General features: G+C 60.7%; 52 protein-coding genes. 19 read left to right on the forward strand and 33 right to left on the reverse strand.

The annotated features are described in order from the left end of the window. Positions 1-3 precede the first annotated feature (3 nt). The 3 genes from DKK66_RS18110 (at position 4) to nudC (ending at position 3199) form a co-directional block, all read left to right on the forward strand. Entirely contained in the window at positions 4-1200 is a 1197-nt protein-coding gene (locus DKK66_RS18110) for a cation:proton antiporter (protein WP_131360296.1), read from the forward strand. Position 1201: 1 nt separating this feature from the next. Next, positions 1202-2323, forward strand: a complete 1122-nt coding sequence (locus DKK66_RS18115) for a YbdK family carboxylate-amine ligase (RefSeq protein WP_131360298.1) — start codon at positions 1202-1204, stop codon at positions 2321-2323. A 72-nt stretch (positions 2324-2395) separates the two neighbouring features. Continuing rightward, the gene (gene nudC, locus DKK66_RS18120; protein ID WP_131360300.1) at positions 2396-3199 is read left to right on the forward strand and encodes an NAD(+) diphosphatase; all 804 of its coding nucleotides are present in this window, start codon (positions 2396-2398) and stop codon (positions 3197-3199) included. A 193-nt stretch (positions 3200-3392) separates the two neighbouring features. On the opposite strand, the gene DKK66_RS18125 is transcribed toward nudC, so the two are convergent. The 3 genes from DKK66_RS18125 to orn form a co-directional block, all read right to left on the reverse strand. Continuing rightward, on the reverse strand, positions 3393-3896 hold the full coding sequence (locus DKK66_RS18125; protein ID WP_045844990.1) for a CinA family protein: 504 nt from the start codon (positions 3894-3896) through the stop codon (positions 3393-3395). Further along, positions 3889-5541, reverse strand: coding sequence for a glucose-6-phosphate isomerase (gene pgi, locus DKK66_RS18130; protein ID WP_131360302.1), 1653 nt, complete (start codon positions 5539-5541; stop codon positions 3889-3891). Before pgi ends, DKK66_RS18125 begins: the two co-directional genes overlap by 8 nt. Positions 5542-5681: 140 nt before the next feature. Then, positions 5682-6227 carry an oligoribonuclease gene (gene orn / locus DKK66_RS18135; RefSeq protein WP_131360304.1) on the reverse strand — a complete coding sequence of 182 codons (546 nt, stop codon included), beginning with the start codon at positions 6225-6227 and terminating at the stop codon, positions 5682-5684. A 72-nt stretch (positions 6228-6299) separates the two neighbouring features. Here orn and DKK66_RS18140 point away from each other — a divergent pair, with 72 nt between their 5' ends. The 5 genes from DKK66_RS18140 (at position 6300) to DKK66_RS18160 (ending at position 10205) form a co-directional block, all read left to right on the forward strand. After that, a complete protein-coding gene (locus DKK66_RS18140; protein ID WP_131360306.1) occupies positions 6300-7547 on the forward strand; it encodes a M48 family metallopeptidase in 1248 nt (415 codons plus the stop codon). Then, positions 7544-7870, forward strand: a complete 327-nt coding sequence (locus DKK66_RS18145) for a 4a-hydroxytetrahydrobiopterin dehydratase (protein WP_052693713.1) — start codon at positions 7544-7546, stop codon at positions 7868-7870. Before DKK66_RS18140 ends, DKK66_RS18145 begins: the two co-directional genes overlap by 4 nt. After that, positions 7867-8751 (forward strand): ribosome small subunit-dependent GTPase A, encoded by an 885-nt coding sequence (gene rsgA / locus DKK66_RS18150; RefSeq protein WP_131360308.1) that lies wholly within the window; start codon positions 7867-7869, stop codon positions 8749-8751. Before DKK66_RS18145 ends, rsgA begins: the two co-directional genes overlap by 4 nt. 117 nt (positions 8752-8868) lie before the next feature. Continuing rightward, complete coding sequence (phbB, locus tag DKK66_RS18155) at positions 8869-9609, forward strand: acetoacetyl-CoA reductase (protein ID WP_045844985.1); 741 nt, start codon at positions 8869-8871, stop codon at positions 9607-9609. Positions 9610-9722: 113 nt separating this feature from the next. Next, the gene (locus DKK66_RS18160; protein WP_045844984.1) at positions 9723-10205 is read left to right on the forward strand and encodes a GAF domain-containing protein; all 483 of its coding nucleotides are present in this window, start codon (positions 9723-9725) and stop codon (positions 10203-10205) included. Between the two features lie 68 nt (positions 10206-10273). Here DKK66_RS18160 and DKK66_RS18165 read toward each other — a convergent pair whose 3' ends face one another. From DKK66_RS18165 to DKK66_RS20375, 4 genes are all read right to left on the reverse strand, one after another. Continuing rightward, positions 10274-11332, reverse strand: coding sequence for a DNA-binding protein (locus DKK66_RS18165; RefSeq protein WP_165494225.1), 1059 nt, complete (start codon positions 11330-11332; stop codon positions 10274-10276). A gap of 295 nt (positions 11333-11627) precedes the next feature. Further along, entirely contained in the window at positions 11628-12767 is a 1140-nt protein-coding gene (locus DKK66_RS18170) for a two-component system response regulator (RefSeq protein ID WP_062788902.1), read from the reverse strand. Positions 12768-12860: 93 nt separating this feature from the next. After that, complete coding sequence (locus DKK66_RS20370) at positions 12861-13415, reverse strand: NAD(P)-dependent oxidoreductase (RefSeq protein ID WP_207389812.1); 555 nt, start codon at positions 13413-13415, stop codon at positions 12861-12863. Further along, complete coding sequence (locus DKK66_RS20375) at positions 13298-13816, reverse strand: hypothetical protein (RefSeq protein ID WP_207389813.1); 519 nt, start codon at positions 13814-13816, stop codon at positions 13298-13300. The genes DKK66_RS20370 and DKK66_RS20375 overlap by 118 nt, the downstream gene beginning before the upstream one ends. Before the next feature lie 114 nt (positions 13817-13930). Between DKK66_RS20375 and DKK66_RS18180 the strand changes: the two genes are divergently transcribed. Both DKK66_RS18180 and DKK66_RS18185 read left to right on the forward strand, forming a co-directional pair. Further along, positions 13931-15079: a site-specific integrase gene (locus tag DKK66_RS18180; RefSeq protein WP_131360312.1), complete on the forward strand. Its 1149-nt coding sequence runs from the start codon at positions 13931-13933 to the stop codon at positions 15077-15079. A gap of 61 nt (positions 15080-15140) precedes the next feature. Continuing rightward, complete coding sequence (locus DKK66_RS18185; protein ID WP_131360314.1) at positions 15141-16406, forward strand: Hsp70 family protein; 1266 nt, start codon at positions 15141-15143, stop codon at positions 16404-16406. A gap of 57 nt (positions 16407-16463) precedes the next feature. Here DKK66_RS18185 and DKK66_RS18190 read toward each other — a convergent pair whose 3' ends face one another. From DKK66_RS18190 to DKK66_RS18225, 8 genes are all read right to left on the reverse strand, one after another. Beyond that, on the reverse strand, positions 16464-16811 hold the full coding sequence (locus DKK66_RS18190) for a hypothetical protein (protein WP_045844979.1): 348 nt from the start codon (positions 16809-16811) through the stop codon (positions 16464-16466). A gap of 120 nt (positions 16812-16931) precedes the next feature. After that, positions 16932-17816, reverse strand: a complete 885-nt coding sequence (locus DKK66_RS18195; RefSeq protein ID WP_131360316.1) for a neutral zinc metallopeptidase — start codon at positions 17814-17816, stop codon at positions 16932-16934. Positions 17817-17835: 19 nt separating this feature from the next. Continuing rightward, positions 17836-18351 (reverse strand): phosphatidylglycerophosphatase A, encoded by a 516-nt coding sequence (locus DKK66_RS18200; protein WP_045844977.1) that lies wholly within the window; start codon positions 18349-18351, stop codon positions 17836-17838. Continuing rightward, positions 18335-19291, reverse strand: a complete 957-nt coding sequence (thiL, locus tag DKK66_RS18205) for a thiamine-phosphate kinase (RefSeq protein ID WP_131360318.1) — start codon at positions 19289-19291, stop codon at positions 18335-18337. The genes DKK66_RS18200 and thiL overlap by 17 nt, the downstream gene beginning before the upstream one ends. Before the next feature lie 70 nt (positions 19292-19361). Then, positions 19362-19808: a transcription antitermination factor NusB gene (gene nusB, locus DKK66_RS18210; protein ID WP_045844975.1), complete on the reverse strand. Its 447-nt coding sequence runs from the start codon at positions 19806-19808 to the stop codon at positions 19362-19364. A gap of 44 nt (positions 19809-19852) precedes the next feature. Beyond that, positions 19853-20320, reverse strand: a complete 468-nt coding sequence (ribH, locus tag DKK66_RS18215; protein WP_045844974.1) for a 6,7-dimethyl-8-ribityllumazine synthase — start codon at positions 20318-20320, stop codon at positions 19853-19855. Between the two features lie 102 nt (positions 20321-20422). Then, positions 20423-21538, reverse strand: a complete 1116-nt coding sequence (gene ribBA / locus DKK66_RS18220; protein ID WP_370302671.1) for a bifunctional 3,4-dihydroxy-2-butanone-4-phosphate synthase/GTP cyclohydrolase II — start codon at positions 21536-21538, stop codon at positions 20423-20425. A gap of 184 nt (positions 21539-21722) precedes the next feature. Continuing rightward, positions 21723-22337, reverse strand: a complete 615-nt coding sequence (locus tag DKK66_RS18225; protein WP_131360322.1) for a riboflavin synthase subunit alpha — start codon at positions 22335-22337, stop codon at positions 21723-21725. Between DKK66_RS18225 and DKK66_RS18230 the strand changes: the two genes are divergently transcribed. From DKK66_RS18230 to DKK66_RS18245, 4 genes are read left to right on the forward strand one after another with little or no spacing between them, the layout of a single operon-like run. Then, a complete protein-coding gene (locus tag DKK66_RS18230) occupies positions 22336-22593 on the forward strand; it encodes a hypothetical protein (protein WP_131360323.1) in 258 nt (85 codons plus the stop codon). The two genes, DKK66_RS18225 and DKK66_RS18230, sit on opposite strands and share 2 nt — an antisense overlap. Beyond that, positions 22583-24193 (forward strand): peptide chain release factor 3, encoded by a 1611-nt coding sequence (locus DKK66_RS18235; protein WP_045844971.1) that lies wholly within the window; start codon positions 22583-22585, stop codon positions 24191-24193. The genes DKK66_RS18230 and DKK66_RS18235 overlap by 11 nt, the downstream gene beginning before the upstream one ends. A gap of 13 nt (positions 24194-24206) precedes the next feature. Beyond that, on the forward strand, positions 24207-25082 hold the full coding sequence (locus DKK66_RS18240; RefSeq protein ID WP_131360325.1) for a mechanosensitive ion channel domain-containing protein: 876 nt from the start codon (positions 24207-24209) through the stop codon (positions 25080-25082). A gap of 57 nt (positions 25083-25139) precedes the next feature. Further along, on the forward strand, positions 25140-25784 hold the full coding sequence (locus DKK66_RS18245; protein WP_045844969.1) for a TetR/AcrR family transcriptional regulator: 645 nt from the start codon (positions 25140-25142) through the stop codon (positions 25782-25784). A 74-nt stretch (positions 25785-25858) separates the two neighbouring features. Here the strand turns inward: DKK66_RS18245 and DKK66_RS18250 are convergent, their stop codons facing one another. The 8 genes from DKK66_RS18250 to DKK66_RS18285 all read right to left on the reverse strand — a co-directional run bounded on the left by DKK66_RS18250 (position 25859) and on the right by DKK66_RS18285 (position 36046). Next, positions 25859-27010, reverse strand: coding sequence for an ABC transporter permease (locus DKK66_RS18250; protein ID WP_131360327.1), 1152 nt, complete (start codon positions 27008-27010; stop codon positions 25859-25861). Next, complete coding sequence (locus tag DKK66_RS18255; RefSeq protein ID WP_131360329.1) at positions 27007-28161, reverse strand: ABC transporter permease; 1155 nt, start codon at positions 28159-28161, stop codon at positions 27007-27009. Before DKK66_RS18255 ends, DKK66_RS18250 begins: the two co-directional genes overlap by 4 nt. Then, entirely contained in the window at positions 28158-30095 is a 1938-nt protein-coding gene (locus tag DKK66_RS18260) for an ATP-binding cassette domain-containing protein (protein WP_131360331.1), read from the reverse strand. The genes DKK66_RS18255 and DKK66_RS18260 overlap by 4 nt, the downstream gene beginning before the upstream one ends. 2 nt (positions 30096-30097) lie before the next feature. Next, on the reverse strand, positions 30098-31009 hold the full coding sequence (locus tag DKK66_RS18265; RefSeq protein WP_131360333.1) for an HlyD family secretion protein: 912 nt from the start codon (positions 31007-31009) through the stop codon (positions 30098-30100). A gap of 1 nt (position 31010) precedes the next feature. Then, positions 31011-32333, reverse strand: coding sequence for a TolC family protein (locus DKK66_RS18270; protein ID WP_131360335.1), 1323 nt, complete (start codon positions 32331-32333; stop codon positions 31011-31013). Positions 32334-32497: 164 nt separating this feature from the next. Beyond that, entirely contained in the window at positions 32498-34090 is a 1593-nt protein-coding gene (locus DKK66_RS18275) for a GMC family oxidoreductase (RefSeq protein ID WP_131360337.1), read from the reverse strand. 8 nt (positions 34091-34098) lie between these two features. Beyond that, entirely contained in the window at positions 34099-34614 is a 516-nt protein-coding gene (locus DKK66_RS18280) for a hypothetical protein (protein WP_131360339.1), read from the reverse strand. A gap of 1 nt (position 34615) precedes the next feature. Next, positions 34616-36046 carry a coniferyl aldehyde dehydrogenase gene (locus DKK66_RS18285; protein WP_131360341.1) on the reverse strand — a complete coding sequence of 477 codons (1431 nt, stop codon included), beginning with the start codon at positions 36044-36046 and terminating at the stop codon, positions 34616-34618. A 103-nt stretch (positions 36047-36149) separates the two neighbouring features. On the opposite strand from DKK66_RS18285, the gene DKK66_RS18290 reads away from it, so the two are divergent. Next, complete coding sequence (locus DKK66_RS18290; protein WP_131360343.1) at positions 36150-37361, forward strand: VWA domain-containing protein; 1212 nt, start codon at positions 36150-36152, stop codon at positions 37359-37361. Positions 37362-37546: 185 nt separating this feature from the next. Here the strand turns inward: DKK66_RS18290 and DKK66_RS18295 are convergent, their stop codons facing one another. Continuing rightward, positions 37547-40402, reverse strand: coding sequence for a PAS domain S-box protein (locus DKK66_RS18295; protein WP_165494226.1), 2856 nt, complete (start codon positions 40400-40402; stop codon positions 37547-37549). A gap of 206 nt (positions 40403-40608) precedes the next feature. On the opposite strand from DKK66_RS18295, the gene DKK66_RS20245 reads away from it, so the two are divergent. After that, a complete protein-coding gene (locus DKK66_RS20245) occupies positions 40609-40758 on the forward strand; it encodes a hypothetical protein (RefSeq protein WP_156156867.1) in 150 nt (49 codons plus the stop codon). 84 nt (positions 40759-40842) lie between these two features. Here DKK66_RS20245 and DKK66_RS18300 read toward each other — a convergent pair whose 3' ends face one another. Both DKK66_RS18300 and acnB read right to left on the reverse strand, forming a co-directional pair. After that, positions 40843-44100, reverse strand: coding sequence for a DNA translocase FtsK (locus tag DKK66_RS18300; RefSeq protein ID WP_305015227.1), 3258 nt, complete (start codon positions 44098-44100; stop codon positions 40843-40845). A gap of 390 nt (positions 44101-44490) precedes the next feature. Then, entirely contained in the window at positions 44491-47085 is a 2595-nt protein-coding gene (acnB, locus tag DKK66_RS18305; RefSeq protein WP_131360347.1) for a bifunctional aconitate hydratase 2/2-methylisocitrate dehydratase, read from the reverse strand. Positions 47086-47265: 180 nt separating this feature from the next. Between acnB and gcvA the strand changes: the two genes are divergently transcribed. Then, complete coding sequence (gene gcvA / locus DKK66_RS18310) at positions 47266-48210, forward strand: transcriptional regulator GcvA (RefSeq protein WP_045844958.1); 945 nt, start codon at positions 47266-47268, stop codon at positions 48208-48210. 34 nt (positions 48211-48244) lie between these two features. Here the strand turns inward: gcvA and DKK66_RS18315 are convergent, their stop codons facing one another. After that, a complete protein-coding gene (locus DKK66_RS18315) occupies positions 48245-49009 on the reverse strand; it encodes an ABC transporter substrate-binding protein (RefSeq protein WP_052693706.1) in 765 nt (254 codons plus the stop codon). A gap of 146 nt (positions 49010-49155) precedes the next feature. Here DKK66_RS18315 and DKK66_RS18320 point away from each other — a divergent pair, with 146 nt between their 5' ends. After that, positions 49156-50160: a class 1 fructose-bisphosphatase gene (locus DKK66_RS18320; protein ID WP_045844957.1), complete on the forward strand. Its 1005-nt coding sequence runs from the start codon at positions 49156-49158 to the stop codon at positions 50158-50160. A 107-nt stretch (positions 50161-50267) separates the two neighbouring features. Next, on the forward strand, positions 50268-51065 hold the full coding sequence (locus tag DKK66_RS18325; RefSeq protein WP_131360349.1) for a response regulator: 798 nt from the start codon (positions 50268-50270) through the stop codon (positions 51063-51065). Here the strand turns inward: DKK66_RS18325 and DKK66_RS18330 are convergent, their stop codons facing one another. The 6 genes from DKK66_RS18330 to DKK66_RS18355 form a co-directional block, all read right to left on the reverse strand. Beyond that, positions 51066-51884 (reverse strand): hypothetical protein, encoded by an 819-nt coding sequence (locus tag DKK66_RS18330; protein ID WP_242673520.1) that lies wholly within the window; start codon positions 51882-51884, stop codon positions 51066-51068. Between the two features lie 114 nt (positions 51885-51998). Next, positions 51999-52433: a GNAT family N-acetyltransferase gene (locus DKK66_RS18335; RefSeq protein WP_062789156.1), complete on the reverse strand. Its 435-nt coding sequence runs from the start codon at positions 52431-52433 to the stop codon at positions 51999-52001. Between the two features lie 280 nt (positions 52434-52713). Continuing rightward, positions 52714-54534: a family 2A encapsulin nanocompartment cargo protein cysteine desulfurase gene (locus DKK66_RS18340; RefSeq protein ID WP_131360353.1), complete on the reverse strand. Its 1821-nt coding sequence runs from the start codon at positions 54532-54534 to the stop codon at positions 52714-52716. After that, positions 54509-55441, reverse strand: coding sequence for a family 2A encapsulin nanocompartment shell protein (locus DKK66_RS18345; protein ID WP_045844953.1), 933 nt, complete (start codon positions 55439-55441; stop codon positions 54509-54511). The genes DKK66_RS18340 and DKK66_RS18345 overlap by 26 nt, the downstream gene beginning before the upstream one ends. A 257-nt stretch (positions 55442-55698) precedes the next feature. After that, on the reverse strand, positions 55699-56655 hold the full coding sequence (gene epsC / locus DKK66_RS18350; RefSeq protein WP_131360355.1) for a serine O-acetyltransferase EpsC: 957 nt from the start codon (positions 56653-56655) through the stop codon (positions 55699-55701). Between the two features lie 41 nt (positions 56656-56696). Beyond that, positions 56697-57242 (reverse strand): rhodanese-like domain-containing protein, encoded by a 546-nt coding sequence (locus DKK66_RS18355; RefSeq protein WP_131360357.1) that lies wholly within the window; start codon positions 57240-57242, stop codon positions 56697-56699. Between the last annotated feature and the right edge of the window lie 237 nt (positions 57243-57479).

The following is a 57479-nucleotide window of genomic DNA, read 5'->3' on the forward strand; positions in this document are numbered from 1 at the left end:
CCCATGCCAAACTTTCCCTGGCAGAACATTGCCCTTAACCCGCTGGCCGCCTTTGGCATCCTCCTCACCCTGGGGGTGATGGGCGGCCATATTTCCAATCGCATTGCCCGCCTGCCCGCCATGACCGGCTATGTGCTGATCGGCCTGATCATCGGCCCGGCCAGCCTGCACATCCTGAACGAAGACCTGCTGCGTGCCGCCGACCTGTTTGTCAATCTGGCACTAGGCCTGGCGCTATTTGAAAGCGGGCGCCGGGTCGATTTGCGCTGGCTGCGTGCCGAGCGCACCTTGCTGCTCAGCACGCTGACTTACTGCCTGCTGGTATTTGCTGCACTGTATACATTGCTGGTTTTTGCCGGACTGGACTGGCAAACCAGCACCACCATGGCCGCCATCGGCATGGCAAGCTCACCCATCGTCATTCTGGAAATGATGCGCGAGGGGCGCGCCGAAGGTCAGGTCAGCGACCGGCTGGCCACTGCCACCGCCCTGTCCAGCCTGCTGTCGCTACTGGTCTTTGCCATTGCGCTTGGCTCGGCCCACCTGTTCCGGCAACAGCCATCCGCAGACAGTCTGCTCACCCCTGCCTGGCTGATTCTGGGCTCCAGTTTGCTGGGCCTGCTGGCCGGCGTACTGGCCATTGCGCTCAACCACTGGCTTGGCCATCAGCGCCAGCACCGCACCGTACTGCTGTTCGGGCTGATTACCCTGCTGGTGGGCCTGGCCGTGATGCTGGGCACACTGCCATCGCTGGCCTTGCTGGTATTTGGCCTCGCCACCCGCAATTTGCGCGGCGGCGAAAGCATCAGCGAGCCCGACCTGCTGGCTGGCAGTCACTTTTTCTTTGTCGCCTTTTTCGTGGCAGCCGGTGCCTGGCTGCAACCGCATGCACTGGCAAGCCATTGGCCGCTGGCCATCACCTACCTGCTGTTGCGTACCGGGATTGCCATGTTGTTCTGGTTTGCACTGGCACCCGCCAATTGCCTCATCCGTCGACGCGGCTTGTGGCTGGGGCTGGCACTCAACCCCCTGTCGGGCGGCAGTGCCATGCTGCTGAGCATGGGTTCGCTGTCATTGGGCGCACAGGCAAACAACGCCGCGGCCTGCCTGATGGCAGTGCTGGTCATCAGCGAACTGGCCGGACCCTGGCTGTGCCGACTGGCCCTGCAACAGGCAGGCGAACTGAGCAAGGAGCACTGACATGCTGGAATTCAACAACAGCACACCACTGACCCTGGGCGTGGAACTGGAACTGATGATAGTTAACCGCCGTGACTACAACCTGACCCGTGGCTCGGACGACTTGCTACTGCTGATCGACCGTCAGCCACATGGTTATGACATCAAGCCGGAAATCACCCAGGGCATGATTGAAATCGGCACCGCCATTCACACCCATTGCAGCGAGATGCTGCAGGAACTGCAAGCCATCCGGCAGCTGCTGACCCGCAACGCGGAAAAACTTAATCTTGGCCTGGCTGGTGGCGGCGCCCACCCTTTTCAGCACTGGAGCGAGCAGCAGATTTACCCCAAGGCACGCTATCAGCTGGTTTCGGAACTGTATGGCTATCTGGCCAAGCAATTCACCGTTTACGGGCAGCACATTCACATCGGCTGCCCGGACGGCGACAGCGCCATCCGCCTGGGACACTATCTGGCGCGCTACATCCCCCATTTCATTGCCCTGTCCGCCGCCTCACCGTTTTATCAGGGCATGGACACCCGGTTTCAAACTTCGCGCCTGACCAGTGTCAATGCCTTCCCCTTGTCCGGCTGCATGCCCTGCGTGGAAAGCTGGGACCAGTTCAATGAATATTTTCAGGACATGGCGAAACTGGGCATTGTCGCCAGCATGAAAGACTTTTACTGGGACATCCGCCCCAAACCGGAATACGGCACGGTGGAAATCCGCATCTGCGACACCCCGCTGGACATTGTCACGCCCACCTTGCTGGCCGCTTACGCCCAGATGCTGGCCCGGCACTGCATGGAGCAGGAATGGCGTGACATCAGCCCCGCACACTACCTGACTTACAGCTACAACCGCTTTCAGGCTTGTCGTTTCGGCTTTGACGGTGTGCTGGTCAATAGCAGCAGCGGCCAGCAAACCAGCGTGCAGGAAGACTTGCTGAGTACCCTGAACCAGCTGCAGGCACATGCCGTCGCACTTGGCTGCGAAGCGGAACTGGCCGCACTGCGTGCGCGGGTGCTGAAGCGCCAGTCCGACAGCCAATGGCTGCGCGATGTGTATCAGGACAGCGGTTCGCTTTCCGAGGTGGTACGTCGGCAAAGCAACTACTGGATGCACGATCAACCGGACTGAGCAGGGGAAATCCAGCAGACAATCCACCGTGTCTGCCGCTACACTGGCAGCTTAGCGTCCCGAAACCCCATCATGCCGCTCGAACTGCCCGAACATTTCAATCCCGCTCTGCCAACCCGCTGGTGCATTTTCGATGGCCCGCGCCTGCTATTGCAAAACCAGGCCCTGCCCGGTGATGCAGCCCGGCACTGGCCGCTGGCCAACCGCCTGTTCATCGACCAGCAACAAGGCTGCAATCTGTATGCTGCGGACCTGGTTGGCACTCCACCTGCCGACTGCGAATGGCTGCCCTTACGCGCCGCATTGATGGCCTTGCCGCCGGAACAGACCGACGGCATTGCCCGCGCCGCCCAGCTGCGCCAGTTCCAGCACACCCACCGTTTTTGCGGTCATTGCGCCAGCCCTTTGCAACAACACGGCCACGACCAGGGCAAGCACTGCCCCAGCTGCGGCCAGCTTTACTATCCGCGCCTATCCCCCGCCATGATGGTGGCGGTGTATCGCGGACAGGAGCTGTTGCTGGCACGCAGTCCGCACTTCCTGCCCGGCGTGTACAGCGCACTGGCCGGCTTTGTCGAACCGGGTGAAACACTGGAGCAATGTGTTCACCGCGAAACACAGGAAGAAGTGGGCGTGCGGGTAAAGAACCTGCGCTATGTCTGCTCGCAATCCTGGCCTTTCCCGCATTCGCTGATGCTGGCATTCACCGCCGAATACGATGGCGGGGAAATCCGTCCGCAAGAAGGCGAAATCGAAGACGCCGGCTGGTATCACATTGATGCCCTGCCCACCATACCGGCCCAGCTGTCGGTGGCTTACCGGCTGATCCGCCATACGGCAGACTGGCTGCGCCTGCCAGCCGATCAGCGCAGATAAAATAGCAAAGGGAGCCATTGGCTCCCTTTCAGGGAAAGGGCTGGGGATAGGGAATAGACGGGAAGGCTGCGGAAGAAATAACTTAGCCGAAAGGCCCGGCTTTGCCGGGTCCAGTGCCACCGTACCAAATCACTTCGTCAGCAGCCGGAAAAGGGAGCCATTGGCTCCCTTTTTGCATGGCTGGCCCAGTCACTCAGGCACTGAGCGGCTGCCCGGCCAGCATCTCCAGCACGGTATTCAATGCGGCAATCACCGTTTGCCGTCGCACTGCAGCACGGTCGCCGGCAAAATAGCTGACCCAGGCGCGTGAGCAGCCATCCGGCCCCGCCACCGCCAGCCACACCATGCCAACCGGCTTTTCCGGCGAGCCGCCACCCGGCCCGGCCACGCCGGACACGGCCACCGCCCAGTCTGCCGCCGCACGCTGACGGGCACCGGCAGCCATCTCCCGCACTACCGCCTCGCTGACCGCACCATGCGCTTCCAGCGTAGCGGCGCTGACGCCCAGCAAATCCTGCTTGGCCTGATTGCTGTAGCTGACCATGCCATAGCCAAACCAGGCCGAGCTGCCGGCAATATCGGTCAGCGCGGCGGCAATCATGCCACCGGTGCAGGATTCTGCAGTCGCCATTGTTTCACCACGCGCCAGCAAGGCCGCGCCCAGGCGGGCAGATAGCGTGCTCAGTTCCTTATCCATGCATTTTCCTGAAATGGCGGATCAGCCCCAGCGTGGAGCTGTCGTGCTCGGCCGAGGAGACGGCGGCGGCATCCAGCTCCGGCAGAATGCGCCGTGCCAGCTGCTTGCCATACTCCACACCCCATTGATCAAACGAATTGATGCCCCAGATCACCCCCTGCACAAACACCTTGTGTTCGTACATGGCCATCAGCATGCCCAGGTTGTAGGGCGTCACCTTCTCCAGCGCAATGGTATTGGAAGGCTGATTGCCGGGGAACAGTTTTTGCGGCAGCAACATGTCCAGCTCTTCACCCGGCAGGTCCGGCAGCTCTGCCATCACTTCCGCCTCGCTCTTGCCGCGCATCAGCGCTTCGGACTGGGCAAAGCAGTTGGCCACCAGCACGCGATGCTGCTGCTCCAGCCCGTAATGGCTGTTCATCGGCACGATGAAGTCGCAAGGCACCAGGCGGGTACCCTGATGCAGGAGCTGGAAGAAGGCATGCTGGCTGTTGGCCCCTTCCTCACCCCAGATGACCGGGCCGGTGTCAAAATCCAGCGGCTCGCCAAAACGACCCACCCGTTTGCCATTGGACTCCATGTCCAGCTGCTGGATATGGGCTGGCAAGCGGCGCAAGCCATGGTCGTAAGGCATGATGGCGTGGGTATGCGCCTGGTAGAAGGTGTTGTACCAGATGCCGATCAGCGCCAGCAGCACCGGGATGTTGCCATCCAGCGGCGCACCGAAGAAGTGCTGATCCATGGCGTAGCCGCCATCCAGGAATTCGCGGAAATTGTCATAGCCTATGGACAGCATCACCGACAAACCGATGGCCGACCATACCGAATAACGGCCACCTACCCAGTCCCAGAAACCAAACATGTGCTCGGTATCAATGCCGAAGGCCGACACCGCAGCGGCATTGGTGGACACCGCAACGAAATGGCGGGCAATGTCCGCCTGGCTGGCCGAACGCAAGAACCAGGCCTTGGCCGCCTCGGCATTGAGCAGGGTTTCCGGCGTGGTGAAGGATTTGGACGCAATCACGAACAGGGTGGTGGCCGGGTCCAGTTGCTGCAGGGTACGGGCAATGTGCTGGCCATCGACATTGGAAACGAAATGCACGGTCAGATCCGGGTGGGAATAGGCAGCCAGCGCCTCCTGCACCACCAGCGGCCCCAGGTCAGACCCGCCAATACCCAGATTCACCACCGCACGGATGGGCTGACCGGTATAACCCAGCCACTGGCCACTGCGCACCTTGTCGGTAAACACCCGCATGCGCTGCAGTACCTCATGCACCGCCGGCACCACGTCCTCGCCATCCAGCAGCAGGCTTTCCTGCTGCGGCAAGCGCAAGGCGGTATGCAGTACCGAACGTTTTTCGCTGACATTGATGCGTTCGCCCTCACGCATGCGAGTCATCCAGCCTGGCAGATCCGCCTCGCGAGCCAGATCAATCAGCAGTTCCAGCGTCCGCTCGGTAATGCGGTTTTTCGAGTAATCCAGCAGCAAACCATCCAGCCGCAAGGAAAAACGTTTGAAACGTTGCGGGTCTGCATGAAAGAGTTCGCGCATCTGCATGAAACGAGTGGCGCGCTGATGCTGGTGGAGCTTGGCCCAGATCGGGCTGTGATTGATACCGGCTTTGCTGTCGTCAAACATGGTCGTGAAGGGCTTGCAATCAAAAATGGATAATCGGTTTTGCATTGACCGCCATGGGCGCATGGCGGGAACTGACAAGAAAAAGGGGACTGGCGTCCCCTTGCAGAATGCATATTACCATTTGTAGCACGCACACTACATCACAACTTGATGAAATGCTCGCGGTAATACTTCAGTTCTTCGATGGATTCCTCGATATCCGCCAGCGCTTCGTGCTTGCCGCGCTTCACCACACCGCGGGCGACTTCCGGCTTCCAGCGCTTGCACAGCTCCTTCAGGGTGGAGACATCCAGATTGCGGTAGTGGAAATACTCTTCCAGCTGCGGCATCCAGCGCACCATGAAGCGGCGATCCTGATGAATGGTGTTTCCACACATCGGCGTGGTACGGGCCGGTACATAGTCCGCCATGAATGCCAGCAAAGCGGCTTCGGCCTCGGCTTCAGTCAGGGAGGACGCCTTGACCTTGTCAATCAGGCCGCTCTTGCCATGAGTGTTCTTGTTCCAGTCATCCATGCCGTCCAGCACGCTGTCCGGCTGATGAATCACCAATACCGGCGACTGGCCAAGGATGTTGAGCTGGCTGTCGGTGGCAATCATTGCCACTTCGATGATGCGGTCGGTTTCAGGATTCAGCCCGGTCATTTCCATGTCGAGCCAGATGAGGTTGTTCTGATCTTGTGCCATACTGTCCAATCTTTACGTGTCTGCGTATTTTCCTTCATTGCCGCCCTGGCGGCAAACCCACCTGCGTAAATCATGACCGAGGCATTCTGCACCCTGTTTCTGGCCGCTCTGGCGGTCACCCTGTCACTCAAGCTATGGCTGGGCCTGCGCCATCTGCGCCATATCGCCCGCCACCGCCACAGCGTACCGGCCGACTTTGCCGGCAGCATCACCCTGCAACAACATCAGCACGCTGCCGATTACAGCATGGCCAAAACCCGGCTGAGCCTGTTGTCGGCCGTCATCGATACCGGCCTGATCCTGTGCCTGACACTGGGCGGCGGGCTGGACTGGATCAGCCGGCAAATCCAGCAACTGCATACCAGCGCCATGCTGGGCGGCATATTGCTGGTGGTGGCAGTCACCATCATCAGCTCGGCCATCAGCCTGCCCATTTCGCTGTATAGCACTTTCCGCATTGAAGCCCGCTATGGCTTCAACAAAATGACCTTGCGCATGTTCGTGCTGGACCTGATCAAGGGCAGCCTGATCGGTGCCATCATTGGCCTGCCTTTGCTGGCGCTGGTGCTGTGGCTGATGGCACAGGCCGGACCATTGTGGTGGTTGTGGGTGTGGCTGGTATGGTCGGCCTTCCAGCTATTGATGGTAGCGCTCTACCCCACGCTGATTGCCCCCTTGTTCAACCGCTTCAGTCCGCTGGAAGATCTTGAACTCAAACAACGCATCGAGGCCTTGCTTGCCCGCACCGGCTTTAAAAGCCAGGGTGTGTTCGTGATGGATGGCTCACGCCGCTCCAGCCACGGCAATGCCTACTTCACCGGCTTTGGCAGCGCCAAGCGCATCGTGTTTTTCGACACACTACTGAAACAACTGGCACCGCAAGAAATTGAAGCAGTGCTCGCCCACGAACTGGGCCACTTCAAGCGCAAGCACATCGTCAAGCGCATCAGCTTTGCCTTTGCCCTGTCGCTGGGTTTCCTCTTCATTCTGGGACAGTTGCTGGATGCCAGCTGGTTCTATACCGCACTGGGTGTCAGCACCCCTAGCACGGCGATGGCGCTGATCCTGTTCTTCATGGCTGTACCCGCCTTCACTTTCCCGCTGACACCCTTGTCCAGCCTGATGTCGCGCCGCCACGAATACGAAGCAGACAGCTTTGCCGCCAGCCAGGCGGAAGCCCAGCATCTGATTGATGCCCTGGTGAAACTTTACCGTGACAATGCGTCCACCCTGACCCCGGACCCATTGCACTCCGCCTTTTACGACTCCCACCCACCGGCGAGCCTGCGCATCGCCCACCTGAAAGGAGCCAGCACATGAATCTGCTCGAACTGCACTGCGAAACCGCCCACGGCCTGAGCCCGCTGGACGCCAACACCACCAGCCAGTTTCTGGCCAAACTGCCAGACTGGGAAATCAAGGGTATCGAGTTGTGCAAGACCTTCCGTTTTGCCGACTACTACCAGACCATGGCCTTTGTGAATGCCCTGGCCTGGATTGCCCATCAGGAAGATCACCACCCCGACCTGTCGGTGCACTACAACCGCGTGGTGGTGTGCTTCAGCACGCACGATGCCGGCGGCCTGACCCTGAATGACTTCATTTGCGCGGCCAAAACCGAAGCACTGCAAGGACGCGCATGAGAGCAGCCATCGGACAGATCATCCGCAGCCACGGTCGGCGTTTCATCGTTGAGGCAGAGGGCCAGACTTATGGCTGCTCCACCCGCGGCAAGCGCGTGGACTTTGCCTGTGGCGACCGCGTGGAAATCCTCATCCAGAACAAGGAACAGGCAGTCATTGAAGAAAGCCTGCCACGCAGCAGCCTGCTGTACCGGCAGGACGAATGGAAAACCAAGGTCATTGCGGCAAACGTCAGCCGCATCCTGTTCGTGATTGCCGCCGTCCCCAGCCCCAGTGAAGAACTGCTCAACCGCTGCCTGATTGCCGCCGAAGCAGCCGACATCGACCCGGTCATCCTGATCAACAAGGCCGACCTGCCCGAGACACCTGCACTGGTGGAAAAACTGCAGCCCTACGCCAAGCTTGGCTACAAGATGATCACCCTGTCAGCCAAGCAGGACATGACTCCCCTGCTGCCGCTGCTGGATGGCGAAACCTGCGTGTTTGTCGGTCAGTCCGGCATGGGCAAGTCCACGCTCACCAATGCACTGCTACCCGAGGCCAACGCACGCATCGGTGATATTTCCGAGGCACTGGATTCAGGCCGTCACACCACCACCCATGCCACGCTCTATCACCTGCACGATCTGTCTGCCGGCAGCGACCTGATCGACTCCCCCGGCTTGCAGGAATTCGGCCTCAAGCATTTGCAGGCCAGCGACCTGCTACACTATTTCCCGGAGATGCGCCCGCTGATCGGCCATTGCCGATTTCATAACTGCACGCACCGCAAAGAGCCGGACTGCGCCGTCAAGCAAGCCGCCGCAGATGGCTTGATCGCGCAACAAAGACTGGATTTACTCCAACGTTTGAGTAATGAATTGTTAAATCAATCGGCATAAAACGTTTTGTCATCCAAGCTGTTTACAATTCTTTGTAGGACTCATATTCTGGTAAGAAAAATTACATCAGACTGAGATCAGCGACTTTTACCCCGACAAAGACAAGGAGCCAGCATCATGACAAAACGCATCGCACTCGTAACCGGAGGCATGGGCGGCATTGGAACCGCCATCTGCAAGGCTCTGGCCGAATCCGGCCACACCGTCATCACCACCTACAGCAAGCCGGGCAAGGAACAGGCCTGGCTGGCAGACATGAAAGGCATGGGTTTTGACGACATCCATGCCTATCAGTGTGATGTCACCGACACCGCAGCCTGCGCCGCCATGCTGGCCAAGGCACAGGCTGAAGTGGGTGCCGTGGATGTACTGGTAAACAATGCCGGAATCACCCGCGATGGCACGTTCAAGAAGCAAACCAAGGATGACTGGGACGCCGTTATCAAGACCAATCTGGATTCGCTGTTCAACATGGTGAAGCCGGTACTGGATGGCATGGTGGAGCGTGGCTTTGGTCGTATCATCAATATTTCTTCCATTAACGGGCAGAAAGGTCAGTTCGGCCAGACCAACTACTCCGCAGCCAAGGCCGGCATGCACGGCTTTACCATGGCGCTGGCACAGGAAGTTGCACGCAAGGGTGTAACCGTCAACACCATCTCCCCGGGCTATATCGCTACCGACATGGTAATGGCTGTGCCGGAGGAAGTGCGCAACAAGATCATCGCCAACATTCCGGTAGGCCGCCTGGGCAAGCCGGAAGAAATTGCCGGGCTGATCAACTACCTGGCATCCGATGTATCCGGCTTCATGACCGGTGCCAACCTGGCCATCAACGGTGGTCAGCACATGATGTAACAAGCCCCGGAAAGGCTTGACACAAAACCCGGCTCCAAGCCGGGTTTTTTATTGGCAATTCTGGCAGAAACATTCTGCTATGCTGTCGACCTTGCAATACAACCGAGCACAACATGGCTGAACATTTGACCATTCAGGGCGAAACCAAGGAAGAAAAGTACCAGACACTGCTGCCGCAAGCACAAGCCCTGGTGCAATACGAAGACGACCAGATTGCCGCGCTGGCCAACCTGACCGCCGCCCTGCACAGCACATTCGACTGGCTGTGGACCGGCTTTTATCTGGTAAAAAACCAGCAACTGGTATTGGGACCATTCCAGGGGCCGATCGCCTGCACCCGCATTGCCCACGGCAAAGGCGTATGCGGCAGCGCCTGGGCGCAGAACCGCACCCTGGTGGTGCCGGACGTGGATGCATTCCCCGGCCATATCGCCTGCTCATCCAGTGCCCGCTCGGAAATCGTGGTGCCGGTACACAACAGCCGGGGTGAAGTGGTGGCTGTACTGGACGTTGACTCCAGCAGTCTCGACCAGTTTGACGCCACCGACGCCCGCTATCTGGAACAGATCTGCCAGGCACTGCAACATTTGTTCTGAATGCATTCTGAGTGGTAACCATCAAAAAAACGGATGCCGTGGCATCCGTTTTTCTTACAGCGGGCGACTCAGCAAGGTGATAGCTGCTGACTGAGCCAGGACTCTTTTCCGGCCTCGTCCAGCTCCAGCAACCCAGCCCCCGCCTCTTGCATGGCTTGCGCCAGCCGGGTCACCTGCCGCGCCACACCGGCTGACAGCTCGGCAGCCAGCCTTGCGTTCTCACCCGCCATGGCCAATAAGCGTGCATTGCCCTGCTCATTGATGGCCTGCTGACGCTCTGTTGCATCTTGCAGCTCCAGATTGCGCTGCTCCAGCATTTCCAGCCGCGCCTGCTGCTTGCCAGCCTCACGCTCCCGGTCTGCCAGCCGTTCGCGCCATTGCTGCTCCGCCTGTGCCGCTTGCTGGCGCAAGGTCTGCATTTCCTCATTCAGCAAGGCTGTTGTCTGCTTCATGGTGACCCGTTCTTCTTCCACCTGTTCGTACAGGCGCAAGCGCAAACCCTCCAGACGTTCATACGCCAGCGACTCACGCCGCTCCGCCTCCTGCCTTGCTTCCTGCAAGCGCAATTCATGACGGGCTTCTGTTTCAGCCTGGCGCGCATCGCTATCCTGCCTCGCCTGCTGCACAGCGGCACGCTCCTGTACCAGTTGCTGCTCCAGCCCCTGACAGCGCGACTCAAGCTGTGCATATTGCTGCGTCAAGGTCTGCAGCTTTAGCTCCAGAGCCTGCTGATGCTCGGTGCGCAGCGCTATTTCTCGCAAGGCGGATTGCAAGGAAGACTCCACCCCCTCCAACTGCACTTGCATGGACTGCTGCGCCTGCCTGGCACTCGCGACTTCCGCCTCCGCCTCCTCCCGCACAGCCTCCCATTGCTGCTCTGCCGCCTCGCAGGATTTCTGCCAGATCATGCCAAACGCTTCGGCCAGGCCAGACGGCCAATCCGGGTGACGCGACGAGCTGGCCATGCGCGACAAAAAATCCTGCCGCCATTCTTTCAGGGTGTTGTTGATGGTGGTGTTGGAACCGGTCCCTAGCCGGGCACGCACTTCCACCACGGTAGGCCACACCCCCTCACCCACCAGCTCCAACGCCACCTGCCTGATACGGGAATAAATATCAGCTGCCATCTTGCCACCTCGCCAACAGTTCAATAGAGACAATATAACACAATTGCACATTCATAAATTATTACGTATTACGTTATATTTATACACTCATAGCAATATTTTTTCCGATTACTATACTTATCGGAAGTAAATGTCCGAATACACCGTTCGTACCACCCTAAAAAACACACCCACCACCAAGAGAGCAAAAAAATACCCGGCTTGCGCCGGGCTTTTCCTAACCACTCCAACCTATCCCCAATAACGGACTCACTCCTCACCCATCACTCAGCCGATTCACCAACAGCCAACAAACTCAGTCACCATGCACGCCAGCCACCTGCCGCAACTCCTGCACCATTTGCGACAGGCGATCCTGCAACTGGGTGGTATCCGACTGGGAACCCAGCATGGACTCAATTCCCTCATCCAGCGCCCGATGCAGCAGCACCTCCTGCGAATTGGTCAACAACATGGAAACACAAGCCTCATCAATACGCTGACGAATATCCTCCAGCGCAATACGCCCTGCCACCTGATTGTCCCGCTGCGCCCGATCCACCTCCCCCAGGGTCTGTATCATGCGCATGGCCACCGCCACCACCTGCCTGTCACGCTGCCGCGCCGCAGCCAGCACAGCCAGGGATCCAACATGCACATTGGCAGCCTCCACCAGCATGGTCAGATGATCCCGCAGCCGCCCGCACCTATCCTCATCCTCAACCGGCATGTCGCGCAGCAACAAGGAAACCTCGGGGTAGTTGATGATCATGCGATTCTTGAACTGCACCATGCGCCCCATGCCCGCAAGATGCTCCAGCACCGACAACTCCAGCGGACTGGCATCCCCATCGCTGCTGCGATTGAGAACGCCCGCACCAGCACGTAACTGCACACACCCTTGCAAGCCATACAGGCGCAAGCCAGCCACCAGGGCATCAGCCAACTCGGCCATGCTGCCAGCCGCACCCAGTTGCTTGATCACCTCCAGCAAGGCTCCCATTTCACTCATGCTGACCATGGCCGTCATGGCCGCCGAGCTGGCGTCACGCACCTGACCATCCAGCCGCCGCCGCTCGCTGCTCGCCTCGATCAGGCGACGCAACTTTGCTTCCAGCTCCAGCGCCGAGAACGGCTTGACGATATAGTCCTCACCACCTGCTTCATAGCCGCTCAAACGGTCTTCAACCGCCTCCCGCGCCGAGACAAACACTACCGGAACATGCGCAAAGCGCTCATCTGCCCGAACGAGACGACAGGTCTCGAAGCCATCCATCCCGGGCTGCATTTCCACGTCCAGCACAATTGCAGCCAGCTCCAGCTGCGGCAGCAGCTCCAGTGCCTGCTCGCCACTTTCCGCATCCACCACTTCAAAGCAATGCGCCAGGCCGGCCTTCATCAAGCGCCGGGTAATCAGCACATCATCGACCACCAGTATTGTTGGTTTTTCACTCATCAGACCCCCTGCGCCCTTTTGATGTAAAGCAATCACCCTTTGTTCTATAGCTGGGCAAGTGCACACAATACAAGCCGGGCACTGCAATTGGGCTCAGGTCAGATGCAAGGGAGTCAACAAGGGCCGACCCGAGAAATGGGCAAGCAGGTTATCCAGCATCAACCGGGCCATGGCCGTCCGCGTTTCCACGGTAGCGCTGGCCACATGCGGCGTCAGCACCACATTGGGCAAGTCAAACAATGCCTCCGGCACTTGCGGCTCCTGCTCGAACACATCCAGCCCGGCTCCACCCAGACGCCCATCCAGCAGGCGCTCCACCAGCGCGGCCAGATCCACCACCGAACCTCGCGCGATATTGATCAGCACGCCCTCCGGCCCCAACGCATCCAGCACCCGGCCATCCACCACATGGTGCGTAGCCGCACCACCCGGCAGCGCCAGCACCAGCACATCAACCGCAGCAGCCATCTCAAGCAGATCGGCATAGTAGGGATAAGCAACCTCCACCTTGCGACCGGGGCCGTGGTAGCTCACTTGCATATCAAAGGCCTCAGCACGGCGCGCAATGGCCCGCCCGATATTACCCAGCCCGACAATGCCGCAACGCTTGCCCGACAGACTGCTTGCCAGCGGAAAACCGCCCTGCAACCAGCACCCTCACGCACAAAGCGATCCGCCTGAACCACCCTGCGCATCACCGCCAACAGCAGTGCCAGCGCAGTATCCGCCACACAGCGGTCCAGCACGCCCGGCGTGGTGGTGACGGCAATGCCATGCTCTCGCGCATAATCCAGATCAATGGCATCAAACCCCACACCTAGGCAAGCTACCAGCTCGACAGCAGGCAGCGCCTGCAATAACTGGCGCGCAGCCCCGGCAGCACCGGTTGTAACTACCGCCCGCACCGCTGGCCACACCTCACCCGCCAACAAGGCGTCCTGCAATTCCCAGCCTTGCAGGCAATCAAACTGCGCACTCAGCTGTGCCATCAAGGCTGGCGCCAGAGGCACAGTAATGAAAATGACCGGCCGATTTGCTTGTTGCATCATTTTGCTCACTCCATCAGGGAAGATTCATGCTATCACCGGGTCAGCAGGCCAGGCCCGGACTGACATGCAAAATCCTTGTCGCAAGCACTGCCTGCTTCTAGAATCGGGCACAACATGCCAGACACCCTTCCTGCACTCCCAGCAAGCCCGCCACTGATCGCAGCCCAGTCCGACCAACAGGCCGTCCTGCTGTGGCTAAGCGAATTCATGGACCGGCCCGCCACCTTACGCAGCTACCGCAAGGAAACCGAGCGCTTCCTGCTGTGGCTGAGCGACCGCAACAAGCAACTGCAGCAAGTACAGCGCGAAGACGTGCTGGACTACCAACGCTTCCTGCAAGCCCCATGGCCGCCGGAACGCTGGGTCGGCCCGGCACGCCCGCGCCAGCACCCGCACTGGAAGCCGTTCACCGGCCCACTGCAGCCTGGCAGTATCCGGCAGGCACTCACCATTCTGTCCGCACTGTTCAGCTACCTGAGCGAGGCAGGCTACCGCCGCGGCAACCCGTTCAAGCTGGTGCGCAAGCGCCAACAGGCAACAACACTGCCGGTGGAGCGTTTTTTCGACCAGCAAAGCTGGCAGGCCATCCTGCACGCCATCGACACACTTCCCGACGAATCGCTCCGCGACCAGCAGCAGGCAGCACGTGCGCGCTGGCTGATTACCCTGCTCTATCTGACCGGCGCAAGACGCCAGGAAGTTGCACAGGCCAGAATGGGCGACTTCAGCCAGCGCCGTCAGCAATGGTGGTGGCGCGTACAGGGCAAGGGCGGCAGCCATGCCGACATTCCGGTTTCTGACGAACTGATGACTGCCATGGCCGCTTATCGAAACAGCCTGGGACTGAGCGCACAGCCGGAGCATCAGGAGGACACACCGCTGGCATGCAAGCTGCCCGGAGAAAAAAACCAGACCTTGCAGCCCATCAGCGACAAGGCCATTTATCTGATCTGCCGTGAAATATTTCAACGCGCCGCCAGCCAAAGCGCTGACAAAGCGGTACGCAGCCGCCTGATACAAGCCAGCACCCACTGGCTGCGCCACACCGCCGCCAGTCATCAGCTGGATGCCGGCATCCCCTTGCTGATGGTGAGCCAGAACCTGCGTCACGCCAGCATCCAGACCACCCGTCGCTACCTGCACAGCGAAGACGATGCCCGCCACGCAGCCACCGGCCTGCACCGCATGCAGGACCGCAAAACCGCTACCGAACCTGCCGGAAATCCGGAGTCCGGCACACCGCCGGACAGCAACACACCCTAAGGCCCCTTCCCAAAATGGCCGGTTCCGCGTACCATCCCGCCTCGCTTTTCGGGATGGAATCATGAATACAAGCAGCGCTGCGCGGGCATGCGGCATCGACTTTGGCACCTCAAACTCCACCGTTGGCTGGCTGCGCCCCGGCGCAGACACGCTGATTGCACTGGAAGACGGCAAGATCACCCTGCCTTCGGTTGTTTTCTTCAACTACGAAGAAGACCACTCGGTGTTTGGCCGCAAGGCATTGCTGGAATATACCGAAGGCTACGAAGGCCGCCTGATGCGCTCCCTCAAGAGCCTGCTGGGCAGCAGCCTGATCGACAGCCAGACCGAAGTGCAAGGACGCGCGCTGCCGTTCCGCCACCTGCTTACCCTGTTCATCCAGGAAGTCAAACAACGTGCTGACCGCGCTGCTGGTCGCCCGTTCGAGCAAGTGGTGCTGGGTCGCCCGGTGTTCTTTGTCGACGACAACCCCAAGGCCGACGCACTGGCTGAAGAAACCCTGGCCCAGATTGCCCGCCAGGTAGGCTTCAAGGACATTTCCTTCCAGTTTGAGCCACTGGCTGCTGCATTCGACTACGAATCCTCCATCACCCGCGAAGAACTGGTGCTGATCGTGGATATCGGCGGCGGCACCTCGGACTTTTCCCTGGTACGCCTGTCGCCGGAGCGCCGCCTGCTGGATGACCGCCGTGCCGACATCCTGGCCACCGGTGGCGTACACATCGGCGGAACGGACTTCGACAAGCAACTAAGCCTGCACGGCGTGATGCCGCTGTTCGGTTTCAAGAGCCGTCTGCGCAACAATGCCGAAATGCCCTCGGCGCAATACTTCAATCTGGCGACCTGGCACACCATCAACTTTGCCTACACCCGCAAGGCTTGGATGGATTTGCAGGATATTCATCGCGACGTGGAAGACCCACGCGCCTTCGACCGCCTGTTCAAGCTGATCCAGGAACGTGCCGGCCACTGGCTGGCCATGCAGGTGGAAGAAGCCAAGATTGCCCTGTCCGGCAGCGACAGCCACCGCCTTGACCTGGAGCTGATCGAAGACGGCCTGTATGCCGAACTGCTGCGCGAACACTTCAACAGCAGCATTGCCAGCATGCTGGGACAAATCGGCAAAACCATCGACAAGCTGCTGCAGGATGCCGATATCCAGGCCAGCCAGATCGATACCGTGTTCTTTACCGGCGGCTCCAGTGGCGTACCGGCGCTGCGCCAGTGCGTGCAGGACCAGCTGCCCAATGCCCGCCATGTGGAAGGCAATCTGTTTGGCAGCATCGGCAGCGGTCTTGCCATCGAAGCCAGAAAACGTTACGGCTGACGCCCAAACAAAAAGGCTGCCCCACTGGAGCAGCCTTTTTTACTTTCCCGAACCGTATCAGCCCTGCCGTTTGCGCGAGGCTTTTTTCCCACCCGGCGGCAGTTCAAAACCAAACAGCATGCCGGTGCGACCGGTTTGCGACTGGCAGGCAATCTGCAAGGCACGGTTGATGGCTTCTTTCTTGCTCACCCCCCACCACTCGATCATCTTGTCCAGCGACTTCTGCGCATCGCGACTCAGCTCCACAGTCACCGACAGCTCTTGCAGGCGATTACGGCGCTGCTCGCGGCTGCGGCGCTTGCGCTCGGCCACCGTCATGGCGCGCTCACCCAAGGGCTTGCGTCCAGGCTTTTTCTGCACGCCGCCGATCAGGTCAAAAGTGTAGTGATCGCAGGGATCTTTCATTGGATGGGTGACGGGTCACAATCAAGAGGGGCGCAAGAATACCACAAAGCCGCAGCAGATGGGGCAGACCGGCCTGCGGCACATGCAATTAAGCGCATCGCATAAGCCACAGACCAATACTTACAAGGGGTTGGCCGCGAAGGTATCGCACTGCGCGATATCACCACTGTCAAAGCCACGCTTGAACCAGCGCACGCGCTGCGCGCTGCTGCCATGGGTAAAACTGTCCGGCACCACGGCATGACCGGCGGAACGCTGCAGGGTATCGTCACCGATTTTCGACGCCGCATTGAGCGCAGTTTCCAGATCGCCCGTCTCCAGAATGTGACGCGCCTTGTCGGCATGACTGCCCCACACCCCGGCAAAACAATCGGCCTGCAACTCCAGCCGCACCGACAGCGCATTGGACTTGCGCTCCGAAGCACCACGCCGTGCCGCATCCACCTTGCCGGAAATGCCCAGCAGGTTTTGCACGTGGTGACCCACTTCATGGGCAATCACATAAGCCTCGGCAAACTCACCGGGCGCACCCAGCTGTTGGTTCAGCGTGCGATAGAACGCCAGGTCGATATACACCTTGCGATCGGCCGGGCAGTAAAACGGCCCCATGGCTGACTCACCGCGCCCACAGGCGGTGGGCGTGCTGTTGCTGAACATCACCAGCTTGGGCCGCTCGTAACTGCCACCACGCTGCTGGAAAATCTGTCCCCAGACGTCTTCGGTATCAGCCAGCACCACCCGCACCAGCTTGGCCTCGCGCTCTTCTTCCGCCAAATGCACTTTGGGCTGCTGCGGCTGGGTCTGCACCTGCTGATGGCCGCCGCCACTCAACGCGGAAATCACCTGCAAGGGGTTGGCACCAAACACCAGCCAGGCCACCAGACCAATGGCCACCGTACCCAGCCCTATGCTGCCGCCACCAAGACTGAAGCCGCCAGAGGAGCCGCTTTCTTCGTCGCGCCTGTCCTCGACATTGTCACTTTCGCGATTGCCATCCCAACGCATGAAGCTCTCCTTGCAAAAATCAGACCGGCAGCCAGCTTGCCAGCAGCGCCTGCACCACCAGGGCAAAACCGGCGGCAATGATGTCGTCCAGCATCACACCGAAACCGCCATGCACGCGCCGGTCGAACCAGCCTATCGGCCAGGGTTTGACAATATCAAACAGACGGAACAGCGCAAAGGCCAGCAGCCAGCCAGCCCAAGCAGCCGGTGCCCAGGCCAGCACCAACAGCATGGCTACCACTTCGTCCCACACAATGCCGCCGTAATCGTGCACACCCAGCGCATCGCCGGTTTTCTGGCAGGCCCACACCCCCAGCACAAACAGCGGCAGGCATAGCAGACTGATCAGCAGCGGCCCCGCACCCAGCGCCAGCAACAGGAAAAACAGCGGATAGGCCACCAGCGTGCCCCAGGTGCCCGGTGCCTTGCGGGCCAGACCGCTACCAAAGCCAAAAGCCAGCAAATGCGCCGGATGGCGCATGAGAAATGCCCAATCCGGGCGGAAGGCCGGAGCCTGCTTATGCGAAGTGGTCATAACCCGCCTTTTTCAATGTCATCGCTACGCCCTGCCCATCCAGCAGGCGCACACCGCTGCCAGCCACGATATGGCCGATACGCGTCACCCGGCAGCCTGCCGCCTTGCCTGCGGCTTCCACTGTCTCACGCGCAGCCCGCGGCGCGGTGAAACACAGCTCGTAATCATCACCACCGGCTGCCAGATAGTCCAGCCAGCGCGCGCGCTCGGCCTCCAGCTGCGGCAAGGATGGCAGGCTGTCGGCCCGGATTTCCGCCGCCACGCCAGAAGCAGTCAGGATATGCCCCAGATCGGCCAATAGCCCGTCTGACACATCAGCTGCCGCATGCGCCACGCCAAGCAGGGCCTGCCCCAACTCCAGCCGCGGCACCGGAAAATCCAGCCTGCACTGGCAAGCCACCAGTACATCCTCACTCAAGCCAGCGCCTGCCAGCAGCCCATTACGCACGGCAACGGCGATGGCACCCAGGCCCAGCTCACCACTCACCCACACATCATCACCCACTTGCGCAGCATCGCGCCGCAAGGCCTGGCCTTGCGGAGTTTCACCCATGATGGTGACGGACAGTGTCAGCGGCCCGCGCGTGGTGTCGCCTCCGGCCAGGTCCACACCATATTGCCCGGCCAGCGCAAACAGGCCACGGCTGAAATCGCGCGCCCAGGCTTCGTCCAGCTGCGGCAAGGCCAGCGACAGGAAAGCCCAGCGCGGCTTAGCACCCATGGCAGCCATATCTGACAGATTCACTGCCAAGGTTTTGTGCCCCAGCGCCTGCGGGCTGACATCAGCAAAGAAATGCCGTCCTTCCACCAGCATGTCTACCGAAACATGCAGGTCCTGGCCCGGCGTCGGGCGCAGGATGGCAGCATCGTCGCCGACACCCAGCACTGCGGAGGGGGCCAGGCGGGTGAAGTACTGGCGAATCAGGTCGAATTCGTTCATGTAGATAGATTCCGGGTCTGGATGCAAAAACACCCGCCGTAGCGGGTGTCAGCATCAGACATCAGCGTCATCAGCCCTGACGACGCGAACGCTGCGAGGCAACCTCGTCAGCACGTACATCAGCAGCCAGCTTGTCCAGCACGCCATTGACGAATTTGTGGCCGTCGGTGCCACCAAAGGTTTTGGTGATTTCAATGGCTTCGTTGATGATGACCGGGTACGGCGTTTCCGGATGCTGAGTCAGTTCCAGTGCAGCCATCAGCAGCACGGCACGTTCTACCGGGCTGACTTCTTCTTCGTTGCGTTCGTAGTACGGGCGGATCTGGCCGGACAGCAGCGGCACATCCTTCAGTACACCGTACAGCACTGCGCGGAACAGGGTTTCATCCGCCTTGGCGAAGTATTCGTTTTCGCGCAGGTGCTTTTCAATCAGCGAAGCCGGACGATCCGGATTCAATTCCCATTCATAAATGCCCTGAACGGCAAATTCGCGGGCACGGCGACGGGCGGTTTTCATATCGGTTTCCTAAAAAGAGCAAGTGAGCGGCAAGCCCGCAAGGGTCAGCCGCGCAGCGTTTTGTGCAGATTGGCCATTTCCACCGCAACGCGGGCTGCGTCGCGGCCTTTTTCCAGCATGCGTACTTCAGCCTGCTCGTCATTCTCGGTGGTGAGGATGGCATTGGCGATGGGAATGTCGAAGTCCAGACCGACACGGGTCACACCAGCACCGGATTCATTGGATACCAGCTCGAAGTGGTAGGTTTCGCCACGAATGATGGCACCCAGCGCCACCAGCGCGTCGAACTTGCCACTCTTGGCCATGGTTTGCAGCACCAGCGGCACTTCCAGAGCACCCGGCACGGTGGCCAGGGTTACATCGGCGGCGGCCACACCCAGCGTTTTCAGCTCGGCCAGGCAAGCATCACGCAAGCCATGGCAAACCTCTTCGGTAAAGCGGGCCTGAACGATACCGACCTTGAGGCCTTGACCGTTGAAATCGGGGGCAATGCGCTGGATAGCTTCAAGCATGTGAGTCCTCACGGCAAAAATCAGATAAGGCAATCAGATAAGCCCCTGACAGCCGGGCTAGCGGCGCCATCAGGGGATGGTCATGACGGAAAACCGGTTATTTTAACCGATTTCGATATGAAAGTGTTCAGGCTGGCAAAATCCGGTGACTTCCAGATTGAAACCGGCCATCGACGGTACGTTCAGCGGCGGCGACATCAGCTTCATCTTGCCCACACCCAGCGACTTGAGCATTTGCGCACCCACGCCGAAGGTTTTGCCATCCCAGGGCGAGCGCTTCACGTTCTGCCCCAGCGCACGCTGCAGCAGGTCATCACCGGTTTCATCGCGATACAGCAGGATGACCACGCCCTTGCCGGCTTCATCGATGGCTTCCAGCGCACCAGGAACCGTCCAGGAATGCGGACGCGAAGTCGGGTCCAGCACATCCATGATGGACAGCGGCTCGTGCACGCGCACCAGGGTTTCCTCGTTTTCGTCCAGCTGGCCCTTGACCAGTGCCAGATGGGTTTCGCGGGTGGTGACGTCGCGGAATACGTGCAGATCGAACGCACCGAACGGGGTTTCCACCGGGCGCTGACCCACCTCTTCCACCAGCGATTCGGTACGGCTGCGGTAGTGGATGAGGTCGGCGATGGTGCCCACCTTCAGGCCATGGGTCTTGGCGAACTCCAGCAATTCCGGCATGCGCGCCATGGTGCCGTCGTCATTCATGATTTCGCAGATCACCCCGGCCGGCTCCAGGCCAGCCAGCATCGGCAGGTCGCAGGCCGCTTCGGTATGGCCGGCGCGAATCAGCACACCACCGTTTTGCGCCTTGAGCGGAAAGATATGGCCAGGCTGTACCAGATCACTGGCCTTGGCATTGCGCGCCACGGCGGCCTGCACGGTCTTGGCGCGATCGGCAGCGGAAATGCCGGTAGTGACGCCCTCAGCCGCCTCGATGGAAACAGTGAAGTTGGTACCAAAGGAAGTACCGTTATTGGCTGCCATCATCGGCAGTTCCAGCAGCTTGCAACGCTGCTCGGTCAGGGTAAGGCAGATCAGGCCACGGGCGTGCTTGGCCATGAAGTTGATGGCTTCCGGCGTGACGAACTCGGCCGCCATCACGATATCGCCTTCGTTTTCCCGATCTTCCGCATCAGCCAGCACCACCATCTTGCCTGCCTTGATATCGGCAATGATGTCCTGCACCGGAGAAATAACCATTTGCTGCATCCTTTTTATAGAGTGCTTGCCGCACGACGATTGCGCACGGGCGACAGAAAGCTGTTTGGCCGTAGCCCGGCGGTTGCGTCCTCACACCGGTTCACGGTCCTGCCTCTTGGCATATCTTGTTGAACATGGAGCCAATCGGTCCGGCATCAAGCCGCCGGAACGAAATTTCATGGCAAAACCAGGATTACACCGGATGGCGCTGCGCCAGCACCCGCTCCACGGTATCGACAATGGCCTGGGTTTGCGGGTCGATCTCGATATTGATGGCATCCCCCGGCTGGCGGAACTGGATGATGGTGCGCTCCAGCGTTTCCGGTATCAGGTGCACGCAAAAGCGGTTGCCATCCACAGAACCAATGGTGAGGCTGCAACCGTCAATACCGATATAGCCCTTGGCAAACACATATTTGGTGAATTCTGCCGGCAGGCTGAACCATACCGTGCAGTTGTTCGGCGTACGGATGACTTCTTCCACCCGCGCCAGGCAAATGATGTGACCGGACATGGCATGGCCGCCGATTTCATCGCCAAACTTCGCCGCGCGCTCCACATTCACCCTGTCGCCCACTTGCAAAGCACCCAGATTGGTCAACCGCAGGGTTTCGGCCATCAGGTCGAAGGCCACCAGATCTTCATTCACCTCGGTCACGGTCAGGCAGCAGCCGTTATGCGCAATGGACGCGCCCAGCTCGATACCGCCGGTCAATGCCTGCGGCAGCCTTACTACATGACGACGAAAATCCTGCTTTTCCTCGATGGCCACCACCTCGGCCATGCCCTGCACGATACCGGTAAACATGCCTGCTCCTGTTCTGTCCTGCCTGCCGGTCAATACCGGCAGCGAAACACTGATGATAACCAAATCATGCCACGCTGCCGACCCGCTTTCCCGCTCCGGCCAGCCCTTCATGGTGACAAGTGCCGCTATCCTGCTGATGTCAAAAAGAAAAACCGGCGCAAACTATTTGCAGCGCCCGAGGTTTTGTTGTGCGCAGCTATCCTGTAAAATCACCGCCTTCTCAAGATCAAGCCTGTTCCTAATCCATGTCCGCTGAATTGTCCCGCATTGCCGAGGAAGTGGCGCGCCGCCGCACCTTCGCCATCATTTCCCACCCTGACGCCGGTAAAACCACGCTCACCGAAAAACTGCTGCTGTTTTCAGGCGCCATCCAGATGGCCGGTACGGTAAAAGGCAAGAAGGGCGGCAAGTTTGCCACCTCGGACTGGATGGAAATCGAAAAGCAACGTGGCATTTCGGTCGCTTCCTCGGTAATGCAGTTTGATTACCGCGAGCACACCGTCAACCTGCTGGACACCCCGGGCCACCAGGACTTCTCCGAAGATACCTATCGCGTGCTGACCGCCGTGGACAGCGCGCTGATGGTGATTGACGCTGCCAAGGGTGTGGAAGAGCAAACCATCAAGCTGCTGAATGTCTGCCGCCTGCGCAATACGCCCATCGTCACCTTCATGAACAAATACGACCGTGAAGTGCGCGATTCGCTGGAATTGCTGGACGAAGTGGAAAACGTGCTGAAAATCCGCTGCGCGCCCATTACCTGGCCTATCGGCATGGGCAAGACCTTCCGTGGTGTGTACAGCCTGCTGAACGACGAAGTCATCCTGTTTGAAGCCGGCAGCGAAAAGCTGATTACCGATATCGAAGTGATCAAGGGCATCGACAATCCGCGCCTGGACGAGCTGTTTCCGCTGGAAATGGACAATCTGCGCATGGAAATCGAACTGGTCAAGGGCGCTTCCAACGAATGGAATCTGGAAGAATTCCTGGCTGGCGAACTCACCCCGGTATTCTTTGGCTCCGCCATCAACAACTTCGGCGTGCGCGAAATCCTGGATGCACTGATCAACTGGGCCCCGGCTCCGCAAGACCGTGACGCCACCGTGCGCATGGTCAACCCCACCGAGGGCAAGTTCTCCGGCTTCGTGTTCAAGATCCAGGCCAATATGGACCCCAAGCACCGCGACCGCATTGCGTTTTTGCGCGTGTGTTCCGGCCAGTTCGAGCGCGGCATGAAAATGAAGCACCTGCGCCTGAACCGCGACATTGCCGCCTCCAGCGTGGTGACTTTCATGTCGCACGACCGCGAGATCGTGGAAGAAGCCTTTGCCGGCGACATCATCGGCATCCCCAACCACGGCAATATCCAGATTGGCGACAGCTTTTCCTCGGGCGAAGAACTGGCCTTCACCGGCATTCCCTTCTTTGCCCCGGAACTGTTCCGCTCGGTACGCATCAAGAACCCGCTGAAACTGAAGCAGCTGCAAAAAGGCCTGCAACAGCTGGGCGAGGAAGGCGCGGTACAGGTATTCAAGCCGCACAGCGGCGGCGACCTGATCCTGGGTGCCGTGGGCGTGCTGCAGTATGAAGTGGTGGCGTCGCGTCTGGCTGCCGAATACGGCGTGGATGCGGTGTTTGAATCGGCCAGCATCTGGTCGGCGCGCTGGTTCACCTGCGACGATCGCAAGAAGCTGGACGAATTCGTCAAGGCACTGCAAATGAACATTGCCACCGACGCCGGCGGCAACCTGGCTTATCTGGCTCCCAACCGCGTCAACCTGCAACTGACACAGGAACGCTGGCCGGACATCGTGTTCCACGAAACCCGTGAACACGCTGTCAAGCTGAACGACTGAGCCTGACAGCGCCATGTCCGACCTGATCGACCTGCTACGTCAGCTGCGCACCGATTACAGCCACGAAATCGTGCGCTCGCTGATGCTGGTGACCGTGCTGGTGCTGATCCGGCTGGTGGTCGGCCATATCCTGTCCAGCAATGTCAACGTGCCGGTGGAGGAGCGCCGTCGCTGGTCGGTCTCCACCCGCAATGTGCTGTTCATTTCCGGCCTGGCCGGGATAGGCCTGATCTGGGCGGAAGAGCTGCAAACCATCGCCGTGTCCATGCTGGCCTTTGCCGCGGCGCTGATTCTGGCCACCAAGGAGCTGATTTTGTGCGTGTCGGGCTTCGTGGTGCGCCATGCGTCGAACAGCTACAGCCTGGGGGATCATATCGAGGTGGGCAATATACGCGGCCGGGTGGTGGATATCGGCCTGTTGTCCACTACGGTGATGGAGATAGGGCCGCAGCACAATGCCCACCAGATGACCGGCCGCGCCCTCACCTTTCCCAATAGCCTGCTGCTGTCGCAGGCGGTGATCCGGGAAAATTACATGGGCGACTATGTAATGCACATCATCAATGTGCCGGTGGGTTACCAGATTCCCCCTACCCGCGCCCAGCACCTGTTGCTGACGGCGGCAGAAGAACATTGCCAGCAGCACGTGGCAGCCGCCAAGGTACACATGGAACGCATGGCCGAGCGTTATCTGGTGGACACTCCGTCAGTGGAGCCGCGCATCGGCATGCAGGCGGTGGACGAAAAGCGCTACCAGCTGATTCTGCGTATCGCCATTCCGGCCAAGGAGCGGCAGCGCATCGAGCAGGCCATCATTTATCAGTTCATGGCCGCCTGCTATCCCGATACGGCCACGGCAGGGCAAACCGCAAGCCAGTCAAATAATTAGAGCTTAAACTCCAAACAGCAGTTATAATCTGCGCTTGCCCCATTGCTTCGGTGCCTCATGAGCAAACCCCGCATCAAGACCTACGACCGCATCATTCAGGAAAGCCTGAAACTGTTCAATGAACAGGGCGAGCGCAATATCACCACCAATCATATCGCTGCTCATCTGGGCATCAGTCCGGGCAATCTGTACTACCACTTCCGCAACAAGGAAGAGATCGTCTACCAGATCTTCCTGATGTACCGCGACTTCATCAATCAGCGTCTGGCCGTACCGGAAGAGCGAGACATGACGGTAGCGGACCTGGTGAACTATCTGGACACCGCTTTCCTCGCGATGTGGCAGTTCCGCTTCATGTTCTACGACCTGCCGGGCATGCTGGCACGCAGCCCGCAGTTGCAGTCGGAGTACCACCAGTTCGTCAATACCGAACTGAAAGGCATTCTGGGCGAACATTTCCGCGAGTTCATCCGCCTTGGCCTGCTCAAGATGGACGAAGAAGACATCGAGGCCGTCAGCATCAATATCTGGCTGGTGGTGAAATTCTGGTTTGCCTTTGAGCAGACTTCACGGCCCAAGTCGCCCATTACCGAGGCTTCCGGCCATCGCGGTGTACGTCAGGTGATGGCACTGCTCAAGCCTTATGTGCAGCCGGACTTCATGGCTGCCTTCCAGCAGCTGCAGGCTCGCCACGCAGGCTGAACAGCAACCGGGTGAAACGCAAGGCCGTTTCCGCATGGAAACGGCCTTGTTGCTTATCGCCCCGCCAGTCAGGCTCAATCAAACTGACGACGGAACAGCAGCAAGCCCGCCCCGAACACCAGCACGCCAATGCCGCCCATGCCCAGAATGGCACTCTGCAAGTCGGCAAGCCCCTGCCCTTTGAGCAAAATCCCGAAGGCAATGTCCAGGTAGTAATGCAGCGGTGAAGCAAACATCAGGCCGCGCAGCCAGCCGGGCATGGCTTCCGGCGGCGTCCAGGCACCTGACAAAAACAGCATGGGCGCCAGAATCAGAATCGACAGCATGCCTGCCTGTGCCAGATTGCGCGCAATAGTGGCGGCAAACAGCCCCAGCCCGGCGGTGGTGAACACATACAGGCCGGACAGGACAAAAAACAGCAACAGACTGCCCTTTACCGGAATGGCAAATACCGGAATCAGCACCAGGAACAGGCTGAGCGCCACGCCGCACAGAATCACCCCGGTCATCGACACCACCTTGGGCAGCAAGATGCCGAACGGAGATAGCGGCGACACGATCAACTGCTCCACCGTGCCACGCTCCTTCTCCCGCACCATGGCGGCCGCGGGCAGCAATACGGCAAACACAGTGGCAATGTTCAGCATTTCCGATATCCCCATGAACCAGCTGTCTTCCTGATTCGGGTTGTACCAGACACGGATATCGTTCTGTACTTGTGGCAGATTGCGGGTGGCCGCCTCCCCCATGCCCAGCCGCTGCATCGCAGTTTCCAGCCCGTACTGACTGACAATCTGCTGCGCATGGCTGGTGGCGAGGAACCCCAGCACCGAATTGGTGGTATCCACCTGCATGGCCAGGCTGGTGGGCTGGCCATTGGCCAGATCCCGGCCAAACTGCGGCGGCACCGACAGCACCAGCATGGCGCGGCCCTGATCCAGCGCCGCCAGCGCGGCAGCATCCTGCGGCACCGTACCGTCGATACGGAAATACGGTTGCTGGAAGCGGGAGAGCAGTTCGCGGGACTGCGGGCTGCGGTCCAGGTCCTGCACCAGCGTGGCGGCATGGTTCAGGGACAAGGACACACCGGACGCCGCCAGAAAGATATCCGCGGTAAAGGCATAGACGATAAAGGCCAGCAATACCCGGTCACGCCCCAACTGCTTCAGCTCCTTCATCAGCATGACGGCAAAGCGCCGCCAGGCCAGTTGCCATTCTGCTTTCATATGTTCGGCCTCTTGCTGAACAGCTGGTAGCCAGCGGCAAACAGCAGGCAGGCGTACAGCGCCAGCACCGCCAGCGGCCGCCACAAGGACATCAGCCCCACCCCTTTCAGGAAGCAGCCCACCACGATGTCGGTGTAATACATGGCCGGCATCAGCTGTGCCACCACATGCGCGCCAGCCCCCAGCGACACGATGGGAATGATCAGGCCGGAATACAGTACCGCCGGAATCATGGTCACCACCATGGTGACAATCATCGCCGCCACCTGGGTGCGCACCAGCACCGACACCAACAGGCCGATGCCGGTGGTGCACAGCACATACACCAGCGTGGCAGGCAGGAAAAACAGCAGGCTGCCCTTGAATGGCACCTGATACAGCAATACCGCCAGCAGCCACAGCAACAGGATGTTGACGCTGGAAATGGCTACATACGGAGCCAGCTTGCCCACCAGAAACTCGCCACGGCTGACATTGGAGGCGTAAATATTGAAGATGGAACCGTTCTCTTTTTCCCGCACCACGCCCAGCGCAGTGAGGAATGGTGGTGACAGCATCAGGATGACCATGATCAGCTTGGGTGCCAGCGACCAGATACTGGACACGCTCTGGTTGTACAGATAGCGCGATTCAAGCGCGATGGGCGTCAGCTGCGCCAGGGCATCCTGTTGCGACAGGCCGGTGGCATGCGACACCGCCTGCGCTACCGCCGCCAGGCTGAAGGCGGCATTGATGGCCGTGACATAGCCCTTGGTGGTCATGGCGCGGCTGGGGAAGCTGCCATCCACCAAGGTCTGGATGGCAGCCGGACGGCCCTGGGCCAGCGTCTTGCCAAACTGTGGCGGAATCACCAGCACCACCCGCACTGCGCCGGAACCAATCAACTGCGCCGCATCGCGCTCATCCCCGGCATAGCCGCCAAACCGGAAATAGCGCGAATCGATAAAGCGGTAGGCATAGTCGCGGCTGGCGGCGCTGCGGTCGTGGTCCACCACGGCAAACGGGATGTTTTCCACATCCAGCGACAGACCGTAGCCGAACAACAGCATCAGCAAGGCCGGTACCACAAAGGCCAGGGTGAAGAACAGGCGGTCGCGCACGATTTCACGCCATTCCTTGCCTGCGATGGCCACTACACGTTGCAGATTCATGCGGCACTCCCGGTGGCATGTGATTGCGCTTCCAGCTGGCTGACACGCTGCACGAACACATCCTCCATGGCGATGGGGCGGGCTTGCGGCGGCCGCGCCACTCCCAGCCCGCGCAGCACCTGCTGCAGCCGATCCACATCCGGGGTCAGCACATGCAAGGCGCTGCCATAAGGCGACACATTGGCAAAACCGGCCGCCTGCAAGGGGGAAACCAGGGCTGCGGCATTGTCGGCATACACCCGGTACAGCTGGCCGGCCTCGGCCAGTACCTGCTGTTTCATCTGCTGCGGCGAGGCATCCGCCACTACCCGTCCGGCAAACATCAGTGCCAGATGGTCGCAATGTTCAGCCTCGCTCATGTAATGGGTGGTCACCAGCATGGCCACGCCATCTTGCCGTGACAGGCGGAACAGGATGTCCCAGAAGGCGCGCCGCCCCAGGGGGTCCACCCCGCTGGTGGGTTCATCCAGAAACAATACCCGTGGCTGATGCACCAGCGCGCAGCCCAGTGCCAGCCGCTGGCGCAAGCCCATGGGCAGGGCGGCGGCCAGATCGTTTTCGTGACCATGCAGGCCCGCCATGTCCAGAATCCACTGCAAGCGCACATCGCGGGCCTTGCGGTCCAGTCCATAGATACCGGCATACAGGCGGATGTTTTCCACCACGCTCAGGTCCAGATACAAGGAAAACGCCTGCGACATATAGCCAATGCGTGACTTGATCAGCGCACCGGCCTGCTTCATGTCGGCACCTGCCACGCGCCCGCTGCCACTGCTGGGTGGCAGGATGCCGGTGAGCATCTTGATGGCCGTGGTCTTGCCAGCACCATTGGCCCCCAACAGACCGAAGATTTCCCCTTGCCGCACCTGAAAGCTGACATCGCCCACCGCGACAAAATCACCAAAGCGCTTGACCAGCCCCTTGGCCTCGATAGCCAGCTCCTGGCTGGCCGAACCGGGTGCTGCCGGTGCCGCCATGGTGTCCGGTGCAGTGGTACCCGTCTGCTTGCCGCCCAGCATGGCGACAAACACGTCTTCCAGCTCGGCATCCAGCACATCCAGCTGCTGGCACTCCAGCCCTTGCAGCACATCGACCACCTGCTGGCGGGCAGCAGGCTGATCTGGCTCAGGCACAAACAGGCGGATCTCCGGCCCCATGGCTTCGCACTGCGGCCAGCGCGCCGCCAGCCGCTGCATGGCGCTCAACTGCGGCTGCACCCGGCACTGCACGATGCAGCCCGGCACCCGTTGCAGGATTTGCGCCGGGCTGCCCTCGGCCAGCTTGCTGCCCTGATGCAGCAGGCTCATGCGGGTAAAGCGGCTGGCCTCGTCCATATAGGCAGTGGACACCAGCGCCGTCAGGCCCTGCCCGGCGATCAACGTGGCCAGAATGGCCCAGAAGTCGCGGCGCGATACCGGATCCACCCCGGTGGTGGGTTCATCCAGAATGATCAGCTGTGGCGCGTGTATCAGCGTGCACACCAGCCCCAGCTTTTGCTTCATGCCGCCTGACAGCTGCTTCATCGGCCGATGACGAAACGCCGCCAGGCGGGTGATGGCCAGCAGCTGCTCCTTGCGGGCAGCCGCCTCTTCCCGTGGTACCAGCCGCAGCCGGGCAAAAAAGTCGACATTTTCCTCGATGGACAAATCGCCATACAGGTTCTGCCCCAGGCCTTGTGGCATCAGGCCGATGCGCCCCTTGATGGCTTCGGCATGGCGCTCGCTGTCCAGCAACTGGCCAAACACCTCCAGTTGGCCCTGCTCGTAGGACAACACGCCGGCCACCGCCTTCATCAGGCTGGATTTGCCGGCTCCGTCCGGGCCGATCAGCCCATACAGCTCGCCACGGCGCACTTCGAGGTCCAGTCCTTGTACGGCAAACTGGCCACCGTACTGCTTGCCGAAGCCGCTGGCCTTGATGATGGTATCGCTCATGGCTACCAGCGCGGGGCTTGCCAGGCCACGCCTTCCTTCCAGCGGATGACGGCATCGGCTGGCAAGCCGGGTGTCAGGCGCAATTGCGGATTGCTGCTCAGGCTGAGTTTGACCGCATACACCAGCTTCACCCGCTCGTCAGGCGTTTGCACTTCCTTGGGGGTGAATTCGGCACGGGCGGCAATATGGCTGACGGTGGCGTCAAACGGATGCGAGGGGAAGGCGTCGGTACTGATTTGCGCGGGCAAGCCAAGGCGGATCTTGCCGATCTGGTTTTCCGGCACATACACCTTGAGGTAAAGGTGGTTCAGGTCCACCAGTTCCACCACCCCGCCGCCTGCTGCCAGCATTTCACCCGGCTCGCGCAGGCGATTGCTGACCATGCCACCGGAAGGCGCGGTCAATTGCAATTCGCGCAGCACGGCAGTGGCTTCGGCCACCGCAGCTTCGGCCTGATGGATTTGCTCGGCCGCCTGTACAGCCTGGCTGCGCGCGCTGACGGCAGCCAGTTGCATCTGCTCGGCATGCATGCGGTCTACCGAGCCGCGCGCCAGCAAGTCGGCAAAACGGGCGGCGTCCTTGTCCGCCTGGGCCGAAGCCGCAGCAGCACGTTGTTGCTGGGCACGGGCGGCGGCCAGACTGGCTTGCGCAGCCCGCAAGCGGGCAGTTACCTCATCCGAATGCAGACGGGCCAATAACTGGCCGCTGCTGACCATATCCCCTTCGCGCACCAGCACGCTCTCCAGCCGTCCCGGATATTTGCTGGCCACCAGCACGCTGTCGCCCTCCAGTCGGCCGTTGGCCTGGATCAATCCTTCCGGCAGGCCCCGGTCTCGCGCCTGCCAGATGCCGTAAGCCAGCGCACCGGCCAGGGCCAGCACCACACCTGCCATCACGATTCTGCTTGTTTTCATGTCACAACTCGCCGATGGCCCGTTGCAAGGCCACTACCGCCAGGGCGTGGTCGTAACGGGCGTTGAACAGATTGCGCTGGCTGTCTGCGCGCCGTACTTCGGCGGCCAGCACTTCGGTCTGATTGGCCAGACCATTGCGATAGCGGTCGCGCTGGATGGCCAGGTATTCGTCTGCCGACAGCAAGGCGGCCTCGGCCACGCGGATGCGTGCCGTAGCTTCGATTTGCTGGCTATGGCTGCGCTCCACTTCCAGCGCAATCAGGCTGCGGGCCTCCTGCAACTGGTCCTGCACCGCGCTGGCTTGTTCGCTGACACTGCCGGCACGGGCGCGGATCAGGCCGCTGTCGAACACGCTCCAGCTGACTCCCAGTCCGACCGAACCCACGCCCTTGTTCACCAGATAAGGATTGTTCAGGTAGCTGTAGGCGGCATACACCCCCAGCTGCGGCTGGCTTTCCGCGCGCACACTGCGGGCAGTGGCCTGCAAGGATTCGGACCATTCTGCAAGGCCCGCCAGTTCCGGCCTTTGCTGCATGGCACGCTGCTGCAAGGCAGCCAGACTGCGTCCGTCACCGGCTAGTTCCAGTTCATCCACCTGCACCGGCTGGCTGAAGTCACGGCCCAACAGGCGGTTGTAGGCCGCCTGGCTCAGCGTCTCTGCCTGCCGGGCCGAAATCAGCTTTTGCTCGGCATCCGCCACCGCCAGCGCCGCCCCCAGCACATCACCCCGTGCCACCACGCCTTTGCGGAAGAAATTGTTCACATCCCGCTGATAGGCTTGCAGGCTGTGCAGATACTGGCTGGCCACCGCTGCCGCATGACGCGCGCGCAACACATTGACATAGGCATCCGCCACTTGCAGGCGCAAGGCCTGGCGTACCTGTTCCTGCGCGTAGCGACTGGCCGATGTTGCTGCCGCAGCAGACTGTTGCAGGGCGGTGAGCCTGCCGCCGGTATACAGGGGCAGCCCCAGCCGGGCATTGGCATAGCGCACATCCCGGTTACTGAGCGGTGCATCCACCGAGGCTGGCAGATGCAGACCCAGCGCACCCAGACCTTGCGTCAGCGGGCTGATGTCCAGCCGCGCGGTCGGCGTGCTGTCCAGCTGGCTGACACCGGCGTCCAGCGTCAGCGCCGGCCCGGCTGCGGCATGGGCTGCATCCTCTTGCAGGCGGGCGGCATCCACCTTGCGTGTTTCGGCGCGCAGACTGTGACTGTATTGTTCGGCCTGCTGCCAGGCTTGCTGCAATGATTCCGCCAGCACCGGGCAACTCAGCACGGACAGCCCCAGCCACAGCGGTAAAAACTTGCCTGAAAATGCCATTGAAGTAATGAACACTCATTCATCAATAATGACTTCAGTATATTGCAACTGCATGGACGGTTGTTGCGCTTGATCAGTCAAACCGAAGCAAAAACGGGATGAGAGACAATACAAAGCCCGAAAATGCCAGATACGCGGCATTTTCGGGCTATTGCTCTAGAAATTCAGGCTTTCAATGCCGCGCGCAACTGATGTGCGGCACGCAGGGCAAAGGCATAGATGGACAATTGCGGATTGGCACCGATGCTGGTGGGGAAGATGGAACCGTCGATAATGCTCAGGTTACGCAGCGTCCAGTGCCGGCCGTATTCGTCCACCACCCCGCCGTCCGGCTGGCTGCTCATGGCAGCTCCACCCATCACATGGGCACTGACCAGACGAGCCAGCAAGGGCTTGAGCGCCAAGCCGGCTATCATTTCCCGCGTTTCCTTCCAGCTGGGAAGCAGCGGGGCCTGTTCGTGAATCACCTGTACCTGACGCGCACCGGCGGCAAACTGCAGTTCCGCCATGGTGAGCCAGCTGCGCCGCACACCATCCCACAGCACATCGTTCAGCGGGTAATCCAGCTCGGGCGAACCATCGGCGCGCAAGCGCACCACCCCGCCCTGACTGTCCGGGTGAAAGCCATCGCGCAGCAGGGCCAGCATCACATGTAGATGGGGCAGTTGCTGCATCAGGCTGGCGGTTTGCTGACCAAAGCCTGACAGCGTCACCCCCACCAGCAAGGGATGCACCGGCGGCACTTCCAGCTTGTAACCCAGCGGACCGTCCAGTGGCTGGGTGTGCATGAAGTGGTCGGAATACACGGTTTGCGGTGCGCCGTTATAGGCTTCGATGCGCTGCGGCATCACCGCACCGCAAATGGCGACCGGATGCAGAAAGGTGCGCTGGCCGACATGGCTGTCCGCCAGGCCGCTGCGCAGCAAGATGGCTGGCGTGCCGATGGAGCCTGCCGCCAGCACCACATGGCCAGCACTCACCCGGAAACGACGACCAGTGAGGCTGTGGCCATCAGCCGCCAGCAGCACGCCTTCCGCCCCTTGCAAGGCCTTGCCGTCAGCTGTGGGAAGCAGCCGCTCCACGCGAGCCCGCGCCAACAAGGCGGCCTTGTGCTGCAAGGCTGCAGGAATGGTGGTCACCAGCATGGATTGCTTGGCATTGGTGGCACAGCCCATGCCGCAATAACCCAGGTTCCAGCAACCGCGCACATTGCGCCGGATGCGGCCATGCTTGAGGCCCAGCGCCTGACAGCCTTGTTCCAGCACGCTGTTGTTGGGGTTGGGGTCAGTCTGCCAGTCGGCAATGCCCAGCCGCGCTTCGGCCATGTCGAACCACGGGACCATGGCTTGCGGGTTCAGCCCGTGCAGGCCATAGCGTTCACCCCACCAGTTGAGCGTGTCGGCAGGCGTGCGAAAGGCGCTGGTCCAGTTGACCGTGGTACTGCCACCCACAGTACGGCCCTGCAGGATATTGATGCCCTTGTCGGCGGTCTTGCGGCTGGCGGCCTCCTGATACAGCTCGGGATAAGCCTTGGCTTCCAGCAGGCGGAAGTCGCGCGATGTCCGCAAGGCTCCCTCTTCCACCATCAGCACGTCCAGCCCGGCCTGGGCCAGCACTTCGGCCGTCATGCCGCCGCCGGCACCGGTGCCGATGATCAGCACGTCGCAATGCAGTTGCAGGTCCTGCTGCCGGGTGGCACCGTCCAGCACGCGCCAGCCGTCGGCCACGCCCTGGGCAATCGGATCGGGCAAGCTCATCGGTGTCGTCATGGCAGCAGACTCATGATTTGTGGTGGTTGCTGATAACCCATTGCGCTCCAGCTGGCCGGGTTGCCAAACCAGGCGGCATTGATCAGCGCATGCAAGGCCTGGTACGCCGAGCGCAGCAATAACAAGGGGCTGTGCTGCCAGCTACGCAGGAAAGCAGTCAGCTCGCTGTCCGTCGCCTGCGCCCAGGGCTTGCGCACGCCGGCCAGCCAGCGCCGCGCCCAGCGATTGGCCAGCAGGTCGAACAACTGGCGCAACTCCTGCTGGATGGCGGGCAGCAGATTGCTGATTGCCACATCCACCCCGCGCACGATGTCGTTCACGGGCAAGCCGGGCAGGCCCAGCATGACCGGCGCAATGCTGCGGATTATTTGCGCATCGACCGGCTGCAGGAAATGCAGCGCCGGCTCGGCGTGAGCCGGCCAGTCCGCCTGCGGAGTGGCCAGCAGGCCTGCGGCCAGCAGCACCACGCTGCCGGCCATGCCGGTCTTGATCAGTTGGCGGCGGGTGAGCATGTCAGCCTCGCAACATCAGTCTGAGCAGCCATTCCACCGTCCGGCCATACGGCGGACGGGTCAGCCAGCTGCCGGCCCAGCGGCTTTGGGTGAATACCGGCTTGAGCTTGGAAAAGGTGAGGAAACCTTCGTAGCCGTGGTAATACCCCATGCCGGAAGGCCCCACGCCGCCAAACGGCATGTCGTCCTGCGCCACGTGCAGGATGGTTTCATTGATGCATACGCCGCCGGAGATGGTCTGCTGCAGCACCTTGTCAATGCGCACCGGGTCGCGATCAAACAGGTAAAGTGCCAGCGGGCGCGGCCGGGCGTTGATGTACTCCAGCGCCTCGTCAAAGCGGTCATAACTGACCACCGGCAGGATGGGGCCGAAGATTTCCTCCTGCATCAGCGCGCAATGGGCCGGGCAATCCAGCACCAGCGTCAGCGGCAGCTTGCGCACTGCGGCCAGGTCTTCCCCGGCCGGATTGATCTGCCGAACCGTCGCCCCGGCAGCAATGGCTTCGTCCAGCCATTGTTGCAGGCGCTGGTAATGCCGCGGATGGATGATGCTGCTGTAGTCCGGGTTATGCGCCAGCGTGGGATAGGCACGGGTGGCAACGGCATCCAGCATGGCCAGCAGGCGGTCACGGTCCTTGGCATTCACCAGCACATAATCCGGTGCCACGCAGGTTTGACCGGCATTGAGCAATTTGCCTGCCACGATGGATTCGGCAGCGCGGGCAAAGTCAGCATCGCGCGCCACCAGGGCGGGCGACTTGCCACCCAGTTCCAGCGTCACCGGGGTGAGATTATCCGCCGCCGCACGCATCACATGGCGTCCCACCTCGGTGGAGCCGGTAAACAGCAGGTGGTCAAACGGCAGGCGGGTAAAGGCCTGTGCCAGCGTCGCATCGCCATTGACCACCGTCACCAGCCCCGGCTCGAAATACTGCGCCACCAGTCTGGCCAGCAGCGCACCGGTGGCCGGGGTGAGCTCGGACATTTTGATCATCACCCGGTTACCCGCCGCCAGTGCACCAATCAAGGGACCAAATGCCAGAAACAGCGGGTAGTTCCACGGCACCACCACGCCCACCACGCCCAGTGGCTGCGGTATCACCTGATTGCGCGCCGGGCGGAACCACAGCGAAACCGCACGGCGTTGCGGCCGCATCCAGCGGCCCAGCTGGCGTCGTGCACTGCGCAGCTCTTCCAGACTGGGAAACAGCTCCAGCAAGCGGGTTTCCACACTGCTGCGCTGGCCGAAGTCGGCATTCACCGCCTCGATCAAGGCAGTGCGGTTCTGTTGTATCAACTGTTCCAGCGCCGTCAACCAGCCACGGCGCGTGGCCAGATCGGGAAACCTTGCCGCATCGGCGGCATGGCGCATGGCGGCATAGGCCTGCTGCAGACCCTGTTCGGTGTCTGGCGGCATCGGCATGACAGGCATTGTGCTATCCTCGTGTTGTTCCATCCGGCAAACGGTCGTTTAGAGCCACGACTCTAAAGCCAGAATAGCATCAGAAATTTCCCCTGTCACCCGTGTATCCATCATGTTGATCGATTTCTTTTATGCCCTGCGCGATGCCCGCTTGCCGGTATCACTCAAGGAATTCCTGACCCTGCTGGAAGCACTCAGGCAGAACGTGGCTTTTGGCAGCCTGGATGCTTTTTACTATCTGTCACGCGCCACGCTGATCAAGGACGAAAAGCATTACGACCACTTCGATCAGGTGTTCGGCCACTACTTCGAAGGCAAGACGCTGAATCTGGATGACTTGCAACAAGAGATCCCTGAAGACTGGCTGCGCAAGCAGGTTGAGAAATTCCTCAGCCCGGAAGAACAGCAGCAATTGCAGGCCATGGGCTGGGACAAACTGATGGAAACCCTGCGCCAGCGGCTGGAAGAACAGAAAGAGCGGCATCAGGGCGGCAACAAATGGATAGGCACCGGCGGCACCAGCCCGTTTGGTGCTTATGGCTACAACCCGGAAGGCATCCGCATTGGCCAGGCAGAGTCGCGCCATCGCCGTGCGGTGAAAGTGTGGGACAAGCGCGAATTCCGCAATTTCGACGATGCCGCCGAGCTGGGCAGCCGCAACATCAAGCTGGCCTTGCGCCGGCTGCGCGAGTTTGCCCGTGATGGTGCCGACGAAGAGCTGGACCTGGAAGCCACCATTGCCGGCACCGCCCGCAAGGCCGGCCTGCTGGACCTGCGCATGCGCCGCACCCTGCGCAATACGGTAAAGGTACTGGTGCTGTTTGATGTCGGCGGCTCGATGGACGACCACATCAAGGCGGTGGAAGAACTGTTCTCCGCCGTCAAGACCGAGTTCAAGCACCTGGAGTACTACTACTTCCACAACTGCGTGTATGAAACGGTGTGGAAGGACAACCGGCGGCGGCAAGGCAGCAGCCTGTCCACGCTGGACCTGCTGCATACCTTTGGCAGGGATTACAAGCTGATCCTGGTGGGCGATGCCACCATGAGCCCTTACGAAATCAGCCATCCGGGTGGCAGCGTGGAGCACATGAACCCGGAGGCTGGCGCAGTGTGGATGCAGCGCCTGCTTGCCCATTTCCGCCATGCTGCCTGGCTCAACCCGGTGGCCGAGCAATACTGGGGCTACACTCCGTCCCTGCAATTGATGCAGCAACTGATGCAACAGCGCATGTTTCCGCTCACCCTCGAAGGCGTGGACCGCGCCATGCGCAGCCTGAAACAAGGGGGAGCCTTGCTTCAGGCTGCTGACAAGGTAATTTGATACGATTGCACTGGACCCGGCAAAGCCGGGCCTTCCGACCAAGCACCCGATTCCGCAGCCTTGCCATCTAATCCCAATCCCCCCGCCCTTTCCCTGAAAGGGAGCCTCGCTTTCTTTGCAGAAAGCGAGAGGGGGGGTGTCCACCATCTGATGAGTTCGAAGCAAGAGGGAGCCTTGCTGGCCCCCTAGCTTGACGGGGGAAAGTGCTGGCCATGGCCGTCGAAGGCCTTGACCTGATCGCGCCCGGCCAGCTTGGCCTCGTACAAGGCCTGGTCGGCCAATGCCAGGGCGACACTGGCGTCCTGCTGGCTGCGGGCAAAGCTGCTGACGCCGATGCTGGTGCGTACCTGCAAACTGGCATCCCCCACCTGGATGACATGGCTGCGCACCGCCTCGCGCAGTCGTTCGGCCAGCGCCAGCGCTCCGGCCATGCCGCAGCCGGGCAGCAGGACGGCAAACTCCTCCCCGCCCAGACGCCCCACCACATCCACCTTGCGCACCACTTGCTGACAGATGGCGGCAAAGTCGTGCAGCACCTTGTCACCCACAGCATGGCCCCAGGTATCGTTTACCCGCTTGAAATGGTCGATATCCAGCATCAGCACCGCAACCGGATTGCTGAAACGCTGGAAGCGGGCAAATTCATCGGCCAGTTTTTCCATGAAGCTGCGCCGGTTGGCAATGCCAGTGAGCGCATCGGTGGTGGCCAGTTGGCGCAGTGTTTCTTCCTGCTGCTTGCGGCTGGTGATGTCGCGGTACACCCACAGCACACTGCGCAGCCTGCCCTCCACATAAATGGGCACGTGGTCGCGCTCCAGCATGCGCCCGTCTTTCAGTGCCCACTCTTCTCCCAGCACTACCTGCCGTGTCTGCTGCAATTCTTCCATTCGCTGCAGCAACTGCTGCGGATGAGCAAAACAGGAAGCCGCACGGGCTGCCACCCGCAGGCGATTTTCCTTTTTCAGCTGCTCCGGCGTCATGTCAGGCATGAACATTTCGCAGTACTGGTGGTTGACCAGCACCACCTCGCCGGATTGGTCCTCCAGCAGCATGGCGCCATGAAAGTGCTCGATGATGGCCAGCAACTGCCGCTGCAAGGTGGCCAGCGCTTCCTCGGCCTCGCGCCGGGCGGTAATGTCGTGAATGATGGAAAACAGCAGGGTGCGTCCGCCGGATTCCACCGGTGAGGAATGCACATCAACCGTGCGCAACTCCCCGCTGGCCAGTCGGTGAGTAAAGGTGAAATGGTTATGCGCCTGCAGCAAGGCAACGCCAATGGTGCCGTGGATGCGCTCCTCGGCCATCTGGTTGATGCGGCCCAGTGGCATGCCTACCAGTTCCTGATGGGAATAGCCATAAAAGCGTTCGGCTGACGGGTTGGCATCGACAATGCAGCCCTGCTCCGGGTCGATCAGGATCATCACCGCGCCATGGTTCTGGAACAGCATGCGGAAATGCGCTTCGCTATCCTCCAGCAGCCGTTGCGCCTGCTTGTGGGTGGTGATGTCCTGCACCGTGCCGACAATGCGGCAGACATTGCCATTGCCATCCACCTCGGTGGCCTGGCCCTTGTCCAGCACCCAGATCACCTCGCCGCTACGGCGTATCACGCGGTATTCAATGCGGTACTGACTGGCCTCGCGCCGGAGCAAGGCACTGATATTGCGCCGGACCATGGGCAAGTCTTCATGATGTACCAATGCCTGCCACTGCGACGGGTTGTCATGCAGGGTGTGGTAGTCGTACCCTAGCATGTTCACCAGTTGCTGGTTGAAGTCCAGCTTGCCCAGCGCTACATGCCAGTCCCACAAACCGATATTGGCCCCGCGCATGGCCATGTCCAGCCGCTCCTGGCTTTCCCGCAAAGCCTCTTCCGTGCGTTTGCGCTGGGTAATCTCGGAAATCAGCCCGTGCCAGCGCACGGACTGGTCATCCTGCAATTCCGGCGTGGCACGCCCTTCCACCCAGATCATGCGGCCATCTGGCAACAGGATGCGGAACTCGCATATCCAGGGCAGGTGATAGCGCAAGGCGGCTTCCCCCTCCTCCCGCACCCGTTGCAAGTCGTCCGGAAATATCCGCTGCGCTACCAGTTCGGCATTGTCCCGGGCCTGCTGCGGTGAAATGCCGAACAGGTTGCGCACGCCCTCGCTGACATAGACAAAGTGCCCCACCCCGTAGGGGTTGATGGTGTACTTGAACAGCATGCCGGGAATATTGCTGGCTATCTTGGCCAGCCGGTCTTCGCCTTCCACCTGCTTGCTGACATCAATCCAGTAGCCCTGCACCACATCGTCGGGCAACAGCTGCACATGCTCTTCCAGCCAGCACCAGCGGCCACTGCCATGCAAAAAGCGGTAGCGACAAGTGGCAAACCCTTCACTTTGCGCCAGCCGCCAGCGGCCATCGGCCAGGGCGGCCTGATCATCCGGATGCAGTCTTTGTTGCCACCATCGCGGGTCCAGCAGGATGTCTTCGGGGAAGTAACCCAGGATTTCCGCCACATTGGGGCTGACTTCCTGCACCTCATGCGGTTTGGACGGGCTACAGGAGAAGGCCACCATCGGCCCGTTGGCAAACAGCGCATGCTGGCGATGCAGCAATTGCTGCATGCGTTTCATTTCTGTCAGATCCTGAATCACCAGCACATGGCCGGTGGCATTGCCCTGGGCCAGTGGCGCTGCAGAAATGCTCACCATGTGCCGACTGCCGTCCTTGTCCGCCACCACCCATTCACGTGGCAGGCCATGCCCCGGCATCAGCCCGGCATCAAACAGCGTCAGCAAATCCCTGGCCTGACTGGAACATTCAGGCTGCAGCCCGCCGGATGCCATGGCCTTCGCCTCGCACAGCAATACCGTGCTGATGTGATGGCCGCACAAGACATCGCCAGCTATACCCAGCAGTCTTTCGGCCGCCGGGTTGCTCAGGGTGATGACACCGGCCTCATCCAGTACCAATAGCGCCGCGTCCACCTGGTGGAATACATTGGAAAACAATCCGGCGGATTGATCTGGCTGTGCTTGTGATGGCGCGATCAAAGGTGTCTCCGGCACTCAGAATTCGATTTCATGCCCTACTTTATAGATGATGTATGGAGTGTTACTGCCGATACCGAGAAATAATCAGGAAATGCTTGAAAAAATCGCAGATTGCCACAAATTCTGCTTGAGCAATCGGCAGCTTATGTCGACAATGAATCAAGCCTTCAGCACAACACGCCCCACACTGCCAAAGGAGCAACGTCATGGAAACCATTTTGATGATCGCACTGATCGCCGCCTTTGCCGTTGTGCTGGGCATGCTCGTCAGCCCGCTGGAGAAAAAACGCGAGCTGGTTCCCATCCGCATCCGTCGCGATGAAGAACAACCCCGCTCCCGCCAGCGTCGTTACTGATCAGGGTCAGGCAAGCAGAAAAAAGGCAGCTCAGGCTGCCTTTTTTGTTATCCGGCTTGATCTGGCCAGTTCTCCAGTGTGCAATCAGAACTCACGCTGCGGCACCAGCACGGTACGGTTGCCGTTGCTTTCCATGGCACTGACAATGCCGGCCGCTTCCATTTGTTCGATCAGTCGCGCCGCCCGGTTATAGCCGATACGCAAATGGCGTTGCACGGCGGAGATGGAAGGCTTGCGGGTTTTCAGCACAATTTCCACCGCTTCGTCGTACAAAGGGTCGCTTTCGGTAGCGGCCTGCACCTTGGCCGTGGCCGCGGCGGATTCTTCATCCGCCTCGGTTTCGCCGGTCAGCAAGCCTTCCACGTAGTCCGGCTCGCCCCATTGCTTGAGGAAATCCACCACGGCATGCACTTCGTCATCGGTGACAAAGGCACCATGCACCCGCTGCGGATAACCTGAACCCGGCGGCAGGAACAACATATCACCCTGGCCCAGCAGGCTTTCGGCCCCCATCTGGTCCAGAATGGTCCGGCTGTCTATCTTGCTGGACACCTGGAAGGCAATCCGTGTGGGGATATTGGCCTTGATCAGACCGGTAATCACGTCCACCGACGGGCGCTGCGTAGCCAGAATCAAGTGAATGCCAGCAGCGCGGGCTTTCTGTGCCAGACGGGCAATCAGCTCTTCAATCTTCTTGCCGGCCACCATCATCAGGTCGGCAAATTCATCTACCACCACCACGATAAAGGGCAGCTTGTGCAACGGCTCCGGGGTTTCCGGCGTCAGGCTGAACGGGTTGGTGAGGCGACGACCCGCCTCCTCGGCTTCGCGCACCTTGTCGTTGTAACCGGCCAGATTACGTACGCCCAGCGCACTCATCAGGCGATAACGGCGTTCCATCTCGCCCACGCACCAGTTAAGCGCATTGGCGGCCAGTTTCATGTCGGTCACCACCGGGGCCAGCAAATGCGGAATATCGTTGTACACCGACAGTTCCAGCATCTTGGGGTCGATCATGATGAAGCGCACTTCGTCCGGCGTGGCCTTGTACAGCATGGACAGAATCATCGCATTCACGCCCACCGACTTGCCGGAACCGGTAGTACCGGCCACCAGCAGGTGCGGCGCCTTGGCCAGGTCAATGGCCACCGGCTGACCGGTAATGTCCTTGCCCAGCGCCATGGTCAGGCGTGATGAAGGCTGCTGGAACACATCGGCCGAGAAGATTTCCGACAGGCGGATCATCTGGCGCTTGGCATTGGGCAGCTCCAAGCCCATGCAGGTTTTGCCGGGAATGGTTTCCACCACCCGGATGGACGCCAGACCGAGCGCGCGCGACAGGTCTTTCATCAGGTTGACCACCTGATTGCCGCGCACACCGACAGCGGGTTCTACTTCGTAACGGGTGATTACCGGCCCGGCATAGGCATCCACCACGCTGACCTTGACCTTGAACTCAGCCAGCTTTTCCTCGATCAGGATGCCGCGTTCCAGCAATTCGTCTTCCGACACCACGGTGGTGGCTTCTTCGGCCGGGCGCAGCAAATCCAGCCCCGGCAGGCAGTCTTCGCCGTAAATCACCGGCAGGCTGGAACGATGTGCCGCTACCGGGGCTGGCAGCGCCCAGGGCAAGGCCGCATCGGCCTGCGTGCCCAGCGGCGACGGCGAGGCCGCATCATCAAGCGGACTGCTGGCGATGGAGTCTGGCTGGTTTTCTACTTGCACGGTGCTCTCGGCAGCGACAGCAGCAGACTCAATAGCCTGCCCTGCAACCGGAGCCGCTGACGAGGAATCGTCCAGCAAGTGCCAGACCAGCGTGCTGTCCGGACGCGGCGCTGCAGGCTGGGTTTGCGGGGTGCGCTCGCTGATCATTGCCCACGGCAAACTGCTTGCACTGCTTGCTGCTGCGCTGCTGCCAAGCGCTGCAGCCGTACCGGCAAGCGCTGCCTGCTGTCTTTGCTCCGGCCAGCGCCAGGGCTGCCGCTCTGGCTGCGGGGCAGGTTGAGCCGCGGACTGGATAACTGGCTGGGAAACTGGCTGGGAAACTGGCTGGATTACCGGCTCTGACGGTAGTACTGTCGACGAAACGACCGGTGTGACATGGAGCATGGGCGCGGCGTCTGGCTGGGCCTGCGTCGGCTCAGACATGGTTGCTGCCGGCTCCGCAGGTAATGGCTCTGCCAGGTCAGCATCAACCTGGTCCAGCGCCACACTGACTTCTTCCACGGCCTGCGGTGCAAGCTCTGCGGGCATAGCTGCGTCGACGACAGGTGCTTGATCAGCAGCAACATCTGTTGCCTCGGCAAAGACGCTGGCAGCTTCCGGCAAGACAACATCCGGCTCCATCGCCAGCGGGGTCTCCGACTGCTCCAGCAAGCGCCCGGCGAGGCCAGGCAAGGGCATGCTGGCAGACGGTGCATCCGGGATATCGGCCAGCGACAAGCCCGGCGCATGCACAGGGCTTGGCTGCGGGGCAGACGCGACGGGTTTGGCTTGCGGCGGACGGCTTTCCGGCGGGCGAATCCAGCCTTCGTAGGCCTTGCTTCTGGCCTGCTGCTCATGCCGCACGATGGGCGGCTCCACTGGCGGGGTTTCGCGCCGTGGCGGCGGGGTCTGGGTCTTGATCTTGAGCGGGGCCGAACGCACCGGCTGCAAGATGACTTGCGGTTTGGGCGTTGACGGCTCGGCATTGCGACGCTTGCTGTGCAAGGCACTGACCTGGGCGCGCACTTCATGCGGGTCGATCACCGGCAGCGCACGGCTTTCAGACTGCGGCATGGCACCAGCCTTGCGCTCGGCCTGCCGGCGACGCGTGCCATGATGCATATTGTGTTGCAGCTCATCCAGACCGATGACCGGCAGATTGCCGCTGACCGGAGCCGTCACTGGCTTGGGCTGTGGCTTGCTGCGACGGTAGGTGCGTTCCAGTTCCACATGGGGCAGGTCAGCCGGCGGAGCGGCACGCGTTGGCGCTGTTTGCGGGCGGGGCGAAACTTCAGGCTGAGGCCGACTCACCGGCGACGTAGTGGCCTGGGCCATTGCAGCTGGCGCACGGTCAGGCAGCACCGGTGCAACAGGCGTGTCTTCCAGCGGTGGCGTGGCGGGCTGCTCTTGCGGCAGATCGAAGCGAATGGCTACCGGTTCGCGCCTGCGTTCGCGAAACGCAGCCGGGGTGATATCCAGCTCTTCATCATGACTGGCGCCCAGCAGGCGATCCAGCCTGCCCAGCAAGCGCCCCCGCTGTTGCAGCAGGTCCTTGACCGAAGGCCATTGCCCTCCCCGCTTGCGCCAGGCAAAACCACCCACCACACCCAAACCCATCAGTGCCAGCACAAACCACACGATCTGCAACCTCTTTCGTCATTCATCACCACCTGCCGCCAGCGGCATGCAGGCGACCAGGCAGAACAGGGCAATTCAAATCGTCGATTGTACCCTTATTTGCCAGCAAACTGCATGACACCGGCTGATAAGACAAGAATGAAAAACCCCGCACCAGGCGGGGTTCCAGATTATCGGCAACCCCCTCTCGCGTTCCAAAAGGAAAGCGAGGCTCCCTTCTTCGATAGTTAGGGCAAGGGCGTGGGGATTGGGAATAGACAGAAAGGCTGCGGAATAAAGTGCTTGGTCTAAAGGCCCGGCTTTGCCGGGTCCAGTAGAATCACGCCAAATCACTTCATCAGCAGCCTTAAACCCCGCACCAGGCGGGGTTCTTGTCGATCATGGGCAGGATCAGTTCACAGCCACGGTAGCGGCGATGTCCTGGTAGTCCTTGATCTGGTCGAAGTTCAGGTACTTGTACACTTCAGCACCCTTCTCGTTGATGATGCCGATATTGGCCTTGTACTCTTCCACGGTCGGAATCTTGCCCAGCTTGGAGCAGATGGCGGCCAGTTCAGCCGAACCCAGGAACACATTGGTGTTCTTGCCCAGACGGTTGGGGAAGTTACGGGTGGAAGTGGACATCACGGTAGCACCTTCGCGAACCTGTGCCTGGTTACCCATGCACAGCGAGCAGCCCGGCATTTCGGTACGAGCACCGGCCATGCCGAACACGCCGTAGTGGCCTTCGTCGGTCAACTGCTGGGCATCCATCTTGGTCGGCGGAGCCAGCCACAGTTTCACCGGCAGGTCGCGCTTGCCTTCCAGCAGCTTGGACGCGGCACGGAAGTGACCGATGTTGGTCATGCAGGAACCGATAAATACCTCGTCGATCGGGGTGCCGGCCACTTCGGACATGAACTTCACATCGTCCGGGTCGTTCGGGCAGGCCACGATAGGCTCTTTCACGTCGGCCAGATCGATTTCGATCACGGCTGCGTATTCGGCGTCGGCATCAGCCTTCAGCAGTTCGCCATTGGCAATCCACTCTTCCATCTTCTTGATGCGGCGTTCCAGGGTACGGGCATCAGCGTAACCGTCGGCGATCATGGTCTTCATCAGGGTGATGTTGGAGCGCATGTATTCGACGATGGGTTCCTTGTTCAGATGCACGGTGCAACCAGCAGCGGAACGCTCGGCAGAAGCGTCGGACAGTTCGAATGCCTGCTCAACCTTCAGGTTCGGCAGACCTTCGATTTCCAGAACGCGACCGGAGAAGATGTTCTTCTTGCCGGCCTTGGCCACGGTCAGCAGACCTTGCTTGATGGCGTACAGCGGGATGGCATTTACCAGGTCACGCAGGGTGACGCCCGGTTGCAGTTCGCCCTTGAAGCGCACCAGAACGGATTCCGGCATGTCCAGCGGCATTACGCCGGTAGCAGCGGCAAAAGCCACCAGACCGGAACCGGCCGGGAAGGAAATGCCGATCGGGAAACGGGTGTGGGAGTCACCACCGGTACCCACGGTATCCGGCAGCAGCAGACGGTTCAGCCAGCTGTGGATCACGCCATCGCCCGGACGCAGCGCAACGCCGCCACGGGTGGAGATGAAGGCCGGCAGTTCCTTGTGCATCTTCACGTCCACCGGCTTCGGATAAGCGGCGGTGTGACAGAAGGACTGCATCACCAGGTCGGCGGAGAAGCCCAGGCAAGCCAGGTCTTTCAGCTCGTCGCGGGTCATCGGGCCGGTGGTGTCTTGCGAACCCACGGTGGTCATCTTCGGTTCGCAGTAGGTACCCGGACGGACGCCCTGACCTTCCGGCAGACCACAGGCGCGGCCAACCATCTTCTGTGCCAGCGAGAAGCCCTTGCCGGAATTGGCCGGATCCTTGGGCAGACGGAATACGGTGGACGGAGCCAGACCGAGCGCTTCACGCGCCTTGGCAGTCAGGCCACGGCCGATGATCAGGTTGATACGGCCGCCTGCGCGCACTTCGTCCAGCAGCACGTCGGACTTCAGCTGGAAGTTGGCAACGGTGGCACCGTTCTTTTCGATCTTGCCGTCGTACGGGTAGATGTCGATCACATCGCCCATTTCCAGCGCGGACACGTCCACTTCGATCGGCAGCGAGCCGGAGTCTTCCTGGGTGTTGAAGAAGATAGGCGCAATCTTGCCGCCCAGGGTGACGCCGCCAAAGCGCTTGTTCGGCACGAACGGGATGTCCTGGCCGGTGGCCCATACCACCGAGTTGGTAGCGGACTTGCGGGAAGAACCGGTACCCACCACGTCGCCCACATAGGCAACCAGGTGGCCTTTTTTCTTCAGGTCTTCGATGAACTGCATCGGACCGCGCTTGCCATCTTCTTCCGGCACGAAGGCAGCACCCGGACGGGTGTTCTTCAGCATGGCCAGGTAGTGCAGCGGGATGTCCGGACGGCTCCAGGCGTCCGGTGCCGGCGACAGGTCGTCGGTATTGGTTTCGCCCGGCACCTTGAATACGGTAACGGTGATTTTCTTTTCCACTTCCGGACGGCTGGTGAACCATTCGGCATCGGCCCAGCTTTGCAGCACGCCCTTGGCGTTGGCGTTGCCACCATCGGCCAGCACTTGCACGTCATGGAAAAAGTCGAATACCAGCAGGGTTTTCTTCAGGCCTTCGGCGGCGATGGCGCCCACTTCGGCGTCAGCCAGCAGGTCGATCAGCGGCTTGACGTTGTAGCCACCCAGCATGGTGCCCAAGAGTTCGGTAGCCTTGGCGCGGGAAACCAGCGGCGAAGCCACGCTGCCTTCGGCAACGGCAGCCAGGAAGGATGCCTTGACCTTGGCGGCATCATCCACGCCCGGCGGCACGCGGAAGGTGATCAGCTCGACCAGCAGATCTTCCTCGCCCTTGGGCGGGTTTTTCAGGAGTTCGACCAGTTGTTCGGTTTGCTTGGCGTTCAGCGGCAGGGGCGGAATGCCCAGTGCAGCGCGCTCTGCAACATGCTGACGGTAGGCTTCGAGCATAGCTTGGGACCTTTTTGCTTGGGTTGTTTGCAATGAGTCAGCCGCCAGCGCGGGATCAACTGGCGGCAACCGTCCGGGGAGATTTCCTTCTACCCCGTTTTGATTGCTGGAAGATTACGCTCTCTGCATGCCAGTTACAAACGAGTAATCGAAACATCGTCTGTGAGTTATACTCACACCATGAGCACTTACCCCCCTCTTAATGCGCTGCGGATATTCGAGGCCGCAGCAAGGCTGGAAAGCTTTTCCTCGGCGGCAGACGAACTGTTTGTCACCCACGGTGCTGTGAGCAAGCAGATCAAGCAGCTGGAAGAATGGTTGGGCGTACGCCTGTTCGAGCGCGCCGGCGGACGGGTGAAGCTGACCGACACCGGCTGGCGCTACCTGATCCAGGTGCAGGACGGACTGGACCTGATCGCCAATGCCACCTCGCAGTTGCTGCAACCGGACAACCAGCGCCGGCTGACCATCAACTCCACCCCCACCATGGCCATGCACTGGCTGATGCCGCGCCTGCATGTATTTCGCGAAAGCTACCCGGATGTAGAACTGCATCTGGTGACATCCGACCGCGACATCAGCCGGCTGGACAGCCCGTTTGACATTGCCATCCGTCGCGGCCCCGGCGACTGGCCCGGCCATATTGCCAAACCGTTTCTGGAAGAATGCGAGCTGCCCTTGTGTTCGCCGGCGCTTCTCAAGCGTTTTCCGATTGAAAGTCCGGCCGATCTGGCGCAGCACACCCTGCTGTACGCCGACACGCGTCCAACCGCCTGGCAGCGCTGGCTCACCCTGGCTGGCGTACCCGAGCTGAAACCGGCCTGCGGCTTGCATTTCGACCGTTTCTCGCTCGCCTTGCAAGCAGCGCTGGATGGTCTGGGCGTGGCCCTGGGGCCATTACCGATGGCGCAGGCGCTGGTGGATTCCGGCCAGCTGGTGGCGCCGCTTTCCAGCCCGGTGGTGCCGGTGCGGGATTATTGCTGGATCGTGCCGCGCACGGCATCGGGCGATTCCACCGTAGCTTCGTTCTGCCGCTGGCTGGAGCAGGAAGCCGGCCAGATGCGGCCCTTTCCCGCGGCCGGGCTGAATGCCAACATGATTGCCCACGCCTTCCCGGCGGATTGACCCTGCCCTGCACCGGCTCTTGCCGGTGCGGGAATCAGGGCGCAGGAGTCAGGCCGATTTCCCGTATTTCGGCCGGGGCGACTTCACGCGGCAGCCACTTGTTGTAGATGCGGCGGAAGCTGCCATCTTTTTTCATGGCGGCCAGCGCGTCGTACCAGCGCTGGATCACCTTTCCCGAAGTGCCACGGGAAAATGCCAGATACAGCTCCAGCGACTCCAGCACCTTCACAACTTCCACTGCGTCGGGTGGCTGACGGATATCTTTCAGCACCGCCCCCACTACAAAACTGCCCTCCACCCACAAGTCATAACGTCCGCCCAGCAGTTTTTGCGCCGTTACCTGTGGCGTGGGTGCCAGATCCACCTCCACAAATCCTGCTGCAGCAGCGGCATCGGCAAATATACTGCCGCGGTATGCACCCACCGGCCTGCTGTACAGCGCGGTTCCCGAGGCTAGCAGCCCTGCTGCTTCGCCCTTGCGACACAGCAGCACGGTTTGCGAAATGGCTACCGGCCCGACCAGCGTCATGATTTTTTCGCGCGCATCGCTGCGCCCCACGGTAAACAGCATGACATTGGGCGTGGTTTCCAGTTCGCGGTAGCCACGCACCCAGGGCACGACATCGATACCGCTATTGTCATGGATGCGGCTCTGGATCTCCCTGACCACCTCCACCGCCATGCCATCGGCCACGCCATGCCGCGAAAAGGTGATCGGCGGCCACTCTTCCGTGTAGATCGACAGTGCAACGGCAGGCAGCGTATTCAGCAACAGGATCAGTAGCAGAATCAGGCGCATGGGAGCTCTCGTCACGAAATCATCTTTTATTGATAGCTGTTTGCGCATGACGATGCAGGCATATTCGTTATAATGGCCGCCTGACATGAAATTCGCTGTGCCAGAACCAGGTCTGTTTTGCACATCCACCGCACGCAAGGAACGACATGAGCCGCATCACCCTTTCCCGCTTTCTGATCGAACAACAGCGCAAGGCGGGCACCCTGCCGCCGGAACTGCGCCTGCTGATCGAAACCGTTGGCCGCGCTTGTAAAGCCATCAGCTACTCCGTGAACAAGGGGGCATTGGCCGGCATTCTGGGTGAGGCCGGCACCGGCAACATCCAGGGCGAGGCACAAAAGAAACTGGACGTGATTGCCAACGACTTCCTGCTGGATGCCAATGAATGGGGTGGCAGCCTGGCCGCCATGGCATCGGAAGAAATGGAACTGCCGTATCACATTCCGGGCGAATACCCGAAGGGCGAATACCTGCTGATGTTCGACCCGCTGGATGGTTCGTCCAACATCGACGTCAACATTTCGGTTGGTACCATCTTCTCCATTCTGCGCTGCCCGGAAGGCATTGATCACCCGACTGAAGAAGCCTTCTTGCAACCGGGCACCAAACAGGTTGCCGCCGGTTACACCGTTTACGGCCCGCAAACCATGCTGGTACTGACCTTTGGCAGCGGCGTGCACGGCTTTACGCTGGATCGCGAACACGGCTCCTTCGTGCTGACCCACTCCGACATGCAGGTTCCGGAAAGCACGCAGGAATTTGCCATCAACATGTCCAATATGCGCCACTGGGAAGCCCCGGTAAAACGCTATGTCGACGAAATGCTGGCAGGCAAGACCGGCCCGCTGGGCAAGGACTACAACATGCGCTGGGTGGCTTCCATGGTGGCCGAAGTGCATCGCATCATCACCCGCGGCGGCATTTTCATGTATCCGAAAGATGCCCGCGACCCGGGCAAGGCCGGCAAGCTGCGCATCATGTACGAAGGCAACCCGATGGCCTTCATCATTGAACAGGCCGGTGGCGCAGCCACCAATGGTTATCAACGCATCATGGATATCCAGCCGCAAGGCCTGCACGAACGCGTGGCCGTGTTCCTGGGTTCCAAGGAAGAAGTTGAGCGCATTACCCGCTACCATCAGGAACAGTAATCAAATCAACCCTGTCGCTTGCGGCAGGTTTTTTTTATTGCCAATACTGACAGTTGCTCCAAGCAGCCTATAGTGAATCAACGTTTATCAGATAACGGATACCGCGCATGCTGTCTACCCAACACCTGATTGTCGCTCTGGCAGAAAGCTCTTCCGTGCAAGCGCAGATCATTCGCAATGAACTGGGCGAGCTGGGCATTACGCGCATGGAGGTATTTGAAACCGGCGCAGACTTGCTGGACTACATCAGCCAGTACAAGCCTGATGTGGTGATGAGTGCTTTCCACCTGCCGGACATGACGGCAGGCGAAATGATTTTCCGCATGCGCGGCCATCTGGAATTGCGTGACATCCCCTTCATTCTGGTGTCCAGCGAGACCAATCCGGAACTGATCGATCCTATGCGCCAGGCCGGGCTGATGGGTATTCTGCCCAAGCCCTTCGACCTGCCCCAGCTGCGCAAGGTCATCAACGACACCATGGATTTCCTGTCCGTCAACCAGAGTGACAACGACAGCGATATTGACTACGCCGACCTGAACATCCTGCTGGTGGATGACAGCGTGATGGCACGCCGCCATATCCGTACAGTGCTGGAACGGCTGGGCTTCGAGAAGATCACCGAATCCTGGAGCGGCAAGGATGCCCTGCCGCTGATAGACAGCACACTGTTTGACCTGGTGCTGACCGACTACAACATGCCGATGATGGACGGTTGCGAGCTGACCCGCTACATCCGCACCAACAGCATGCAAAGCTCGGTGCCGGTCATCATGATTTCCAGCGAGGAAAACATGGAGAAACTGGCCGCCGCCGAAGCTGCCGGCGTATCGGCCATCATGGGCAAACCCTTCGAAACATCGGCGGTGCGCCAGATTCTGCGCACCCAGCTGGCACAGCGCTGATCAGCGCGGCATCACCCACACCAGGCGCGAGCCGCCCTGTGCGTCGCTCAGCGCCTGGCGTCGCCAGTAGCCCTGGCTGGTATATACCGTAGCGGCCTCGGCCACCCCAGCCATGCGACAATAGCTGACTTCCTGAAAACCCGCCTGCAACAACTGGCTGCGGCCCTTCTTGCGCGACTTGAAGCAAGTCGGATGACTGGCCAGCGCCACCACATCTGCCGGGGCAGACTCCTCCCAGCCACGCACCATTTCCAGCTTGGGCTGGGTCATGACGGCCAGTCCACCCAACACCGTACTCAACAACGCATGCCACTCCGGTGCCACCGTCGCCATTGGTGCGGCCAGTTCGCCGGGATAATTCACCAGCAAGGCCAGGCTTTGTTCGGTATCCGCCAGCCAGTCGCTTCCCGGCAGGGAGAAATCGGCCGCAATCAGCAGCAAGGCCACCGCGCGGCTATCCGGCAGGTGCATGACAAAGGCAGCACCTTGCTCACCGGCATGCAAGAAGAAGGCTTCGGCAGGCAGGGTAAGGCGATCAGGCATATTACCTGGCAAGCGGGTATGCGACAGCGCCTGCATCAGGCCGGAATCCAGATGCGCCATGACCCGGCCATGCCGGCAAAACTGGCCATAGGCATCAGCCAGCCGCTGTTCGATGGCAATGCGTGCCGATGCAGCCGGATACACCTGGGCTGCGCGTTCCAGTTCGCGCGCCACCAGCGCCATGCCCTCCTGTTGAACTGCTTCGGCTTGCACCGCCTGGGTATAGAGTTGCCCGACACGTCTGGCCCAAGGCCGCGTGGCGGCATAACGTTGCACGGCATAAAGCATTTGGATGACAGCCCCCGGACAAGAAAAAAGGGCCGCATTGTAAGCGCAAGAGGTGGTTTACCGCCAGTCCGGGCAAGGAGACGCAGTCGCGCGGGCAGTGAATCAGGCCTGGCTGTTACCGCTGGAAATATAGGAATAGCGGCAAATATCCTCGCGCCGCTGCCAGCCCTGCTTGTCCCAGAAACTCTGCGCAGCCGTATTGCTGCGAAAAACATCAAGATGGGTCTTGGCGATACCCTGGCGTGCCAGTTCGGCAATGCAGGCATCCACCAGACGCCGCGCCAGCCCCTGACGGCGGTAGGCAGGCAGCACCAGCAGATGCTGCAGATAACCACGCCGGCCATCGTGGCCGGACATCACACAGCCCACAATCTGGCCGTCGCACTCTGCCACAAAACTCAGGCCGGGGTTGCGCGCCAGATAACGCGCAGTGGCTTCTGCCGAATCCGCATCGCGGATGGAAATACCAGGGGTTTGCTGCATCAGCTGCAGCACGGTGGGGTAATCATCCAGCGTCATCAAACGTATGACAGGCATGACAGTCCTTTCCTTGAGGCACACGCATCATGTTATGCCCGAAGGCCGCAGTCAGAAAAGGCCGGTGCAAATGCACCGGCCCTCAGGCTACTGACAAAGTGGGTTGCCGCAACTTCAACAGACCCGGCATAGCCGCCCCATGGATGAGGCGACTGATTGCACAATCGCCCCCTCCATTCCCTACCCACTGTTCTTAGCCTGCCAATTGCAGCAGCGAGCCTCGCTTTCTTTTCAGGAAGCGAAAGGGATTTCGGGCCAGTCATCAGCCGGTGACAAAGGCTTAATGCCGCCGTGCCAGACGCTGCAATACCGCTACCAGGGTATCGACTTCCTCGCAGGTGTTATAGAAAGCCAGCGAAGGCCGTACCGTGGCTTCCAGCCCGAAGCGCCGCAGAATCGGTTGGGCGCAGTGGTGGCCGGAGCGCACCGCAATGCCTTCCTGATTCAGCGCCTTGCCCACTTCCTCGGTGCGATAGCCCGGCAGCACGAAGGACAGCACGCTGGCCTTGTTGGCTGCCGTGCCGACCAGGCGCAAACCCGGTACCGATTGCAGGCCGTGGGTGGCATACACCAGCAGGTCGTGCTCGTAGTGGGCAATGGCTTCCAGCCCGATACGCTCGACATAGTCGATGGCTGCGCCCAGGCCCACCGCGTCCGCGATATTGCCAGTGCCTGCCTCGAACTTGTTGGGTGCCGGCTGATACAGCGTTTTCTCGAAGGTGACATCGGCAATCATGTTGCCACCCCCTTGCCACGGCGGCATGCTGTCCAGCAATTCCTTCTTGCCGTACACCACGCCGATGCCGGTGGGTGCAAACACCTTGTGCCCGGAGAACACAAAGAAGTCTGCATCCAGCGCCTGCACGTTCACCCGCATGTGCGAGACCGACTGCGCCCCGTCCACCAGCACCCGCGCCCCGGCGGCATGCGCCAGCGCCACGATTTCCTGCACCGGTGTCACCGTGCCCAGCGCATTGGATACCTGGGTGATGGCCACCAGTCTGGTGCGGCTATTCAGCAGCTTGCGGTATTCGTCCAGCAGGATCTGGCCGCTGTCATCCACCGGAATCACCCGGATTTTGGCTCCGCTGGCTGCTGCCAGCATCTGCCAGGGCACGATGTTGGCGTGGTGCTCCAGCTGAGACACCACGATTTCATCGCCAGCGCCGATATTCTGGCGCCCCCAGGTATTGGCCACCAGATTGATGGCCTCGGTGGCTCCGCGCACGAAAATCACCTGATCCGGGCTGGGAGAGCCAATGAAACGGGCCACCTTGTTACGGGCCGCTTCGTAGGCATCCGTCGCCCGCGCCGCCAGTTCATGCGCAGCACGGTGGATGTTGGAGTTTTCGTGCTGGTAGAAATAGGCCAGCCGGTCGATCACCGCTTGCGGCTTGTGCGTGGTGGCGGCGTTATCCAGCCAGATCAGCGGCTTGCCATTCACCCGTTCGGCCAGGATGGGGAAGTCACGTCGCACGGCATTTACATCGAAGCCATGGCCGCGACTGGCCACCTTGCGGTCGAAATCCGGTGCCTTGCCATGCTGCGGCCATTCCTCGACAAAGTAATAGCCATGGCTGTTACCCTGCGCCGGAGTTGCCACCACCGGCTGGCGACTGTCACCGGCCAGCAAGGCGCGCAGCTCATCCGCCCCCGGCAGGCCGAAGGACTGTGCCGTCACCCGGTCATCCACCGCCACATCCGGCGCTGCGGAAGGATAACCGGCAGACTCGCCGATAAAGTAATACGGCGAGGACGGTACGGCTGCTCCGGCAAAGGACGGGGCCGAAGGCTGGGCTGCGGCCAGTTGCGGAATGGCCGCGCCATAGCCCTCCGGCACGGCATAGGCATGCGGACCACCACGGCCAAAGCCATCCAGCGCCGCCGGTTCCGGCGTATGCGCGGCGGCAGCGGCCGGTTGTGGCGACAGCTGCGGACCAGCGACATCCAGATTCAGCCCATTGGATGCCGCTGGCGCACTGCCCGGCACCTGACCCGGCAAGGCGCTGAAGAAGGCATTGGCCAGATTCGCCAGCTGGGCGACATCCGGCAGGCCGTCTGGCAGGCCGGAAGGCTTACTTGTAGGTATCTGGGTAGTCATGGTACTTGCCAATCTCCACGTCTTCGAGCACGGCCAGCGCATCTTCGGTCAGCACGGCCAGCGAGCAATACAGCGAAATCAGGTAGGACGCGATGGCGTTGCGGTTGATGCCCATGAAGCGCACCGACAGGCCCGGGCTCTGTTCGCCAGCCACACCCGGCTGGTACAGGCCGATCACACCCTGGCGCTTTTCACCCACGCGCAGCAGCAGGATCTTGGTCTTGCCGTCTTCGTCGATAGGCAGCTTGTCCGACGGGATGATGGGAACACCGCGCCAGGTGATGAACTGCGAACCGAACAGGCTCACGGTCGGCGGCGGTACGCCACGACGGGTGCATTCGCGACCGAAGGCGGCAATGGCCAGCGGGTGAGCGAGGAAGAAGCCGGGCTCTTTCCATACCTTGGTCAACAGCTCGTCCAGATCGTCCGGGGTCGGTGCGCCGGTCAGGGTGGAGATGCGCTGGGTATCATCCACATTGGCCAGCAAGCCGTATTCCGGATTGTTGATCAGCTCGGATTCCTGACGTTCCTTGATGGTTTCAATGGTCAGGCGCAGCTGTTCCTTGATCTGGTCGTGCGGGCTGCTGTACAGGTCGGACACACGGGTGTGCACGTCCAGCACGGTGGTCACCGCATTGAGGAACAGTTCACGCGGCTGTTCTTCGTAATCGACAAAGGTTTGCGGCAGTTCGGATTCGTCGCGCTGCGAGCAGGCCACCTGCACGCCAGCGGCATTTTTCACCCGGTTCAGACGGAAAATGCCCGCTTCTACCGGCGACCATTGCAGCAGGTGCACCAGCCAGCGCGGGCTGATGGTGGACAACTGCGGTACGGTTTTGGTGGCATTGGCTAGCTGGCGCGCTGCGTTGTCGCCCAGTGCCTGTTTGACGTCCTGATGTTGAGACATGTCTGCTCCATAAGGGATGGTGGAAGAAACAAAACTGCAGGCAACACAGCCCCCTTGCCGACGGCCTGCAGGCAAAGCTCCGCCCTGCCCGCTGCCCATGCAGCGGGATCAGGTGGTCAATCAGTGATTGGTAGTGGTGCGATTAAGAGCGGCTAACAAAATAGCGTAGCGTCCCTGGGGCAAGGCGCGCCGCCGCAGACAGTACAAGTAGTACGGCAAGGCGGCGCAACGCAGCAGCAGGGTTTTTGTTAGCCGCTCTACGGTGGGGCTGCTTGCAAGCTGGCCTGGGTAATCTGACTACCTGACGGCACACTGCGGGTAAGCCAGACATTGCCGCCTATGCTGGAACCACGCCCGATGGTGATGCGCCCCAGCACGGTGGCCCCGGCGTAAATCACCACATCGTCTTCCACGATGGGATGGCGCGGCTGGCCCTTGAGCAGGCTGCCATCCTCGCCCTGTTCGAAGCGTTTGGCACCCAGGGTGACGGCCTGATACAGCCGCACCCGCTCACCGATGACGGCGGTTTCGCCTATCACCACGCCGGTGCCGTGATCGATAAAGAAGCCGGCACCGATCTGCGCGCCGGGGTGAATGTCGATACCGGTTTCACCATGGGCAATTTCGGCGATCATGCGCGCTATCAGCGGCAGGCCTGCGCGGTAAAGCAGGTGCGCCAGGCGGTGATGCAGGATGGCGTTGATGCCGGGGTAGCACAGCAGGACTTCATCCACACTGCGCGCTGCCGGATCGCCTTGCCAGGCGGCGGTGATGTCGGCATCCAGCAGGCGGCGCTGATCGGGCAAGGCGGCGGCAAACTGCTGAATGATGCTTATAGAATGTGCCACCGACTGCGCCTCGCTGTCATCTGCCGACAAACCGTTCAAGCGGGCGCTGTAGCGCAGCTCCAGCACCACTTGCGCCGCCAGTGCATCCAGCGCCACCGCGAGGCTGTGACCGACAAAAAAGTCTTCGCTGCTGTCACGCAGCCCCGGCGGACCCAGCCGCATCGGAAACAGCGCGGCAGCCAGCGTAGCCACGATGTCGCGCAAGGCGGCGCGAGACGGAAATTCTCTGGTGGAAAAATCCCGCAAGCGGCCCTGGCTTTGCCGCCAGTCGGCACGCGCCGCATGCAGGGCGCTGACTACGCTGTCCAGATGCCAGTCGTGTACCACCGGCTGGGAAGGACCAAAGGGACGGACCAGATCATTCATGGCTGTACTCGCTCTATCGTCAGTCGGGCCTGTGCCGGGTTTCAGTCTTGCTGCCAAGGCAGCTTCCAGTAACGCCAGCCACCCACGTCACCACGCTGGTTCTGGCTGTCGAGGTCCCCTTCGAAACCTTCCAGCACGTTGTACACCTGGGTAAAGCCGGCCTTGGCAGCTGCCTCGGCCGCGGCGGCGGAACGCTTGCCACTGCGGCACAGCAGCACCACGATGCTGTCCTTGCCCCCGGCCTTGCTTTCCAGCTCGCGCAGGAAGCGCGGGTTCTTGATCAGCGCCGTACCGGTCTGCCAGGCCACATGCAGCGAGCCTGGTACCTGGCCGACGAATTTGCGCTCTTCGGCAGTACGTACATCCACCAGCGTGGCCACACCGGCATCCACCAGCGACCAGGCTTCCAGCGGGTAAAGCGCGCCGGTATAGGCAAGGCCGCTGTCTGCCGCACGCAGGCGGGCAATTTCCAGCAGCTCTTCGCTGGCACTGACTGCGTCGGTGGCACTGAGCTGATGGCCGCTAGGCCCGGCCTGGTTGGTATTCGGAGTGATGCTGGAGGTAGTGTTGGTGTGCAGTTGCGTCATCTTGGTCTCCCTGACTGGTGCCATCTGGCTTGCAGACCAATATACGCGGCAGCGTGCCGCTGATTAAGCAAGAAAAACTGCAGTGATTATGAAGAAAATGGATAACCATGCCGCTTTTATGGCATTTTCTGGCATAACAAAAAGAATCTTCGTGTTCTGAGCAGGCAGGTGCTTACAAAACGATTGAAAGCAGGTAATGCATGGCTTGAAAAACAAAAAACGGGATGGCCGTAGCCA

This window comes from Aquitalea sp. USM4, from assembly GCF_004328945.1.
Taxonomy (GTDB): domain Bacteria; phylum Pseudomonadota; class Gammaproteobacteria; order Burkholderiales; family Chromobacteriaceae; genus Aquitalea; species Aquitalea pelogenes.

Excerpts from the sequence above, each read along its gene's own strand:
- DKK66_RS18110 (WP_131360296.1), top strand. The coding sequence starts at position 4 with ATGCCAAACTTTCCCTGGCAGAACATTGCCCTTAACCCGCTGGCCGCC.
- DKK66_RS18115 (WP_131360298.1), top strand. The coding sequence starts at position 1,202 with ATGCTGGAATTCAACAACAGCACACCACTGACCCTGGGCGTGGAACTG.
- nudC (WP_131360300.1), top strand. The coding sequence starts at position 2,396 with ATGCCGCTCGAACTGCCCGAACATTTCAATCCCGCTCTGCCAACCCGC.
- DKK66_RS18125 (WP_045844990.1), bottom strand. The coding sequence starts at position 3,896 with ATGGATAAGGAACTGAGCACGCTATCTGCCCGCCTGGGCGCGGCCTTG.
- pgi (WP_131360302.1), bottom strand. The coding sequence starts at position 5,541 with ATGTTTGACGACAGCAAAGCCGGTATCAATCACAGCCCGATCTGGGCC.
- orn (WP_131360304.1), bottom strand. The coding sequence starts at position 6,227 with ATGGCACAAGATCAGAACAACCTCATCTGGCTCGACATGGAAATGACC.
- DKK66_RS18140 (WP_131360306.1), top strand. The coding sequence starts at position 6,300 with ATGACCGAGGCATTCTGCACCCTGTTTCTGGCCGCTCTGGCGGTCACC.
- DKK66_RS18145 (WP_052693713.1), top strand. The coding sequence starts at position 7,544 with ATGAATCTGCTCGAACTGCACTGCGAAACCGCCCACGGCCTGAGCCCG.
- rsgA (WP_131360308.1), top strand. The coding sequence starts at position 7,867 with ATGAGAGCAGCCATCGGACAGATCATCCGCAGCCACGGTCGGCGTTTC.
- phbB (WP_045844985.1), top strand. The coding sequence starts at position 8,869 with ATGACAAAACGCATCGCACTCGTAACCGGAGGCATGGGCGGCATTGGA.
- DKK66_RS18160 (WP_045844984.1), top strand. The coding sequence starts at position 9,723 with ATGGCTGAACATTTGACCATTCAGGGCGAAACCAAGGAAGAAAAGTAC.
- DKK66_RS18165 (WP_165494225.1), bottom strand. The coding sequence starts at position 11,332 with ATGGCAGCTGATATTTATTCCCGTATCAGGCAGGTGGCGTTGGAGCTG.
- DKK66_RS18170 (WP_062788902.1), bottom strand. The coding sequence starts at position 12,767 with ATGAGTGAAAAACCAACAATACTGGTGGTCGATGATGTGCTGATTACC.
- DKK66_RS20375 (WP_207389813.1), bottom strand. The coding sequence starts at position 13,816 with ATGATGCAACAAGCAAATCGGCCGGTCATTTTCATTACTGTGCCTCTG.
- DKK66_RS18180 (WP_131360312.1), top strand. The coding sequence starts at position 13,931 with ATGCCAGACACCCTTCCTGCACTCCCAGCAAGCCCGCCACTGATCGCA.
- DKK66_RS18185 (WP_131360314.1), top strand. The coding sequence starts at position 15,141 with ATGAATACAAGCAGCGCTGCGCGGGCATGCGGCATCGACTTTGGCACC.
- DKK66_RS18190 (WP_045844979.1), bottom strand. The coding sequence starts at position 16,811 with ATGAAAGATCCCTGCGATCACTACACTTTTGACCTGATCGGCGGCGTG.
- DKK66_RS18195 (WP_131360316.1), bottom strand. The coding sequence starts at position 17,816 with ATGCGTTGGGATGGCAATCGCGAAAGTGACAATGTCGAGGACAGGCGC.
- DKK66_RS18200 (WP_045844977.1), bottom strand. The coding sequence starts at position 18,351 with ATGACCACTTCGCATAAGCAGGCTCCGGCCTTCCGCCCGGATTGGGCA.
- thiL (WP_131360318.1), bottom strand. The coding sequence starts at position 19,291 with ATGAACGAATTCGACCTGATTCGCCAGTACTTCACCCGCCTGGCCCCC.
- nusB (WP_045844975.1), bottom strand. The coding sequence starts at position 19,808 with ATGAAAACCGCCCGTCGCCGTGCCCGCGAATTTGCCGTTCAGGGCATT.
- ribH (WP_045844974.1), bottom strand. The coding sequence starts at position 20,320 with ATGCTTGAAGCTATCCAGCGCATTGCCCCCGATTTCAACGGTCAAGGC.
- ribBA (WP_370302671.1), bottom strand. The coding sequence starts at position 21,538 with ATGCAGCAAATGGTTATTTCTCCGGTGCAGGACATCATTGCCGATATC.
- DKK66_RS18230 (WP_131360323.1), top strand. The coding sequence starts at position 22,336 with ATGCCTGCTCCTGTTCTGTCCTGCCTGCCGGTCAATACCGGCAGCGAA.
- DKK66_RS18225 (WP_131360322.1), bottom strand. The coding sequence starts at position 22,337 with ATGTTTACCGGTATCGTGCAGGGCATGGCCGAGGTGGTGGCCATCGAG.
- DKK66_RS18235 (WP_045844971.1), top strand. The coding sequence starts at position 22,583 with ATGTCCGCTGAATTGTCCCGCATTGCCGAGGAAGTGGCGCGCCGCCGC.
- DKK66_RS18240 (WP_131360325.1), top strand. The coding sequence starts at position 24,207 with ATGTCCGACCTGATCGACCTGCTACGTCAGCTGCGCACCGATTACAGC.
- DKK66_RS18245 (WP_045844969.1), top strand. The coding sequence starts at position 25,140 with ATGAGCAAACCCCGCATCAAGACCTACGACCGCATCATTCAGGAAAGC.
- DKK66_RS18250 (WP_131360327.1), bottom strand. The coding sequence starts at position 27,010 with ATGAAAGCAGAATGGCAACTGGCCTGGCGGCGCTTTGCCGTCATGCTG.
- DKK66_RS18255 (WP_131360329.1), bottom strand. The coding sequence starts at position 28,161 with ATGAATCTGCAACGTGTAGTGGCCATCGCAGGCAAGGAATGGCGTGAA.
- DKK66_RS18260 (WP_131360331.1), bottom strand. The coding sequence starts at position 30,095 with ATGAGCGATACCATCATCAAGGCCAGCGGCTTCGGCAAGCAGTACGGT.
- DKK66_RS18265 (WP_131360333.1), bottom strand. The coding sequence starts at position 31,009 with ATGAAAACAAGCAGAATCGTGATGGCAGGTGTGGTGCTGGCCCTGGCC.
- DKK66_RS18270 (WP_131360335.1), bottom strand. The coding sequence starts at position 32,333 with ATGGCATTTTCAGGCAAGTTTTTACCGCTGTGGCTGGGGCTGTCCGTG.
- DKK66_RS18275 (WP_131360337.1), bottom strand. The coding sequence starts at position 34,090 with ATGAGCTTGCCCGATCCGATTGCCCAGGGCGTGGCCGACGGCTGGCGC.
- DKK66_RS18280 (WP_131360339.1), bottom strand. The coding sequence starts at position 34,614 with ATGCTCACCCGCCGCCAACTGATCAAGACCGGCATGGCCGGCAGCGTG.
- DKK66_RS18285 (WP_131360341.1), bottom strand. The coding sequence starts at position 36,046 with ATGCCTGTCATGCCGATGCCGCCAGACACCGAACAGGGTCTGCAGCAG.
- DKK66_RS18290 (WP_131360343.1), top strand. The coding sequence starts at position 36,150 with ATGTTGATCGATTTCTTTTATGCCCTGCGCGATGCCCGCTTGCCGGTA.
- DKK66_RS20245 (WP_156156867.1), top strand. The coding sequence starts at position 40,609 with ATGGAAACCATTTTGATGATCGCACTGATCGCCGCCTTTGCCGTTGTG.
- acnB (WP_131360347.1), bottom strand. The coding sequence starts at position 47,085 with ATGCTCGAAGCCTACCGTCAGCATGTTGCAGAGCGCGCTGCACTGGGC.
- gcvA (WP_045844958.1), top strand. The coding sequence starts at position 47,266 with ATGAGCACTTACCCCCCTCTTAATGCGCTGCGGATATTCGAGGCCGCA.
- DKK66_RS18315 (WP_052693706.1), bottom strand. The coding sequence starts at position 49,009 with ATGCGCCTGATTCTGCTACTGATCCTGTTGCTGAATACGCTGCCTGCC.
- DKK66_RS18320 (WP_045844957.1), top strand. The coding sequence starts at position 49,156 with ATGAGCCGCATCACCCTTTCCCGCTTTCTGATCGAACAACAGCGCAAG.
- DKK66_RS18325 (WP_131360349.1), top strand. The coding sequence starts at position 50,268 with ATGCTGTCTACCCAACACCTGATTGTCGCTCTGGCAGAAAGCTCTTCC.
- DKK66_RS18335 (WP_062789156.1), bottom strand. The coding sequence starts at position 52,433 with ATGCCTGTCATACGTTTGATGACGCTGGATGATTACCCCACCGTGCTG.
- DKK66_RS18340 (WP_131360353.1), bottom strand. The coding sequence starts at position 54,534 with ATGACTACCCAGATACCTACAAGTAAGCCTTCCGGCCTGCCAGACGGC.
- DKK66_RS18345 (WP_045844953.1), bottom strand. The coding sequence starts at position 55,441 with ATGTCTCAACATCAGGACGTCAAACAGGCACTGGGCGACAACGCAGCG.
- epsC (WP_131360355.1), bottom strand. The coding sequence starts at position 56,655 with ATGAATGATCTGGTCCGTCCCTTTGGTCCTTCCCAGCCGGTGGTACAC.
- DKK66_RS18355 (WP_131360357.1), bottom strand. The coding sequence starts at position 57,242 with ATGACGCAACTGCACACCAACACTACCTCCAGCATCACTCCGAATACC.